The 46,212-nt window shown below is 34.6% G+C and carries 38 protein-coding genes and 1 tRNA gene; 21 read left to right on the top strand and 18 right to left on the bottom strand.

The window, feature by feature from the left end:
* Positions 1-271 precede the first annotated feature (271 nt).
* From BU804_RS04995 to BU804_RS05010, 3 genes are all read right to left on the bottom strand, one after another.
* Positions 272-359, bottom strand: a tRNA-Ser gene (locus BU804_RS04995).
* 489 nt (positions 360-848) lie between these two features.
* The gene (locus BU804_RS05005) at positions 849-2,369 is read right to left on the bottom strand and encodes a carboxypeptidase M32 (protein WP_075883229.1); all 1,521 of its coding nucleotides are present in this window, start codon (positions 2,367-2,369) and stop codon (positions 849-851) included.
* Between the two features lie 44 nt (positions 2,370-2,413).
* Positions 2,414-4,939: a bifunctional UDP-N-acetylmuramoyl-tripeptide:D-alanyl-D-alanine ligase/alanine racemase gene (locus BU804_RS05010; protein ID WP_075883230.1), complete on the bottom strand. Its 2,526-nt coding sequence runs from the start codon at positions 4,937-4,939 to the stop codon at positions 2,414-2,416.
* 512 nt (positions 4,940-5,451) lie between these two features.
* On the opposite strand from BU804_RS05010, the gene BU804_RS05015 reads away from it, so the two are divergent.
* The gene (locus BU804_RS05015) at positions 5,452-5,652 is read left to right on the top strand and encodes a CsbD family protein (RefSeq protein WP_039357316.1); all 201 of its coding nucleotides are present in this window, start codon (positions 5,452-5,454) and stop codon (positions 5,650-5,652) included.
* 80 nt (positions 5,653-5,732) lie between these two features.
* On the opposite strand, the gene BU804_RS05020 is transcribed toward BU804_RS05015, so the two are convergent.
* From BU804_RS05020 to BU804_RS05040, 5 genes are all read right to left on the bottom strand, one after another.
* A complete protein-coding gene (locus BU804_RS05020) occupies positions 5,733-8,807 on the bottom strand; it encodes an efflux RND transporter permease subunit (RefSeq protein ID WP_075883231.1) in 3,075 nt (1,024 codons plus the stop codon).
* Complete coding sequence (locus tag BU804_RS05025; RefSeq protein ID WP_075883232.1) at positions 8,804-9,616, bottom strand: efflux RND transporter periplasmic adaptor subunit; 813 nt, start codon at positions 9,614-9,616, stop codon at positions 8,804-8,806. Before BU804_RS05025 ends, BU804_RS05020 begins: the two co-directional genes overlap by 4 nt.
* Before the next feature lies 1 nt (position 9,617).
* On the bottom strand, positions 9,618-10,886 hold the full coding sequence (locus tag BU804_RS05030; RefSeq protein WP_075883233.1) for a TolC family protein: 1,269 nt from the start codon (positions 10,884-10,886) through the stop codon (positions 9,618-9,620).
* Positions 10,887-11,224: 338 nt separating this feature from the next.
* Positions 11,225-12,307: an LptF/LptG family permease gene (locus BU804_RS05035; RefSeq protein ID WP_075883234.1), complete on the bottom strand. Its 1,083-nt coding sequence runs from the start codon at positions 12,305-12,307 to the stop codon at positions 11,225-11,227.
* Positions 12,307-13,458 (bottom strand): LptF/LptG family permease, encoded by a 1,152-nt coding sequence (locus BU804_RS05040; protein WP_075883235.1) that lies wholly within the window; start codon positions 13,456-13,458, stop codon positions 12,307-12,309. The genes BU804_RS05035 and BU804_RS05040 overlap by 1 nt, the downstream gene beginning before the upstream one ends.
* Positions 13,459-13,671: 213 nt before the next feature.
* On the opposite strand from BU804_RS05040, the gene BU804_RS05045 reads away from it, so the two are divergent.
* From BU804_RS05045 to ftsH, 3 genes are all read left to right on the top strand, one after another.
* A complete protein-coding gene (locus BU804_RS05045; RefSeq protein ID WP_075883236.1) occupies positions 13,672-14,007 on the top strand; it encodes a DUF4339 domain-containing protein in 336 nt (111 codons plus the stop codon).
* 10 nt (positions 14,008-14,017) lie between these two features.
* The gene (gene tilS, locus BU804_RS05050; protein ID WP_158025027.1) at positions 14,018-15,358 is read left to right on the top strand and encodes a tRNA lysidine(34) synthetase TilS; all 1,341 of its coding nucleotides are present in this window, start codon (positions 14,018-14,020) and stop codon (positions 15,356-15,358) included.
* Positions 15,359-15,684: 326 nt separating this feature from the next.
* Positions 15,685-18,435, top strand: a complete 2,751-nt coding sequence (gene ftsH, locus BU804_RS05055; RefSeq protein ID WP_075883238.1) for an ATP-dependent zinc metalloprotease FtsH — start codon at positions 15,685-15,687, stop codon at positions 18,433-18,435.
* A gap of 383 nt (positions 18,436-18,818) precedes the next feature.
* On the opposite strand, the gene BU804_RS05060 is transcribed toward ftsH, so the two are convergent.
* The 4 genes from BU804_RS05060 to rpsO form a co-directional block, all read right to left on the bottom strand.
* Positions 18,819-19,565: a glycosyltransferase family 2 protein gene (locus BU804_RS05060; RefSeq protein ID WP_075883239.1), complete on the bottom strand. Its 747-nt coding sequence runs from the start codon at positions 19,563-19,565 to the stop codon at positions 18,819-18,821.
* A gap of 9 nt (positions 19,566-19,574) precedes the next feature.
* Positions 19,575-20,318: a glycosyltransferase family A protein gene (locus BU804_RS05065; protein WP_075883259.1), complete on the bottom strand. Its 744-nt coding sequence runs from the start codon at positions 20,316-20,318 to the stop codon at positions 19,575-19,577.
* A 669-nt stretch (positions 20,319-20,987) separates the two neighbouring features.
* Positions 20,988-23,081: a polyribonucleotide nucleotidyltransferase gene (gene pnp, locus BU804_RS05075; protein WP_075883241.1), complete on the bottom strand. Its 2,094-nt coding sequence runs from the start codon at positions 23,079-23,081 to the stop codon at positions 20,988-20,990.
* A 608-nt stretch (positions 23,082-23,689) separates the two neighbouring features.
* Positions 23,690-23,959: a 30S ribosomal protein S15 gene (gene rpsO, locus BU804_RS05080; protein ID WP_011175194.1), complete on the bottom strand. Its 270-nt coding sequence runs from the start codon at positions 23,957-23,959 to the stop codon at positions 23,690-23,692.
* Between the two features lie 1,485 nt (positions 23,960-25,444).
* Here rpsO and BU804_RS05085 point away from each other — a divergent pair.
* Genes BU804_RS05085 through BU804_RS05095 form a run of 3 tightly spaced genes read left to right on the top strand, consistent with a single transcriptional unit; the run spans position 25,445 to position 26,914 of the window.
* Positions 25,445-26,131 carry a hypothetical protein gene (locus tag BU804_RS05085; protein WP_075883242.1) on the top strand — a complete coding sequence of 229 codons (687 nt, stop codon included), beginning with the start codon at positions 25,445-25,447 and terminating at the stop codon, positions 26,129-26,131.
* Positions 26,131-26,649, top strand: coding sequence for a tRNA adenosine(34) deaminase TadA (tadA, locus tag BU804_RS05090; RefSeq protein WP_075883243.1), 519 nt, complete (start codon positions 26,131-26,133; stop codon positions 26,647-26,649). Before BU804_RS05085 ends, tadA begins: the two co-directional genes overlap by 1 nt.
* 7 nt (positions 26,650-26,656) lie before the next feature.
* Entirely contained in the window at positions 26,657-26,914 is a 258-nt protein-coding gene (locus tag BU804_RS05095) for a hypothetical protein (RefSeq protein ID WP_075883244.1), read from the top strand.
* Here BU804_RS05095 and BU804_RS05100 read toward each other — a convergent pair.
* A complete protein-coding gene (locus tag BU804_RS05100) occupies positions 26,898-28,085 on the bottom strand; it encodes an OTU domain-containing protein (RefSeq protein WP_075883245.1) in 1,188 nt (395 codons plus the stop codon). The genes BU804_RS05095 and BU804_RS05100 overlap by 17 nt on opposite strands.
* Before the next feature lie 244 nt (positions 28,086-28,329).
* Between BU804_RS05100 and BU804_RS05105 the strand changes: the two genes are divergently transcribed.
* From BU804_RS05105 to metG, 14 genes are all read left to right on the top strand, one after another.
* Positions 28,330-28,683 (top strand): type B 50S ribosomal protein L31, encoded by a 354-nt coding sequence (locus BU804_RS05105; protein ID WP_075883246.1) that lies wholly within the window; start codon positions 28,330-28,332, stop codon positions 28,681-28,683.
* A 228-nt stretch (positions 28,684-28,911) separates the two neighbouring features.
* The gene (prfA, locus tag BU804_RS05110) at positions 28,912-29,988 is read left to right on the top strand and encodes a peptide chain release factor 1 (RefSeq protein WP_075883247.1); all 1,077 of its coding nucleotides are present in this window, start codon (positions 28,912-28,914) and stop codon (positions 29,986-29,988) included.
* Positions 29,985-30,836, top strand: a complete 852-nt coding sequence (gene prmC, locus BU804_RS05115) for a peptide chain release factor N(5)-glutamine methyltransferase (RefSeq protein ID WP_075883248.1) — start codon at positions 29,985-29,987, stop codon at positions 30,834-30,836. Before prfA ends, prmC begins: the two co-directional genes overlap by 4 nt.
* Positions 30,837-31,073: 237 nt before the next feature.
* Positions 31,074-32,402 carry a signal recognition particle protein gene (ffh, locus tag BU804_RS05120; RefSeq protein WP_075883249.1) on the top strand — a complete coding sequence of 443 codons (1,329 nt, stop codon included), beginning with the start codon at positions 31,074-31,076 and terminating at the stop codon, positions 32,400-32,402.
* Positions 32,393-32,713: a 30S ribosomal protein S16 gene (rpsP, locus tag BU804_RS05125; protein ID WP_011175205.1), complete on the top strand. Its 321-nt coding sequence runs from the start codon at positions 32,393-32,395 to the stop codon at positions 32,711-32,713. Before ffh ends, rpsP begins: the two co-directional genes overlap by 10 nt.
* A 6-nt stretch (positions 32,714-32,719) precedes the next feature.
* Positions 32,720-33,388, top strand: coding sequence for a tRNA (guanosine(37)-N1)-methyltransferase TrmD (trmD, locus tag BU804_RS05130; protein WP_075883250.1), 669 nt, complete (start codon positions 32,720-32,722; stop codon positions 33,386-33,388).
* Positions 33,389-33,485: 97 nt separating this feature from the next.
* Positions 33,486-33,887, top strand: a complete 402-nt coding sequence (gene rplS, locus BU804_RS05135) for a 50S ribosomal protein L19 (protein ID WP_039357365.1) — start codon at positions 33,486-33,488, stop codon at positions 33,885-33,887.
* A gap of 115 nt (positions 33,888-34,002) precedes the next feature.
* The gene (locus BU804_RS05140; RefSeq protein ID WP_075883251.1) at positions 34,003-34,668 is read left to right on the top strand and encodes a ribonuclease HII; all 666 of its coding nucleotides are present in this window, start codon (positions 34,003-34,005) and stop codon (positions 34,666-34,668) included.
* Positions 34,669-34,794: 126 nt separating this feature from the next.
* Positions 34,795-35,319, top strand: a complete 525-nt coding sequence (locus BU804_RS05145) for a hypothetical protein (protein ID WP_075883252.1) — start codon at positions 34,795-34,797, stop codon at positions 35,317-35,319.
* A 211-nt stretch (positions 35,320-35,530) separates the two neighbouring features.
* A complete protein-coding gene (locus tag BU804_RS05150; protein ID WP_075883253.1) occupies positions 35,531-36,415 on the top strand; it encodes a YicC/YloC family endoribonuclease in 885 nt (294 codons plus the stop codon).
* Between the two features lie 831 nt (positions 36,416-37,246).
* Positions 37,247-37,840 (top strand): guanylate kinase, encoded by a 594-nt coding sequence (gene gmk / locus BU804_RS05155; protein ID WP_075883254.1) that lies wholly within the window; start codon positions 37,247-37,249, stop codon positions 37,838-37,840.
* 24 nt (positions 37,841-37,864) lie between these two features.
* Complete coding sequence (locus BU804_RS05160; RefSeq protein ID WP_011175213.1) at positions 37,865-38,188, top strand: DNA-directed RNA polymerase subunit omega; 324 nt, start codon at positions 37,865-37,867, stop codon at positions 38,186-38,188.
* Between the two features lie 14 nt (positions 38,189-38,202).
* The gene (locus tag BU804_RS05165; protein ID WP_011175214.1) at positions 38,203-38,796 is read left to right on the top strand and encodes a hypothetical protein; all 594 of its coding nucleotides are present in this window, start codon (positions 38,203-38,205) and stop codon (positions 38,794-38,796) included.
* A 4-nt stretch (positions 38,797-38,800) separates the two neighbouring features.
* Positions 38,801-40,870 carry a methionine--tRNA ligase gene (gene metG, locus BU804_RS05170; RefSeq protein ID WP_075883255.1) on the top strand — a complete coding sequence of 690 codons (2,070 nt, stop codon included), beginning with the start codon at positions 38,801-38,803 and terminating at the stop codon, positions 40,868-40,870.
* Positions 40,871-41,099: 229 nt separating this feature from the next.
* Here the strand turns inward: metG and rpmB are convergent, their stop codons facing one another.
* The 5 genes from rpmB to gatC form a co-directional block, all read right to left on the bottom strand.
* Positions 41,100-41,375 (bottom strand): 50S ribosomal protein L28, encoded by a 276-nt coding sequence (rpmB, locus tag BU804_RS05175; RefSeq protein ID WP_039357406.1) that lies wholly within the window; start codon positions 41,373-41,375, stop codon positions 41,100-41,102.
* A 191-nt stretch (positions 41,376-41,566) separates the two neighbouring features.
* On the bottom strand, positions 41,567-42,010 hold the full coding sequence (locus BU804_RS05180) for a hypothetical protein (protein WP_075883256.1): 444 nt from the start codon (positions 42,008-42,010) through the stop codon (positions 41,567-41,569).
* A 228-nt stretch (positions 42,011-42,238) separates the two neighbouring features.
* Positions 42,239-43,723, bottom strand: a complete 1,485-nt coding sequence (gene gatB / locus BU804_RS05185; protein ID WP_075883257.1) for an Asp-tRNA(Asn)/Glu-tRNA(Gln) amidotransferase subunit GatB — start codon at positions 43,721-43,723, stop codon at positions 42,239-42,241.
* Positions 43,720-45,189: an Asp-tRNA(Asn)/Glu-tRNA(Gln) amidotransferase subunit GatA gene (gatA, locus tag BU804_RS05190; RefSeq protein ID WP_075883258.1), complete on the bottom strand. Its 1,470-nt coding sequence runs from the start codon at positions 45,187-45,189 to the stop codon at positions 43,720-43,722. The genes gatB and gatA overlap by 4 nt, the downstream gene beginning before the upstream one ends.
* Before the next feature lie 16 nt (positions 45,190-45,205).
* Complete coding sequence (gene gatC, locus BU804_RS05195) at positions 45,206-45,505, bottom strand: Asp-tRNA(Asn)/Glu-tRNA(Gln) amidotransferase subunit GatC (protein ID WP_011175221.1); 300 nt, start codon at positions 45,503-45,505, stop codon at positions 45,206-45,208.
* Positions 45,506-46,212 lie beyond the last annotated feature (707 nt).

Raw genomic sequence — 46,212 nt, forward strand, 5'->3', positions numbered from 1 at the left:
ATTTCTACATAAACTGCAACAAACTCTAACACTGTATCACATAGAATTGGTGATAAGTTAGATTCTAAAGAGGAATTAAAAGATTAAAACAATAAGAAAAGAAGATAAAAGGATTTTCTAAATTAATCAATCTTAGTCAATATTTTTTCAAAAAATATTCGTAAGAAAATAGTTTGACAGACTGTTTTTATTTAAAATGATTTCAAGGCGCATTAAAATTGATAAAAAACCAGCGGAGAAAAAAAATTGAGCGGGGAAAAAGAAAAAAGAACGGAAGAGGTAGGATTCGAACCCACGGTCGGGGGCTGCCCGACTTCTGTTTTCAAGACAGACGCATTCGGCCACTCTGCCACTCTTCCGCACAAGATAACCATTTTTTCCTGATTAAAGATAAAATATATAAGACTTCTCTAAATTTCGTCAATAACTTTCGTTATATAATGTTTTTTTATGTGGTAAAGGAATATTTAAAATTTTATTTTTTTTGGCTAAAAATAAAAAAAAATATAATAAATAATTTATGTTTTGTTTTTTCTACAAAAAAATTTTTTTCTCTAAAAAATGATTTAAGTACATTTCATATTTTTAATTCAATTTGTAAAAGTGGGATTGATAGTGGGATGTTTCAAATTACAGAGTTTTTTCTTTTTTTAAAGTTTATTCGGTGCCAAGATTACAATCTGAGGAACTAGAATCTATCAGTTATATGCTGTGTATGTACCAGCCATTTTAATCAAAAAAAGATTGGATTTAGCCAGAGCAGTTTAGGTGCTTTTTCTTTACTTTTTGAAAGCTTTTCCATCTGTGCTGAATGATCGATAAGTATCATTCCGCACAGATGGGTATTTTTATAGCTGATAGATTTGACTATACTTATCTTGAAGATAGCGGATGTATGCATTAGCATTAAAAGCATGACCTGTTGCTAACTTGAGAAGTTCATGACTAGAGTAACGACGCCCATGTTGATAAATGTGCTCGGATAACCATGCTTTGACAAAATCTAATTCACCGATTGAGATACGTTGTTCCCAGTCAGGATATTGTTTAGCAAAAGCTTCAAAAAGATGAGCTGCATAGAGATTGCCTAATGTATACGTTGGAAAATATCCGAATGCACCCATTGACCAATGAATGTCTTGTAAGCAACCTTCATTATGATGACTAGGTGTTATGCCCAAGTATTCTTTCATTTTTGCATTCCATGCTTCGGGCACTTCGCGAACATTCATTGAATCTTCGATTAAAGCTTTTTCCAACTCAAAACGTATAATCACATGTAAAGGATAAGTCATTTCATCGGCTTCCACGCGAATGAAAGAAGGCTCAACTTTATTAATCGCTTGATAAAAAGAGTTTAAATGAACTTGATCGAGCCGACCTGGAAAAGTATTTTTTAAAATGGGGAAAAAGTGTTTCCAAAATGATTTATGAAGTCCAATTCTCGTTTCCCACCATCGAGATTGACTTTCATGAATTCCTAATGAACGAGAATCTCCTAGGGGTGTTCCGTAAAGATTTTGTGGCAAACCCATTTCATATAAGGCGTGCCCTCCTTCATGTAAAATAACCGAAATATTACTCATAAGTGAAGACGGGTGAATGCGTGTTGTAATACGACTGTCGGTTGGATGGCTAGCAGAAGAAAAAGGATGAGAAGAAAAATCTAATCGACCTTTGTTAAAATCATACCCCATAGCATTTAAAATTTGATGGCTAAATGCTATTTGCTTATCATGATCCCATTTTCCAAATAAAAAATTATTTTCTATTTTTTGAGTAGAAATTTTTCTTATCCATACCGTTATTGTATTTTTGAGTTTGTCGAAAATTTGCTTCGTTTCTGCTGTAGTCATATTAGGTTCATACAAATCCAACAGAGCATCGTATGGATGATTCTGATAACCTAATAAATCGGCTTTTTTCCGATTCATGGTAACCACACGATCTAAAAAAGGGGCAAATTGTTGAAAGGAATTTGTTTTTTTTGCGTTGCGCCAAGCCAAAACAGATTGAGAAGTTAATTGAGCAAACTCTTCAACGAATTCTGCTGGCATGGCAGTATCTTGCAAATAATCTCGACGCCATTCTTTAACAGCAGAGGATTGCGCAGGCGTGAGGTCTTGTGCAATCAATTCGCCGCTAGAAAGATCGATAAGTTTAGAAAGGGTATTTGCGAATTTTTGACTTGTTTTTTCTCGATGAATTAAACCCGCCATTGTTTTAAGTTGCTCTGCGCGAATAGCTGCGCTACCAGAAGGCATATAGGTTTCTTGGTCCCAATCTAAATGAGAAGAAATCCCTTGTAGAATGCGTGCGTGTTTACTAAGTACATGCAATTTTTGATACTCTTTTTGAGTTTTACTCATACGAAATCCTTCCTGTTTCCTAATCATTTATCCGCATTCATTGATCAACGAACTTGGCTTCCTTCTTCATAAATAAAAATACGTTGAATACGTGGCCCTAAGCATGTAATCAATTCATGAACGATTGAATTTCCATTCATCGCTAATTCTTCAGGGGAAAGATAATGTCCATATTCATCTTCTCCGAAAATAAGAACTTTATCTCCAATATTCGCATGAGGAATATCTGTAATATCAACCATCATATAATCCATGCAAATCGATCCCACCATAGGAGCTTTTTTTCCATGAATTAACACATGAGCTTTTCCACTATAATGACGATGTAGACCGTCAAAATATCCGACGGGTAAAACAGCGATTGTTTGATTTTCTTTTTCTATTAGGTAGTTTCGACCATAGCTAATGGTTTCCCCTTTACGACAGTGATTAATCCCAACTATACGAGATGTTAAAGATAAGGCCAGGCGTAAATCTAAAGCTTGTTTGACAGCATCAGAACCATAAAGACCATAAGTCGCTAGACCTATACGAACCATATTATATTGAGGAAGAGAAAAGCGAATGGTGCCGCTGGAATTAGCTGCATGCGTCCATTTTGCTTGGATACAATGTTTTTTTAATTGTTCAATGACAGAATCAAAACATTGAATCTGCTCTTGTGTAAAAGAATCATGACAAGGATCATCTGCACAAGCAAAATGAGTCATGATCCCTTCTAAAATTAAATGCGAAGAAGACGTAATTAACAAAGCGAGATTTAGCGCTTCCTCAGGACGGCATCCAAAACGACCCATTCCTGTATTAATATGTAAATGTACTTTAATGCATTTATTGCTCTTTTTTGCCTCTTGAGCTAAAGCTGAAATAAAATTAACATCGCTGACACCTACTTCAAGTTCCCATTTGACTACTTTAGCAATTTCATATTGGGCGGCATTAATCGTGAAAATAGGAAGAGTAATACCTGCTCGTTTAAGGGCTACGCCTTCTTCTACATAAGAAACACCTAAAATATCAACGCCGTAAGAACTTAAAAATTTTCCTAATTGGATATCATCTGTTCCGTAAGCGAATGCTTTTATAATAACCATTAAACGGGTTTCAGGAGTTATTTTAGTGCGAATCATGTCTAAATTGTTTTTGATCGCTGCTAAGTTAATAATGCATTGATTATTGTTTGAGCTTCCATTAAAAGTTTCTGGTAAGATTTCAAAAGGAATTTTACGATCTCCTTTAATCAAGATGAGGTCTTGTGATTGAAGATTTTTTTGGAGATGATTAAGAGCTTCTTCACACCTTTTGAAACATAAAATTTCTGTTTCAGGTGATATTTTTTTGACCTGATCAATGAGAGATTTAAAAGGTTGATGACCAAATAATAACAAATGTTGAAGGTGTGCTTTAGAGATCGTTTTACCAATTTTTGTATAATAGTTTTGGGCAAAAGAAATATTGCCTTTCATTCCTCCAAAAATGAAAATTTTGCGTTGAGAAGGAGCAGCATGATCAAAATGTCTAAGAGCACGATCAATTGAATGTGGGTCTGAACAGGACGTTTCATTGATGAGAGTTGCTCCTATAGGGGATTTCCAGATTTCAGTTCGAGAGGGTTCAGGATAGTAGTACTCGAATATTTTCTTAATGTTTTCTGCTTTAATTCCACTTAACCAGGCTGCTTTAGAAGTGATATTGATTAAATTCAAAAAATAGGAATAGCCATTTGTCATTTGCTGTTCGTATCGGGATGAATCAGGAAATGTTAGTTGATAATGAGAGGCGAAGGGAGAATTTTTGGAAAAGGGAATGGCATGGGGAAGACATTTTGAGTCTCGGTCCCATATATACGAAGAAAGTAAATTATTTTTTAAGTGGAACTGTTGATAGATGTCATTGGGAAGGAGCACCCATCCGGTTTTAGATGTCGCCCAAACTAACTTAAGGGTTTCATAAGTTATAGTATCAATATCATTTAAAGTAGCTAAATGTTTTTTTCCAATAGGCGTTAAAATAGTGTGGTCTGGACGGATTAAGTCTGCTAATATATCCATTTCCTGTTTCTTTGAAATAGCGGCTTCAATGATCGCCAATTCTTGGTCTTTTTGAATGGTTAAAAGGCTAAGAGCAACTCCGATTTGACTGTTAAAGCTCCCAGGAGAAGCACACACATTTTTTTCTGTGGATAAAAGTTGGAACAAAAGATCCTTAACCATCGTTTTCCCATAGGTCCCCGTAATACCAATGATTTTCGTTGGAAGTTGCAAGCGGTAAGCTTTAGCTACTTCTTGTAAAGCTGATAAAGGACTTTTTACTTTTAATAAAAAAATGGGTTTAAGATTAAAAGGGGGAGTCCACTGTTCAGAAACAAGCGCATATTTTACTCCTAATTCTGCCGCCTGCTGGACAAAATCATGACCATCTTGTTTTTCTCCTTTTAATGCTACAAACAAGGCATTGGGAGAATTAACGTGTCTGGAATCAATAATAATTTGATCAATAATTACTGGAAATTCTGCTTCCCCTCCAGCCTGGTTAAATCCGTCCCATTGTCTTAAATCAAACGCATCCATAAAAAATGTCATTCAAAAAATAAATATATGAACCAAAGATCGGTTAACGAGCAGCACCGAAAAATAAAGGTTATCATTTTTTGGTTTATTTTTAGCAAATTTTTATATTTTTAAACCTGATTTAAGGGGATTTTATCTCTTTTCTACATTCAGAAGCAAATTGCAGATTTTAATGAACTATAAAAATTGCAAGTTAGGGTGGTTATTTTAATAAGAAAAGCTCAGGATAAATAATGATGCAATTTTAGTTTTTAGGAAGTTTCTTCTCATGTTTATGACAAAAGTTGTAGAAGCGATTAGTGAAGAAAAATAATTGAAGAGGTGATTCAAGCGGTTGTAACAGAAGTTGCTATGACGTTGCATAGCATTAAACAAGATAAAGTTCAGCATAGCGTGGGAATCGTTGAAAACACTAATATTTTAAAACATTGTGTCAATTTACATCTCAGTTCTGTCATTGAGGATTATTAGCAAGATTAGAATCAAAGAAGTAATAAAAAAAGGAGAAAAAAATGAATAAAGATCAGATTGAAGGGGAATGGAAAAATATTAAAGGAATAGTCAAAGAAAAATGGGGCAAGCTAACCGATAATGATTTGACAGAAATCAATGGACAAAGAGAGCAATTGCTTGGTAAGCTTCAAAGCTTATACGGTTATAGTAAAGAGCAGGCTGAAAAAGAATGGAAAGATTTCCAAGATAAGCATAGATAGGTTATAAGGGTCGGCTCTAAATTTATTTAAGCCGACCCTTATACTTTATTGAATTATTTTTGTTATTTTTTGCGTCTCTGTTATTTTTTTCGTTTAAATAAGTTGGTAAAAAAGTTTATTCCATTATCTAGCATGTAGTACATGACTGGTACGATGATTAAAGTCAAAAACATCGAAGATACTAATCCTCCAATAATTGCTAAAGCCATGGGAGCCCGCGACTCAGAGCCGGGCCCGTTACTCAATGCAATGGGTAACATTCCAAATACCATAGCCAACGTTGTCATCATGATTGGATGCAAACGAGTGGGGGCAGCTCGTAAAATCGCTGTACGAATATCCAAGCCATCTTTTGATCTAAGCAAATTGATATAATCAATCAAAAGGATCGCATTTTTTGTCACCATTCCCATTAGCATAATGATTCCTATAATAGTAAAAATGCTTAAGGTTGATTGAGTAATAACCAAAATACCTAGAGCTCCGATCATTGAAAAGGGGACTGAAAGCATAATGATTAAGGGTTGAATAAAACTTTCAAATTGCGACGCTAAAACCATGTATACAACGACAAGGGCTAGAAAAAGTGCGAAGAGAAGATTTTCAAATGATTCGTTCATGGATTCAGCATGGCCAGAAAGCTGGACGCTATAGCCTGCAGGAAGGTTCATGGATTGAATCGCTAATTGAATTTCGTTAATAGCCTCACCTAAGACTTTTTTTTCGCTTTGTAAGTTACTATAAACTGAAACTATCCTAAATCGGTTATAGCGATCAATTTGAACAGGGCCTTGCTTTTCCTGTACATCGATGAAATGATTAAGTTTCATTAATTGTCCTTGTTCATTGCGAACAGATAAATTAAGTAAATCTTTAGTTTTATTTCTAAAAGCTTCTTTTAAACGAACAGTAATGTTGCAGCGTTCTCCATCTGCTCTAAACTTACTAATATCTGATCCACCAATTAAAGGTTTCACTGATTGAGCAATGGTAGAAGGAGCAACACCTAATGCAAAAGCTTGATCCCGTTTAATATGTATTTCTATTTCAGGTTTGCCTTTTTCATAAGAAGTATCTAAATCAACGTAACCTTCATAGCCTTGTAAAATTGTGATAAGATTTTGAGCAATTTCATCAATTTTGCCTAAGTTGTGCCCTTTAATATCTAATTGAATCGCTGCGTTTCTTGCTCCGCCACCAGAAATGGCTTCCACAGGTTCAACGCTGATTTTCATATTTTCGAGATTCGTTAACTTTTCTCTCACCCATTTCATCGCATCCATTTGAGAAATTGTTCTTGTTCCTTTATCTGTCATTTTGACATAAATACCGCCTTCATTAACTTTGTTAAAGCTGTCATTACCGATGGTAGAGAAGCTATATTTAAACCAATCATTGTTTTGTATTTGAGCACGGATATTTTTTAATGCTTGGTCGGTGACAGATAAAGATGATCCAAGAGGCGTTCGAACATTGATGAAAAATTCACTTTGATCTTCTAGTGGAACGAATTCTGATCGAATATATTGACTTAAGTAGATAGTCATTCCTAATAAAAAAAAAGCGATAAATAAAGAAGTTTTATAAAATTTTAAAGCTTTTATTAAAAGAGATTCATAAATTTGATCTAAACAATATAAAGCTTTTCCAATCCATTTTGACAAAAAATGATTCGATTCGGATGGTTTTAAAAATTTTGCAGCAAGCATGGGAGTTAAAGAAAATGCAACAAAAAGACTTAATAAAACTGCAAATGTGACAGTGAGACCAAACTGGTAGAAAAAACGTCCAATCATTCCTTTCATAAATGCGACGGGTAAAAAAACCGCTACAATAGACATCGTAATCGCAAAGGCTGCAAGAGCTATTTCTTGGGTTCCAATTTTAGCGGCCTCCTCTGCATTTTTACCTTGTTTAAAATGGCGGAAGATATTTTCTACGACGACAATTGCATCGTCAATTAAAATCCCGATTGATAAAGAAAGAGCCAACATTGTCATTGTATTTAAAGTGAAATTCATCCAATTAAGCAGCATAAAAGTTGCCATGACACTGATGGGAATAGCAAGAGCACTAATCAATGTGATGCGAAAGTTTCTTAAAAAAAGAAAAACAATCAAAATGGCTAGGGCGCCTCCAAAAAGTAAGTGAAATTCAATTTCTTCGATTGAATGTTCAATAAAAACTGAAAGATCTTGCGCAATTTCTGTGTGAATACCTTGAGCAGCTAATTCAGGTTTTAACCTTTCGAGCTCTTTTTTTACTGCATGAGCGACATTGACTGTGTTTGTTCCGGATTGCCTTCGAATAACTAAAGCAATGGCTTGTTTTTCATTTAAACGTGCAAGCGTTCGTTGCTCTTCTAATCCATCTACTATAGTACCTATATCCGATATTTTGATGGGATAGCCATTTTGATAAGCAACGACAATAGAAGAAAGATTTTGAGATTGATCAAATTCAGCTTTGATTTTGACGGGAAGTTCAATTTTACCGGTTTCAATGCGTCCGCCCGGAAATTCTAAATGTTGATTTTTGATGGCTTGCATCACATCTTGAACAGACAGATGCATGCCTTCCAATTTGTAGGGATCCAAATAAATCCAAATATTTCGATCTTGCTTTCCAATAATCTTGATTTGACCGACACCTGGTACTTGCTGCAGAGAGTCTTTTATTGTTTTGTTAGCAATTTTCGAAAGTTCTTCAATAGGTTGATCTCCCGAAAGAACCACGGCCATAATTGGAGCGGAATCGATGTCAAATTTTTCAATAATAATATCTTTTAAATCATTGGGCAACTCTTGCCGAACTGTTCCAATTTTAGCTTGTACTTCTTGATAAGCAATATCGACATTTTTATCTAAATCAAACTCGACGATAATTTGTGAAATTCCCTCGGCACTTGTAGAACGGAGATGCTTAATAGAACTGATATTAGAAACAGCCTCTTCAATGATTTCCGTGACAGATTTTTCCATTGTTTCTGGATCTGCACCAGGAAGAATGGAAATTACTGTAATCACAGGAAAGTCTATTTTAGGAAATAGATCTACGCCCAATTCTTTAAAAGCAATCGTTCCAAATACAACAAGAGCTAGCATAATCATGGAAATGAAAACAGGTCTTTTAACAGAAAGGTCAGGTAAGTTCACAGCGAGTTTCCTTTTATCATGATTTTAGCAAAGGATCCAGGTAAGAATTTTTTATTTTCATTACTTAGAACAACTCTGCAACGAACTGATCGAGTATTCTCATCTAAACAAGGGTGAATGAGGTCAATTTTTGCTTGGTAATTTGAGTGATCAGTTCCTTCAATTTCAAATTGGATGGGGGTACCGATATGAACCAATTTCAAATAAACTTGAGGAACTGAAAATTCTAAATAAACAGGACTAATCGATTGGATTTCAAAAAGAGCTGTTGTAGGAGCTGTAGCAATGGATTCGCCTAGATCTACAAATCTTTTAGTGATAACGCCATCAAAAGGAGCTTTAATGATTGTTTCTGCAAGGTGTTTTTTGACTCTTCGCAACTCTTCTTCATTTGCTTTTACTGAGACAAGCGATTTTTCATAAATGGTTTTTGCTTCTTCGAATTTTTTTAGCGAAATAGAAGGTGTTTTCCCTTCATTTTTTTCCCAAAGCCTTTTCATTCTTTGATAATTGATTTCGGCATCTGTATGTTCAATTTTTGAACATTCTAAGTTGTTTGTTTGTTTTGATACATCAATTTGAAAAAAAGTTGGATCAAGAGCAAGAAGCGGATCTTCTTTTTTGACTTCATGTCCAACTTCGACATAAATTTGATCGACCCTTCCCGATACTTGACTTCCAACAACACTTTTTGAAGAAGGATAAATATTTCCAACAGTAGAGAAATCCGTAGCAAGAACAGATTGTTGAAAAAAGAAATAACAAGCGCCCAATATGATCGCTTTAAACATTTGATGAAGATTTAACATATTAGAGATATCCTTTTTTATGCATCATTCCTGCTGAATGGATCAAATTAGCCCTTGATTTGTGATATGTATAAAGTGTTTTAAAATAGCTTACTCGTGCTTCTAATAAATTTTCATGATCATGTACCACATCAAGATTAGTCACCAATCCCTCTTCGAATAAATTTTGAGTGATTGCGAGATTTTCTTCTGCTAAAGTAACTCCTGTTTGAGCAACGGGGATTTTTCCGAGGGCGGTTTGAATGGCTAAAAAAGAGGAGCGGATATTTAACTCGATATCTTTTTCAAGTTCTCGATAACGCCACTCTAATTGACTTAATTCTTTTTTTATTCTGCGGAGTTTGGCGTAGGTATAACCTCCATCGTACAAAGATAGATCAATAGCAATTCCTGCATCTAATCCTTGACGATAAGGAAGCGTATAATCAGAGGTATTACTGTAATTGGAAAAAGCATACAAATTCGGATATAAGGTTGCTTTTTCAGAACAATACCCATGTTTAACTGCTTGGATTTGTGCGGATAAGGCTAAAAGTTGAGGATGGTTAAGTTTAGCCGCTTCGATTAAATTGTCTAGGCAAATTTCCTGATTTGTAAAAGTCAAAATATCTTCAATTTCAATTAAAGTATCTAAATTTTTATTCATTAATCGATTAAGCCTTTCAGTCGCTAATTTCGTGTTAAGTTTAGCTTCCATGAAATTTTGTTGAAGTTGCGCCAATTGAACTTCGAATAATAAAGCTTCATTTCTATGTATTAATCCTTGATTTAGAAAATCTTGGGTTACTTCGATTTGCCTATGCAATGATCGAATAGACTCTTCAACAATCCATTCAAGCTTTTGAAAAATTAATAATTCAAAATAAGCCTCACTAACTGCATGCAGAATGTCTTGCTTGATTTGGTCTAAAGAATGAAGAGAAGATTGATAAAGATTTTTCTGAGATTTAACAGCCTCTTTAGTTAACCCAAAATTACAAATTGGAATCACAAGAGAAACTTTGACATGTCTATTTCGTGTATTATGTCGCCAGTGTTTGGTTTCTCCAGAGGTCATATAATCGCCATAAATATTTAACTTAGGGCGGCCGGAGCTTCGTGCTTCATCAATTCGATCATAAGCAATTAAAGCTTGAAGATCTGCAATTGTCTTTTTTTCTCCGTTCTCAAGAGCGATTGTTTGACATTCTTCCAAAGTAAGTTTAGCTACAAGAGACAAGGGAGATAACAAAGTTACTAGCACTGAAAAAAATAAAAAATAGACATGCATAAACAATCTTTAAAAATAGATTTGACTCAAAAATTAAATTGGTTTCTCAGTGATGCTAAATGTTGTCACAATTATTCACAAGTGAATTGGAAAGTCATTTTTGAAAAGAAAAAGAAAGTGTCAATACTTTATGAATTTAGGTGATTTAAGCGGAAGTGGTTAAAATAACCAACTTTAAATTTTTTAGAATTTAAACTTTTGCTAATGGTAAAAAAAATAATTTTAAAATTTTATGAGTCGTTTGGTTGAAAAGCAAAATGAGATTATCATTTTATAGCTGATGGTAAAAATATATTTTAAATTCTATTTTTTTAATTTTCATGACATTTGATAAATCGTTATTTTAAGCGGGCAAAGCGATAACTATAAAAGCTGAATACAAGAATAAAAGGTAAGCCTATAGCCCAAATAGGAGGAAGAACTTGCCTTTTAGCTAACACTTGGGCCGCATCCATAAGCATATAAAAAGCAATTAGGCCAAATAGAGAATAAATATAAATAAAGAAAATAGGTATCTGGCGCGAAAAGCGAACGCAAGAAGGAGCTGGTGCTAAAATCGCTAGCAGACATAGCCAAGGCATGAGAAGTTTCCAGTAAAATGCAGTCGCAATTTTGCTTTCTTTTTCACTTAAGTTGGCGAAAAGACTGGATTGTTGAAAAAATAGATTTGTTAAAGGCAAAATATCAGGATCTAAAATAGCAGATTGCAAAAGTTCTTGATTAAATAGCAAATTTTTAAATTCATATTGACTATATGCCTGTTGTTGTAATAGTTCGCCGTTAGGCTGTCTTAAAAGATGATCAACAAAATAACCGACAGGTATTTCTTTATTTGGGCATAAATATTTGGCTCGATAAATACTATCAATTGATTCAATCCAGTACACATCAAAAAATTCTTCTTTTTCACTATCATAATTTTGATAAAGTAAAAGAGATCTATCTTCTAGAACGACATGTTTAACGGTAATTTCCGGCAATTGCCGTTTTTTTTGATGCTTTGTTGCGTTTTCGAGATGGCGTAATTTTTTAAGGGCGGAAGGCAAAACAAACTGTTCATTTAGATAAAGTAAGCAAACAAATGCTAAGGCAATCATAAGGAAAGGACGCATCAAAGTTTTCAGTTTGATTCCGCCTGCCATCAGAGCAACTAATTCTTGATGAGTATTTAAAGTACAAACTGTTTTAATAAATGCAATCAACAAAGCAAGCGGAATGAGAATTTCCGCTCGACTCGCCAGAATAAAAAGATAATAGCGAATGAGTTCTCGTATACGCAGCTGTATATGATGATGTGGAAGAGCACTTGTATGACTTGCATAGTCAATGAGAACATACAGACCATAAAAACAAACTAAAAAAAGAAGAAAAATTTTAATAAATTCACTGATAAAATATCTTTCCCAAATGCTTCTAAACATTATTCAATTCCATTGCTAATTCGATTGAGTGTCCAAAGTGAAATGATATCGATCAGGATGAGAGGTAAAAGATATAAAACGAAAGAAAGATAAAACTGTTGATCTAATCCCTTAGCCAAAAAAAAAGTTGTCAGATAAAATGTTGTTAGGATTATAACGATCAATAAATTTTTATGTTTACGTTGCCGGCTAATATTCATTCCAAAAGCAGTTCCCATAAGGGTGAAACTTATCACAGCAAAAGCAATTGAGGACCGTTTAGCGATTTCTGAAAGGCTTTTATGAAATTGCCCTTTTAAATCTTTGACAATAACAGGATTTTTATTTTCTAATTTTGCTTGGCGAAATGCCTGCTTCTGTTCCTGAGCACGAATTAAAAGCAAAGGGAGCTTAAGATAGTCATTATTCACAGTCCAGACTTTTTTTTGCAAGATTTGAGAAAAATCCTCAACATGGGTAGTAGATTTTTTCATATTTTCAATCAACAAGTCATCAAAAGCGTTCTCTTGATTGAGAGATGTTGTTGTTAACAACGTGGCTCCTTGAGCAGTAAAAATAGAAGAAGATGCTTTAAGTTGTTTTGCAATGAATAAGTTAATTCTTTGATGGTGCTGACTTGGAATCGCAAAAACAGCATCGGTAGCCATTTCTCCTACCCGAGAAGGGCCTAGAGAGTCAAAATAGAGCCCTTTAAGCCTCATTAGATGCTTATTATTGAGAAGCAGTAAAGGATTAATCGAACGGAGTTCACTTTTAAGAATATTTGTTTGAAGGTGAGTTTGCGTAGCGACTTCGGAAACTATCCAAAAATTGAAAATCGTGAGAAAGGCGGCTGTTAATAAAATGGGCGCAAGAAGCTCTTTTAAAGCAAAACCGCAAGCACGTAAAGCTGTTAATTCATGTGTATTAGAAAGGCGCTGAACAAAAATCAGAGAGGCAATCAAACATGAAAGAGGAAGTGCTATGGGAAGTATATAAGGTATTTGATAAAACGCAAACAATAAAATGTAAGAAATCGGAGCTCCTAATGCAGCGAAGTTGGCGATTTCATCCAAACGCATTGTAAGTAAAATCGAAATGAATGCAAAGACGCAAGCGAAAACAATTTTTAAAAAATGGTTAATGGAGTAGCGCCACAAAATAGGGATCACAAATTTTTCCAACTATATGAAGAGGTTTATAGGCAAAACTAAAAAGTAGTTATTTATACATTTATTTTTCAATTTGGTATGATGTGCCTACTAGATTAATTAATCACCGAATTTGATACAATAGAGCTTACTAAACGCAGGTTCAATGCAGTCAAGTTATTCAGGAAAGAAGAAAGCAGATTTCTAGCAATTTTTCAGAAGTGAGGATGAAATGTGAAACAAGAATGGTATATTTCCATTAATGGGTTTAAAGAAGGCCCTTTTAGTCCTGGTGAGCTTAAAGCAGATGTGCGCGTTAATCCGGATACTTTAGTTTGGAAGAAGGGATTTAAGGAATGGGTTCAAATACGTTTTATCAAAGAACTGGAATTCGTATTTAAGGATGAGCCTTTATCGTCTAATCACGAAATTGGAAGAGAACCTTTATCTCCAAAATTGGTTGATGAAGAGGGAACGTTAACTATTCAACAGGATCCTTTTCCATTCTTACTTTGGATTTTGATTTTGCTTCTATCTTTAATTTATGTCTTGTATTTGCTTAAAAAATGAGAAACTAAATGTGATTAATCAAGTTAAAAGATTCATCAAAAAGTATTGTAAATCAACACAACCACTTCTATTAGCTCTTTCAGGAGGCGCTGACTCTCTTTCTCTTTTTTATTGTTTACTTGCTTGCCGATTAGAAGGAATTCTCTCTTTTCATGTTGCTCATGTTGATCATGGCTGGCGTGAAGAGAGTACCAAGGAAGCAACCATATTGAAAAATTTAGCAGAGCAACACCAAGTTCCTTATCATCAGCTGAAAATTGATCTCTCACAATTAGCTGGAAATTTAGAAGATGCCTGTCGAAAACAACGCCAGAAATTTTTTAAGAAAATTTGCCTGCAAAATAATTTACAAGCTGTTTGTTTAGGACATCAACAAAATGATCAAGTGGAGACTGTTTTAAAAAGAATCTTAGAGGGATCTCACTGGTCTCATTTTGACGGATTAAAAGAGAGAATATGGCACGGCCAAGTCCAGTTTTTACGTCCTTTACTAGGAATTCAGAAAGATGAGATCTTAGCTTTTCTGAAAGGAAATCAACTCAAAGCGTTTGAAGATGGGACAAATTGTGATGAAAGATTTATGAGAGCTCGCATGCGACGAACTATTATTCCAGACTTAAATCAATCCTTTGGGAAGAAAATAGACAACTCATTAGTTTACATTGCATCTGAAATGAGTGAATTAAAAAATTTTTTTTTAGGCCGAGTGTCTCCTTTACTAGGTCAGATCGTTAAAGGTCCTTTTGGAGTCTATTTAAACTTAGCCAACCATTCCTCTATAGATCTAGTTGAAATCAAGTATCTTTTACGTTTAATCAGCGAACAAGAATTATTTTTTCTATCTAGACAAATCCTTCAAAGGGCATCAGAGGCAATTGAAAAGTTGGAGCCCCAACTGAGTTTTGAGATGGGAACTAAAAAAATCGTTATCGATCGAGGGCATTTTTTTATTCTTTCAAAAAAATCTGCATGTAAGAATCCAAACTTGCAAATTTCTGGCTCTAGCCTTCAGTATTATGGAAAATGGATGATAAAAACGAATGAGAGTTTCTATCATCAAAATTTACAAGTTTCAACTTGGTTAGATGGATGGCGTGGTTATTTAAAAACATATCTTCCTTTGGGTAAATATGTATTAGGGCAGGCCTCTAAACACGCCAAACTTTTAAGACATCACTCCACAATCAATAAATGGTGGAGTTCGCATCACGTTCCTCCCTTTTTACGCTCTTTTTTTCCAGTAATTTGGCAACATAATGAAATTGCTCATGAATTTTTAACTGGTTTAGAAAGACAAAATTTGCAAGAAGGAGAAAAATGTTTGCAAATAGAATTAAGTTATCTTACATAAGAAAAATACAACAGCATATCAGAATTTTTGTGATTTCAATGTGAGATGTTGTAGTAAATTAAAAAATATCTTAAGTTGTGGATTTTGTGGGAATTGAAATTTAGTTTATGTTTGTGTGGTGAAACCATAAAAATTTTCATCTCATATTCTTACAACCAGTTCGCTAAAAAATATCAATTAGAATGAGCGAGAGAAACTTTACAAGAAGTCTATTATTGAATGCGAATACTTCCTGTGGTAGAATGAACAAACCAATGCAATTATTAGTACAGACTTTTTCTAGATAGTGATTGAGAAAAGGTCGTCAAATCGAATGTTAGGAAATTATGTCAGACGATAACAAGCAAGATTTTAAAAAGGGAATTTCAAACAGCTTTGTTTGGTTTCTCATGGCAGCCTTTTTGTTTGCCTTAATGGTACAAAATTTTATTGATACCAAATTTGCCAAAGTGTCTTTTAGCTATCAGTTAGAACATTTAGTCAATTTACAGCTTTTACAACCGGAAGATAGTCGTAAAATTGCTTTAAATGACAATTTGGTGACTTTCAGCGGTAAATTTAGAGATAGGCTGACAGAAGAAGGGAAAACGCGTTATAAATACTTAGAGTTACTTGACACGAATCATGAGCTTAAAGCTGAACAAGCACGTGTTAAAGATGAAATTAAAACTCTGAAAACAAAAGTTTTCGATGCTGCTAGTTTGTTTTTGCAATTAAGCGGCTTATCGATTCCTAAGGGGGGGTATGTTGTTGTCGATGACATGTACAATACTCCCGAAGAAGATCTGAGTGTGGTTATTAAAAATTTACCGAAGTCTGGTGTCGAAAGTTTGGTTAGCTTGGAAAAAGAATATGAAGCTGCTCGACAAAATCCAACGGCAGAGTCTTTAAAAAATTTAGGTAACTTAATCAATGAACTTTTAAGAAATTTGCGTTCGCCCGCTCTTGGAATTGGATCTGAAACAATTAAACAATCCCTTAAAGGAATTGATAAAGAAGTGGCAGATAGTGGAACGTCTTCTTTATCAGAACAATTAGCTGCTTATGGTCATGCTTTAGTTAGCCTAAAATCTATTGTCGATGAATTAAATCATGAAGAGGATCACATTCGTTTAGCCAAACTACGAAGTGTTCGTAATTATAAAGAAACGTTGGATGAATATAATCAAATTAACACACGCTTAGATGATAATCAAATTCAGTTAGACAAGGCTCGTCAATCCGTATCGAATGTTATTTGGTATTTTAACAACCAAGAGCTTTCAACAAAAGCTTTAGAAAAACAAGATCCTGAAGTTTACAATCAATGGTTTAGCAAAGCTAAAGAAGAGTGGGCTAATTTTAGTCACAATCGAGGAGGCATTTTTAGAGCCCCAGATCAACCTCTTAACGCTGTGCTTGAAAAAACTTTCAAAAGCGAAGAACCCTCTCCAAATTATTTTAGCTACTTGTTTACCTTATTACCTGTTTTATTAGTAATTTTAGTTTTGTATATGCTTTTTGCAAGGCAAATGAAGGGAATGGGTAATACGGCAATGAATTTTGGAAAATCTCCAGCTCGGCTTCTCAATAAGGGAGATAACAAAATTACATTCAAGGATGTAGCTGGAGTAGATGAAGCATTAGAAGAACTTCAAGAGATTGTGGAGTTCTTAAAGAACCCTCAAAAATTTACTTCGCTTGGTGGTAAAATTCCAAAAGGCGTTTTATGCATTGGTCCTCCAGGAACAGGTAAAACATTGATAGCAAAGGCTGTAGCAGGGGAAGCCGACCGCCCATTCTTTTCTATTTCGGGTTCCGATTTCGTAGAAATGTTTGTAGGAGTAGGAGCGAGTCGAATTCGAGACCTATTCGAACAAGCAAAAAAAGCGGCTCCTTGTATCATCTTCATGGATGAAATTGATGCTGTGGGCCGCCACCGCGGAGTTGGAATGGGTGGAGGTCACGACGAACGAGAGCAAACATTAAACCAACTTCTTGTTGAAATGGATGGTTTTGACACGAATGAAGGTGTTATTTTAATGGCTGCGACTAATCGTCCAGATGTATTAGACAAAGCGTTATTACGTCCAGGTCGTTTTGACAGACGAGTCATTATTGGATTACCAGATATTAAAGGTCGTTATGACATTTTAAAGGTTCATGCTCGACGCATTAAAATGGATCCTTCAATCGATTTAATGGCAATTGCACGCAGCACCCCAGGTTCTTCTGGAGCTGATTTGGCAAATATATTGAATGAATCTGCTTTACTTGCTGCTCGTAAAGGAAGGACAGCTGTCACTGCGCAGGAAACGATTGAAGCTCGTGACAAAGTTTTGTATGGAAAAGAGCGGCGAAGCTTAGAAATCGATGAAAATGAAAAACGAACAACAGCTTACCATGAATCAGGTCATACTGTTGTCGGATTAATCGTGAAAAGCGGAGATCCTGTCGATAAAGTGACCATCATACCTAGAGGAATGTCTTTAGGAGCAACTATGTTTCTTCCTAAAAAAAATCGTGTGAGCTATTGGAAACAAGAACTGCATGATCAACTTGCTGTCTTGATGGGTGGACGTGTCGCCGAAGAAATTTTTGTCGGAGATGTGTCTAGCGGCGCTCAACAAGACATTGAACGAGCAACGCAATTAGCTCGCAGTATGGTCTGCAAGTGGGGTATGAGCGATAAATTAGGTGCTGTTGCTTATGATGAACGTTCGGAAGGTGGCGGTCAATATGGCTTTGGTGATCATCATGAGAAAACTTATTCTGATGAAACTGCGCAAGCTATTGATTCCGAAGTCCGCCGTATTTTAGACGAAGCACTTACTATTGCCCGTAAAATCATTTTGGATTATAAAGAACAGGTCGAGTTATTAACTCTGATGTTGATTGAGTTTGAAACACTTGACAGTGAAGATATCCAAGAAATTGTGGTTAAAAATAACTGGGATGCCGTTCGTAAACGTGAAAGATTAAAACGCGCAGCAGATTTACATAAAAAAGAAGCTGCTACACCACCACCTCCTCCTCCAAGAGAGGTTGATATTTCTAATTCCGGAACAATACCGAACACTTTAGGATTGTCTTCTTAAGAAGGGCTATCTCTTTTCTTTAAACCCTAATCATAAAGTGGTTAGGGTTTTTTATTTCCGCTAATAAATCTATGCTTTAAGTGGTAAAAATTTTTATTTTTAGCTTTTAATATACAGATTCTAATCAATTAGTATTTTCCCGTATGGAATAATAATTAAACTGATTTTATATTAAGTAGGGAATTAAAATGCCTGAAATTTGATAACAAGTTATTAATTCTATAGCATGAATTACAAAAACAAAAGGGATATGGAAGGGAAATATCAGCAAACACTATGGTTGCTTATGTTTTGCGAAAACTTATTTCAAGGAAGTAACTAATTACGGAGAAAAGCCTTAAGTGATCGCCAGATTTGAAGCAGCATTAGCAGCAAATGAGTGGTTAAAAGATGGGTTTGTAGTGGGGTTTATTTCTAATAAAATTTGTTGCTGCGATTTGCTCTTTTCGATTGATTTTATAATCGCTTAGGGGATTGACAATATTGTAGACATAAAGTTTATCAGGAATAAAACGAACTTTGTGAGCTGCCATTTCAAGCATTGGATACATCAACGCTTTATCCCACGAGACTCGAAAATATTCTCCTGATTCCGGATCTCGTAAATCTTCATCTTTGATTTCTCGAAAAAGTCGGTATTTGTAAGTTTTCAAATGGCCAAAAATATCCACAATTTCTCGATAAAGTTGTTGTTCGATGACAAATTCGGGAATGGGAAGAGCATAATTCATTTTTAAACAATCAGGGGGGTATGTTTGAAACTGTCCCCAGGTTAAATAAACATCTTCTTCACTGTATACCTTATCAAGAATGTTTAGCGTATTTTCATCGTATAACCAATCATCCCCATCTAGCATGACTATAACATCGTCTTTCTGAGGATTTAGATGATGAATTGCTTCCACAATGCTAGCTAAAGCACCCTGATTTTTTGAATGAAAGATAGATTTCCATTGATTACGATGGCAAAATTCTGAAATGATTTCTCTTTGTTTTTGAATTGTGGATGCGTCATCAATCACACAAACTTCAAAATTTTTGTTCAATTGTTTTTCAACAGACCCTAATGTGTTTGAAATAAAATTAACGCTATTAAAAGAAGGAATGACAATTTTAAACTGACCTTTCATAAAAAAACCTTACGGCAAAGCTGCATATTTTGGGAGTGATTTAATATAATGTTCCTCTAAAAGCTGTTCATCTCGACTAATTTTATGATCATTTAAAGGATTTTCAAGATTATAAATATAAAGAATGCGATCTATAAAACGAATGTGATGTCCGGCAAGTTCAAGTAATGGGTAAAAAAACGCCCGATCGCTTGTGACCATATAATATTTTCCGTTTAAATTACGCAGATCTGAATCTTTAAGATGTTTCCAGAGGTGATATTTAAATGTTTTCAAGTGATGGTAAATCCACGGGGTTTGCCTATATAGTTGCTGATCAATAATTTCTTTGCTGACCGGTGCTGCATAAGTGATATTTAAACAATTTTTCGGAAAGGTTTCAAAGGAGCCGTAAGTTAAGTAAGCAGAAGGGGACTCATAAACCTCTAAAAGTGTTGAAAAAACGAGATGATCAGCCAACCAATCATCCCCATCGATAATTACAATAATATCTTCCCGATCACAGTTCAAAGCTTCTATTCCATTTTTAATACTAACAAGGGCTCCTTGGTTTTTTTGATGAAAAAGAGGCAGCCATCCATTTTTCGTACAGTATTTTTCAATTAAAGAGCGTTGCATTGGTAAAGTAGAAGCATCATCAATCACGCAAACATCCACGTCTCTAATCGTTTGATTTTCAATTGACTGAAGCGTTTTATCTAAGTATGAAACACTATTAAAAGAAGGAACAACAACTTTTAAACGTCCTTTCATTTTTTGCTCAAAGCTTGGGTTATTTTTATTTAACCTCAACATGGGAGATAAAAAATAAAATAGCAACATAGATTTCTAGATAGGATCGTGACAAATAACAAAAAAATCGTTAAGGCATAATTTTTTAAAAAATAAAATTTTTTTAGGTATTATTTTTTCTTATTTTCATTTATTAAAAAAAATTAGATTAATTAAAAAAATTAATAAATTGCTTACAAATACATCTAAAAATGTTTGAATAAATACAATAATTAGGTAGTCCTAAACTGTAATGTTCGATGCCGGCCGATTGTAGTCGCAAATGAAATAGTTGTTCATACCCATAGCGACTAATGAAAAATAATTGGCTAAATCTACACTATTTACCCCTAAAGATTCATGGATCGGCCCTTAAAAAACTTAAGTCGAGAACTTTAACCATTAAAGCAAAAAGTTTTTTTGAAAGTTATCAAGAAGAGCTTTTTTTATTTAAAGGGTTGCCGCATTTCCTTAAAAATATTTGGGATCTGTAAAGCAATAAACTTATCTCTTATGAATAAACGAGCAGTTTAATTGCCCTTTCTTACTTTTGATCAAGTATATTTTTGCTTGTAGACATTAGCGTGGTTTATGAGTTTTATAAAAGAAGGATAAATGGTGCTGAATTTGTTCAGCACCATACAAGAAAAGCTATTGACTTTGTAAAGTGGCTTTGCGGCTCAATTTAATTTGTCCTCGTTCGTTGATATCGAGAACTTTTACCATGAGCATATCACCTTGTTTTACAAATTCATCTAAGCTGTTGATACGATTTACATCAAATTCAGAAATATGGCAAAGGCCTTCTTTACCGGGAAGGATTTCCACAAAAACACCAAAGGGTGCAATAGAAATGGCTTTTCCAGAATAAATTCTACCAATCTCAATTTCAGCGGTCAGACCATGAATAATGGCTTTTGCTTTTTCAATGCTTACTAAATCTGTGGCAGCAATGTTAACAAGACCCGTATCATCAATATCAATTTGAACACCTGTCTGTTCGATGATTGCTCTGATTTGTTTTCCACCTGGGCCGATAACAACTGCAATTTTGCTTGGTTTAATTTGGATCGTTTCAATGCGTGGTGCATAACGAGACATTTCACCCTTATACGTTGGGCATACAGCTAGCATCTTATTTAGGATATGGATGCGACCCTCTTTAGCTTGTTTTAAAGCAACCCGCATAATTTCAATGGTAATGCCTTCTACTTTGATGTCCATTTGGAAAGCAGTAATGCCGTTTTGATCTCCGGTTACCTTGAAATCCATGTCACCGAGTGCATCTTCAATTCCCAGAATATCTGATAGGATAATAAAGCGTTCATTTTCTAATATTAGTCCCATTGCGATTCCTGCAACTGGACGTTTAATAGCCACACCTGCATCCATGAGCGCTAAGCAGCCTCCGCAAACAGTTGCCATAGAAGAGGACCCGTTAGATTCTGTAATGTTAGATTCCAAACGGATTGTGTAAGGAAATTGTTCTTTCGTGGGGATGACTGCCATTAAAGCTCTTTCCGCTAACTTTCCATGTCCGATTTCTCGTCTTCCCGGAGCCCCAACTCTTCCTACTTCTCCGACTGAGTAAGGAGGAAAAGAATATTGTAAGTAGAACCGGTTGTTACCTTCTCCTTCTAAATCTTCAAATCGTTGTGCCATTGAAGCACCGCCCAATGTACATACAGCTAATGCTTGTGTTTCACCTCTTGTAAATAAAGAGCTTCCGTGAGCACGAGGGAGAAGACTTTGTTCAATATCAATAAATCGAATATCTGTTGATGTTCTTCCATCGGAACGAATATTTTCATTTAAAATCATTTGACGCATCATTTTAGAAGAGACGTCTTTAATGACATAAGCGATATGTTTGGCTGGGTATTTAGGCTCTTCGTTTTCTGGCATCAAACAATCATTGACAGCCTTGGTGACTTCAGCTAGGGCTTCTTCCCGTTTTTGCTTTTCACAGATTCGGAGTGCTTTTTCTAATAGGGAATTCGCAATTGATTCTACATCTGCATACAATTCTTTTGGTAATTGTCTAAGTGTTTCGCGATTTTTTGGTTTACCCACTTTTTCACGCCACTGTTCAAGAGTTTGGCAAATCGTTTTGATGCTGCGATGACCTATTTCAATAGCTTCCAATACTTGATCTTCTGTTAAGAAATCACAGAAGCCTTCAATCATTAAAACAGCTTCCTCGGTTCCGGCTATCAACAAATCTAGTTTAGATTGCTTTTGTTGTTCTATAGTTGGGTTGACGATAAATTGAGCATCAATAAACCCTATACGTACAGCTCCAATAGGTTTAATAAGAGGAATATCGGAAATGACTAGAGCTGCAGAAGCTCCACAAATTGCTAGAGGTTCTGGTGAGTTAATTCCATCATAAGACCAAACAAAAGAGAGAAGTTGAACTTCATTGTAATAACCTTCTTCAAACATTGGGCGAATAGGACGATCAATTAAACGAGAAACAAGAACTTCTTTCTCAGTCGGGCGACCTTCTCTTTTAATAAATCCACCAAGTGTTTTACCTGCTGACGAAAATTTTTCCTGATAATCAACACGAAGAGGTAAAAAATCGGTCGTAGAATCAGCATTTGGGGCGGCACAAGCCGTTGTGAAGACAACTGTTTCTCCACATCGGACAACAACAGCTCCTCCAGCTTGACGAGCAATTTTACCTGTTTCAAAAATAATTTCTTGTGCACCAACAGGAACTGAAATAGTTTCACGTTGCATTGAATAATACTCCATAAAAAAAGGAAATTTTAATAAATCAAAATTGAAAATTCTATACGCATTTTTGAGAGGAAAAAATATTGTTTATGACCAAAAATTTTTAGCCTAGCTCTTATTGGATCCTTGTTTTTCCAAAGAAAAACTGTTATTTATTCCCAGTAAGAAATTTGCAAGAATCTATGGGAGGAGTTAGCGTCTATTTGAATTAAGAAATTTATTTTATTTTCAAGGGTTATCTTATCAAAAACTTGATATTATTAGAAATAGCTTGAGCTACCCTAATAGAACCAATGAATTTAGCCCATGGCAATTTCTATAAAATTTTTAATCCAAGTTGATAATCCTAGAAAAAAATAGGATAAAAGAATTGGTATGACCCAAGAAATTAAACAGGAATAGAACTCAGAAAACGCACTTCAAAAGCTTTTAAAGAACATTTTCTGATTTCTATTTCATTTTCACAATTTCTTTCTAAGAATTGCTAATTCTCCTTATATGGCTTCTTGCAAATTTTAAACTTTACTTTAACAAGGTTGTTTTATGCAAGAGTCCTAATAGCAAAAAGGGGCAGTTAAAGCTGCCCCTTTTTGCTGACTTTAAAGATTAAATTATCTTCGCAGTTTTAGTTTGTTAATCAACGTTTGATAGCGTTTTGTATCTGTTGAGTTAAGATAGTCCAGCAAACGACGGCGTTGGCCGACGAGCTTAAGAAGTGCTAAGCGAGATCCATGATCTTTTGGTGCTCTTTTTAAGTGCTCTGTTAATTCAGTAATGCGTTCAGTTAAAATAGCGATTTGGACGTCTGCTGACCCTGTATCTTTTTCATGTAATTGGAATTTTTTTGTAATTTCTTCCTTGGTACCTTTGTCTAATGACATGAGGAATCCCCCGTATTTAGAGCCAAAAAGGCTAATGTTTTGAACATGATTTCTGTAAATAACTAATATAATAATAACAAAACCTTAATTTTCAGGCAAGAAAACATCTTAAAAAAGGACATGGAAAAGTATTTGAGGTTGTTTAAAAATATATGTGGAAGGGAATTTAACTTAAAATCTTTGTGTAAGAATAATTAAAGAATATGCTTTTTTATAAAATTTATATAAAGAACTTACGTATAAAAATTTATTTTTCAAAAAAAATAATTTTATCTCAATGATTAAATAATTAAATTTTTGTATCTAAAATAACTTCAATATAAGTAGGCTGTTTTTCATAGCTCTTTCGTTTCATCACTCACTAATTGAGAAAGGATGCTGATGTATATTTGATATTTTTCCATTTGTAATTCATCCTAAACTCTTTCTTTAAATTTTTAGGTAGAAGGTAAATTTCGACATCCTTTTAATAATTGTCAATTTAGATCTTTTCTTTTTATCAAATGGTTTTAACATTATAAAAAGAGTGTTTATCGTCAGTATATTGGTTCATAATTAATAGTCCTAAATTTAAAACTTAACTTTACTTTATTTGCTTAATAATTTTATTTCACACTCTCATTTACCTAAAATGTTTGTTGTGTATAAAAAAAAATTTTCTAATGATATATAACTAAATATCAATTTTGGATTTATTTATTGTTTTTTAATAACTAAAAATTAATAAATTGATAGTTGTTAATTTTTTTATTTAACAAAAATTTTCCAAAATGTTTTTTTAAAAGTAATGGGTTTCGCCTTTGTTAATCGAATATGCAACTTTAGTAGCTTGTCTTTTAGAAGATTTAACCCTTAGATCGGAGATTTGTATTAAATTTTTTCCAGCGTATTCAATTTTAATACTATCTACCATCGATTTTGCATAAAAAAACTAATTTTACAAGATATGATAAAATATAGCGTAAACTTAATGATTTACTAAACCTAATTCAAAAAGATAAGATAAACATTTCTAAATATCCACCACAGATTAAATAAGAACAATATTTTACGTTTTCCATTTCCCTAGCTCAAACTTCCCAATTTTTAATTATTTACCTAAAAATAGCGATGCTGATGGATTTCAATGTGATAAATAAGTGGTAATCATTTATTTACCGCTTGGTTTTTTCTTTTGCAAATATTCAATTAAATATCTCCTACGAATAAATATCTCCTACGAAAAAACGAAAGTCTCCCTCTATTGATCCAATAGAATGATTTTGAAGCAATGATTTCTAAATTTGCACACTATTTAAAACTCCGATTTTTATGATGTAATTTTGAATTTCAGATTTAAAAATATCACTTCATTATCTATGATCTGACTTGCATTTTACCAAATGGCCATGCTAGAGTTTTTTTTCTACGTGCCAATCCAAATTTCCAATAACGAAAATCTAATTGTTGTGAAGGAAATAAGAAAAACTTAACAATAGGTTAATTATGTACAAAAATACGACGTATAAAGAAAAATTTACCCTTTTAAGAGAGTTGTTGCCAAACGTGATTGACTCAGTAAAAAAAGATTTGAAAAATGAACATTTAAAAAAAGACTTTTATTTTGTCAAAAAGTTTTTAGGGACAAAAAACCTTAATAAGTTGACCACAGAAGAGTTAACAGAGGCTTATCAAAAAGCCATTGGTGGCGATGAGGAAAAAGGAGAAGAATTGGCAGAATTTGTGACCTCACGTTGGCTGCTTAAAAATAGTGAGCTGTATGAATTCTTTGAGAGTCGTTTAACTGAAATTAGTCCAAATTTCACTGATTTGGAAGAATTATCTATTTCTCAAGCTCAGCCTTTAGTAGATAAGGCTATCAATCAGTTTGGGGCACTTAAAACGTACTTATTCGCTGTTTTAAACTCAGTTGTATTTCCGAAAGAAATTTTTCAAAAACTTGAGCAATTATCCCAAAAGCAAGATGTGCAAGAAAAAGAACAAGCTCAATTAAATTTAGAGAAATTGAACGCCGATACAATGAGAAAAACTTTTAATGCTGAAATGGCTCGAGTCACAGATAAGTATGAAAAAAAATTAGCTGGAATGCAAAAAAAGTATATTGTTGATATGGAAAGTTTAAAAAAACAAATTTCACAGCTTCAAAGGAAACTGCAAGGGAAAGAAGCTTAATGAGTTTTCCTTGGACAATTCTCACGCAAAACGATGACGAACGTTTTATGTTGGAAGCCTTAAAAGAAGCGTGGAAGGCATTTAAAGCAGATGAAGTTCCTGTGGGAGCAGTCCTTGTCAAAGATAAACACATTATTGCTCGTGGCTTTAATCAAGTTGAAATGTTGAAAGATGCGACTGCCCATGCAGAAATGCTTTGTTTGACTGCAGGAGAAGCGGCGCTTGACAATTGGAGGCTTTCTGAAACCATCCTTTATTGTACAGTGGAGCCGTGTAGCATGTGTGCAGGAGCGATGTTTCTAACTCGAATAAAAACTTTAGTTTGGGGAGCTCCAGATTTAAGACATGGTGCAAATGGCAGTTGGGTCAATCTCTTTGATGAAATCCATCCTACCCATGCGATCGAGATACGAAAACATGTCTTACAAAACCCCTGTGCACAAATTCTGAAAGATTTTTTTCAATTACAAAGAGAAAAAAAGAGTAAGAATAAAACTTCTTTACATAAAATTAAGTGATATAAAAATGAGTTTGTGGAAGGAAATAGAAAAAGTTTTGCAGGAAATGGAAGAAGGGCAGCGAAAAACTCTTTTGAATTGTGGTCAAAGGATCATCCCATTTTTGACAACAGACGATATTTTGCAACCTAATGATTTTGCTGAATTAGAAAATAATCCCTGCTTTCGCTATGAAGAAGGGATTTTAGCTGGGATTCTTAGTGTTCAAACAGCATTGAGGGCCAATCAATCAGAAATTTCAGAGAATATTAATGGAAAAATTTGAAATGGTTACCATTGACATAAGCGAGAGTAAGAATAGGGTATTTGGATTCAGAGGGGTTAAGAATTTGTCTCATTTCGCCAGCTGTATTAAAATTAAAAATAATTTCGATCGGAATTTTATAAATCATGGCTAAAGCATGCACATGTGCAGTTCCACAATAGAATTGATCTTTAGAAGATTTGTTAATATATTCTTCCGGATCATATCCTTCTATCTTGTGATCATTCAATTCTTGTATCGAGCTGTACAAGCTTTTTAAATGTTCTCTTTTCTCTTTTAACTCCTGAGTTCGATCTCCAGCGGATTTTTCTAATTTAGCGATATCCTCTTTAATAATTGCAATAACACCTTGAGTATCAATAATTTTCCTTTCAATAATTTCATTGTGGTCAGTCATGCTTGCCAGCAGAGGTAACATGGCTTCTTCAGTGTTTTCATGCAAATAAATAGTAGCTTGAGCTCTTAAATGAGCACTTGGTTCTTTTAGTAAAGCTTCTTCTTTTCCTAAATCTTTTGTTAATTGATGAGGATCCATATCCCAATTTAATTGATTTAAAATTTCAGTTTCTTTGTATGTGAGCTTTATTCCTATGGCGATAGCACTGAATAGACAATTACCATTATCTGGAACGTCAATTGTTGAGGAATGGGCAAAAGGCCCTTCTGTCTTCGGACTTATTTCCTGAGATGCATTTAATCCGATTTGCCTATTTTTACCACTGTTTGGCGAGTTTGTATCTACTAAGTTTGTATCTACTATTAGTTCTCTTGAAGGTGGTGTGCCATCCCATGAACTATTCCTTGGCCGATTAATTCCATCTTCTAAAGTATTAAAATCGTTTGGTTTCGCAAAATCTTCTTTTACTAAAGGAGGAGGCATTAAAGTTTGCTTAGAAATAGCGGATTCTTCTAAATGAGTGCGCTGTAAGATTTCAGCTACTTTTTCAGTTGGATTGTTTGGCGGAATGGAAGTTAAAGCAAAAGTTTGAGAAGTATTTTCTGATTTAGTATTTTCTTTTTTAAAAACACGTTGTAAAATAGCTAAAATCCTTTGGGAGGTGCTCAAGATTCTAGTCCATATTCTTCCTAGCCAGCTAGAGATTTTTTCTTTAAAAGATAATGAAGGAAGTTGTCGAAGAGAATGATTAATTGAATCAATAATATTCTTCATAATTTTTACTTTTTTTAATTTTATTATAATACTTATTTAATTAAATAAATTAAACTTTTTATAAAGATTTGATAAAGAGCTTATGCGATTGGAACATTATTTTTAAGAGAAAAAAAGATTGTCATTTTTAAAAGGAATCTTTATTCTTGTAGATTTCCATTGGCCAAAAAGGAATTTATGAGGGCTTGTTTTTTTATCCAATGAACACTAATTTTATTAACGTTTCTCTTTGAGGAGTCTTATAATGAAAAAGAATACCCATCCACAGTATCAAAAAGTTTTGTTTATTGATTCAGCTTCTGGACATCGCTTTGTATGTGGATCAACTTTAAAGCCTGATGCAACTGAAAAGTTTGAAGGTGTAGAATATCCGGTTAGCTATTTATCAATTTCTTCTTCGTCTCACCCATTTTTTACAGGCAGTAAGCAATTGGTTGACTCCGAAGGACGCGTTGAGAAATTTAAGAAGCGTTTTGAACGTAAAAAAGAAGCTTCTCCAGCTGATACGTCATCTGAATCTGATTCAACAACTGAAAATGCGTCTGTTGAGAAAAAAGCAGAGAAGAAACGCGTTACAGCCAAAGGCTCGAAAAAATAAATTTTTCGAAAAATCTGGTGTCAAAATAATTATTTATTAGTCAATTAAACTGTTTATTAAAGTTATGCCCAAATTCAAACTTATTTCTAATAGCAGTGTTTGATTACCAGATTTTTTAATTTTAATTTTGATGTTTTCGTTTCAGTTTAAATCTAAGAGAGGGGTTTTTTGATCAGATAATTTCTAAGAAAACATTCTCAGCTTCATAAGGAATAAAAAGTAATTTTGATGGAAAAAAAAGTTCATGAACTTTTGGAACGTTTAGCAGAAGTTGAAGAAGTTCTTGGAAACCCTCATGTTTATGATGATCAAAAAAAATATCGAGCTTTAACACAAGAACATGCCTATTTAAATAATTTGAAAAAAACTTGGGATGAGAAAAAAGATTTAGAAAAGCAATTAGAAGATAATCAAGAATTGCTTAAAATTGAAAAAGATTTAGAATTTGCGGAAGTGTTAAAAGATGACATTCGTCAACTTCAATCTCGTGTGCAAGAATTACAGCTTCTTATTGAAAATTTACTTGTTCCGCCCGATCCTTTAGATAACCGTCCCTCAATTATTGAGCTCAGAGCAGGAACAGGCGGGGATGAAGCTGCTTTATTTGTAGGTGACTGTGTAAGGATGTACAAGCTCTTTGCGGATCGTAAAGGGTGGCGTTATGAGTTACTCTCTTGCACTCCTTCTGAAATGGGAGGATTTAAAGAGTATGTAATGGTTTTGTCTGGCGAGAATGTTTATCGTTTTATGCAATATGAAGCTGGAACTCATCGTGTACAAAGAGTTCCTGCAACTGAAGCTCAAGGACGCGTGCATACTTCAGCCATTACGGTTGCCGTTTTACCTGAACCGGATGAAAATGAAGAGATTGATTTGGATGAGAAAGATTTAAGAATTGATACTTACCGATCTTCGGGTGCAGGAGGTCAACATGTCAATACAACAGACAGCGCTGTCCGCATTACCCACGTTCCATCTGGTATTGTTGTTTATTGTCAAGAAGAACGTAGTCAGCATAAGAATAAAGATAAGGCGATGCGCCTTTTGAAGGCTAAAATGTCCGAAATCGAGCAACAAAAAAAGCAACAAGAACTCGCCAGTACTAGAGCCCAACAAGTGGGATCGGGTGATCGCTCCGAACGAATTCGCACCTATAATTTTCCTCAAAATCGAATTACAGATCATCGAATCAATTTAACAAAATACAATTTAGATTATGTGATAAATGGGGATCTTGAAGAAGTCACTTCAGCTCTTGTGGCCTATTTTCATCAGGAAAAGCTAAAAACAAGTAGAGAAGAATGACCTCTATTTTGGAGGGACTAACATTTTTAACGCACGAATTAGCAAAAAAAGATAAGAACTTAGCTAAGCGAGAAGCTCAAGATTTACTTGGCTCTATTCTCAAATGCGATCGTTCAACTCTTTATACTCGGCATTCTCAAGACTTAAGTTTGGAGGAATGGCAGACTTGTCAAAATTATTTAAAAAGACGTATGAAGGGAGAGCCTTTAGCTTATATCCATGGAAGCATTGATTTTTATGGCTGTTCTATCCAAGTTAACCCTTTCGTCTTAATTCCTCGGCAAGAAACAGAAATTTTAGTAGATAAAATTTCTACTTATCTATCCCATCAAAAAAAATTAAGTGGAAGAATTCTTTGGGACTTGTGTTCGGGATCTGGCTGTATAGGGATTGCTTTAAAAAAGAAATTTCCTCAATTACATGTCATTTCGAGTGATTTATCTTCTGCCGCATTATCATTAGCGCGTTCGAATGCACAGGATAATCAGGTAGAAGTAGAGTTTTTACAAGGCGATTTACTCGAGCCGTTTGAAGGACGCAGAGCGCATTTTATTATTTGTAATCCTCCTTACATTTCTGAAGCAGAGTTTAAAGATTTAGATTTAGAGGTGAAAGAGTTTGAACCTAAAATGGCACTTGTAGGTGGAGAAACTGGTTTAGAAATTTACCAACGACTTGCAGAGATACTTCCTAATTATCTTTATCCCCATGCCAAAATTTGGTTTGAAATTGGCTATAAGCAAGGGGATTCTTTAAAGAAAATTTTTAAAAGCTCATATTGGAAAAGAACCTTTCTTGAAAATGATTGGGCCGGCCATCATCGCTTCTTTTTCCTTGAAAATGAATGATTTTTTGAGTATCTTACTTACCTTTGAGAATTAAGTCCTAAAGTGGCGATTGAATTAATGAAAATTTTTTGTTTAAATTCGTATGAGAATAAGTCTTGAACGGTGTGGAAGGTTTGCAAGGGACTGTCTTTACCTTTAAAAGTTGCTCATTAAGCAAAAAATGTTGCTTTAGAAGTTTTTTTGTTTTGATTTTTAAAAATCTTGTTCAATGTCGATAAAAGTTGCATAGAGGATTTCATGCTAGGATCGTTAACAACACAATTACAAAATGTTTTTTCAAAGTTAAGCGGGAAAAAGCGCTTGACAGAAGAAAATATTTCTGATGCTGTTAGCGAAGTTCGATTAGCGTTGTTAGAAGCAGATGTTAACTATGGAGTCACTAAAACGCTGGTCAAGAGACTCAAAGAACAGTCTTTGGGAGAGCAAGTTATCAAATCTGTCACACCTGGGCAACAGTTTATTAAAATTGTGCATGATGAGCTTGTGGCTTTAATGGGTGGTGAAGAAGCGACGCTCCATTTAGAAGGAAAACCTGCTGTCATTATGTTATGTGGTTTACAAGGAGCGGGTAAAACGACTCATTGTGCTAAATTAGCGAAATATCTGAAAAAAAAGGGATTATGTAAAAATCCTCTCTTGGCAGCTTGTGACTTACAAAGGCCTGCAGCTGTTGAACAGTTAAAAACTTTAGGGCAACAAATTCATGTCCCTGTTTTTACAATTGTGGGCGAAAAAGATCCTGTCCGCATTGCAAAAGATGCTTTAAAGCATGCACAAGAAGCACAGCATGATCTTCTGATTGTGGATACGGCTGGTCGTCTGCATGTCGACAATGAGTTGATGACACAATTAGAAAAAATAAAAGAAGTTTTAAATCCAGGTGAGATACTTTTCGTTGCTAATGCGACAACTGGGCAAGATGCCGTTAATGTTGCAACAGAGTTTAGTAAACGAATAGAAGTATCTGGAACAATTTTGACTATGTTAGATGGTAATGCCCGAGGAGGAGCTGCGATATCCATTCGAGAAGTAACGGGAAAACCGTTAAAATTCGAAGGGATTGGCGAGAAAGTTGATGATCTTCAATTATTCAATCCTAATTCGATGGCTGATCGTATTTTAGGAATGGGTGATACCATTAATTTAGTCAAAAAAGCTCAAGAACATATTAACGAAGAAGAAGCTCAAAAGCTCGAACAAAAAATTCGTTCGGCAACTTTTACTTATGATGATTATTTGAAACAAATTCAAACAGTCAAAAAGATGGGCTCTATCAAAAGTTTATTGGGTATGCTACCTGGAATGAATCAATTTCCTGCAATGGATTTTGATGAGAAAGAATTTTTTAAAGTTGAAGCGATGATCTTGTCCATGACTCGTGAAGAGCGGACGGAAAAAAGTGAATTAACAACCTCGAGACGTAAGCGCCTTGCTCAAGGAAGTGGAACTAAAATTGAAGATGTTAATAAACTAGTTAAATCGTTTAAACAAGCGAAGCAATTTTTTAAAAATATGCCAAATATGAAACAATTAGAAAAGATGATGGGAGGATCCCTATGGCGTTAAAAATTAGACTGCGACAGCATGGTCGCACAAATCGTTCATTCTTTCGTTTAGTTGTGACCGATGCTCGTTCACCAAGAGATGGAAAGTATGTCGAAGCCCTCGGTTGGTACAATCCAGTCGAAGCTGAAGATGATAAGAAATTATTTTTTAAAGCTGATCGTATTCAGCATTGGCTTAATTTAGGAGCTGAATTAACAGAAAGTGCTGCTTCTTTGATTAAGAAAACTTCTCCAGAAATTATTCGTGCTCAAACAGAGAAAAAATTAAACTCTCTCGCAAAGGCAGCAACAAAACGAAAAAAAAAGGACTAAATTTAGGTGATCGTTGATATTTTGTCTCTTTTCCCAGGGTATTTTAAAGGGCCTTTCAATGAAAGTATCCTTAAACGGGCCCAAGAAAAGGGACTATTAACGATTCGCTTAACTGATATACGGGATTTTGCTGATAATCGCTTTCATCGCGTGGACGATAGACCTTATGGAGGTGGGCCTGGAATGGTCATGATGCCGCAGCCAGTTACAATGGCCATTCAACATGTGAAAACTCCAGAAGCGAAAGTCATTTATTTGTCCCCCCAAGGGAGAACATTAAATGCAGTTAAATGTCGAAAACTAGCCTTGGAAAAGCATCTTATTCTTTTATGTGGTCACTATGAAGGAATAGATCAGCGCGTTTTAGATGAAGAAGTAGACGAAGAAATTAGTATTGGAGATTACGTCTTGACTAACGGTTGTTTAGCAGCTATTGTTCTTCTAGATGCTTTTTCCCGCTTTATTCCAGGTGTATTAGGCCATCCTTCAGCAGCAGCAGAAGATTCTTTTGAAGGAGGGTTATTAGATTATCCTCACTACACAAGACCCGAAGTTTTTCAAGGGTGTTCTGTACCCAATGTTTTGTTAAGTGGGAATCATCAAGAAATTGCCAAGTGGCGTCATGAGCAAGCGCTAAAAAAGACGCAAGAGATAAGACCAGATTTGCTTGCTTAATTGAGTCAAAAACTTAAAAATGGTTTGCATAACATCGGTTGAAAAAAATAAATCTTTTCAAACGAAGTAAAAGAGTGAAATTTAGGAGAAATTGATCATGAGTCGATCTGCTATCATAGAAAAATTGCAAAACGAACAAATGAAAAAGGATATTACTCCTTTCCGCATTGGCGATACAGTTCGTGTGCACATTCGCATTATTGAAGGCGATAAAGAAAGAACACAGGTTTTTGCCGGAACAGTCATTGCTCGCAAAGGACAAGGCCTTTCTGAAACATTTTCTGTTCACCGTGTTGCTTACGGCGAAGGAATGGAACGGGTGTTTATGTTACATAGCCCTCGTATTGCAAAAATTGAAGTTATTAAAGAAGGTGATGTTCGTCGTAGCAAACTTTATTATTTGCGCGGAACATCTGGTAAAGCCTCTAAAGTTAAGGCTCGGCTTGGAGCTCGTCGTTCAAGCAACGCTGTGACTAAACAAATCGTGAGCGCAGAATAACTATTCAGTGATTTACAAATATAATCAGAGAGTTGAATTTTGCTTCGGCAAAAGCATCTTTCTGATTTGAAAAAAAATAATTTATCAATTCACTGCCTTTTACAATTGACTTCTTATGCCTGATTTAATTTCAACAGAAGAGTTAACTCGCTTAGAACACATGATTGTGTATGAAAAGCGAGCTTTTTCGCAAGGGTATCAACTGATTGCAGGAATTGATGAAGCGGGAAGAGGGCCTTTAGCTGGTCCTGTCGTTGCCGCTGCTTGTATTCTCCCTAAAGGACTTCTGGTACCTCAGATAAATGATAGTAAAAAACTATCTCCAAAGGTTAGAGAACGTCTATTTGAACGCTTAACAACTGATTCTGCAGTTCGATATGGAATAGGCATTATTGGTCAAGCGGAGATAGATCGAGTAAATATTTATCAAGCCACTATTCTAGCTATGTTAATGGCTATTCAACAGCTTCCTGTTACACCTGATTATGTATTAGTAGATGGAATGAATTTGCCCCATCCGGATTTACCCTGCCTCAAAATTATCAAAGGAGATCAACTCTCTCAATCGATTGCGGCTGCTTCAATCATTGCCAAAGAAACTAGAGACCGATTGATGTGTCAATATCATCGAGAATGGCCTGACTATGGATTTAACCAACATAAAGGGTATGCCACTGAGCTTCATTTAGAAGCTTTATTTAAACAAGGTCCCTGCCCCATCCATCGTCGTTCTTTTGATCCCATTAAATCCATGCTTGAAGTCGAAATAGCTGATTTTTAAGTTGCTATTTTAAAAATTAATATGCATGGAGCGTTATTTTTTCTTGTTAATATTACATAACTATTTAGTATTCAATGACAAATGATTTAAAAAATTCAAAAACAAATATTAAAGGAAAAAAGGATTATGAAATTTTTAAAAACTATTTTATTAATTACTGTTCTCGCAGTTGTGACAGCCCTACCTTTAACTGCACTATCTATGGGGCGATTGGGAGAGCCATTTGAAAGAGAGGGGCATACTTGGCAGAAAGTTTATTACGAAGATGAAAAAAGAAGCATTCAAGCAGACCTTCCAGGTAGCCCAATAGCAGGATTTTCAAATGGAGTATGCTATCTTTATAGTCAATATCAAAATGTTAATTATGAAGTACACTTGGCTCCTTCTGAAAAATTCAAAGCACCAAAAAAAATGGATGAATTCATAGCGCTATTCAAAAATATTCCTAACGCCACTATACATCCTTTGGTTCCCGATCGGCGAAAAGTTAGATATATGGTGCAGGTAGAACAATTTAACGAAACTAAATCCAACTGTTTAGCTGTCGCTCGTATTTATGCCACAGAGGACACTCTTTATTATGCCATTATAGAAGGGAATAATTTTGATTTAGCCGACTCTTTCTTTAATTCAGTAAAAATTTTAAATTAAACTTATTCATTCATTTATTCCTAAAACTCTTCAGACACATGTCTGAAGAGTTTTATCTTTTGTGGAATTTTTATTGAGAACGATAGATTAAATTGAAGGGATAGATTATATATAAATCAATTCAAAAATAGGGATATCTGAGATGATAAAATTGTTTTTGCATTTATTAATGGATAAACTAAAAATTAAGTTTGATTGAGAGAGATAATTTATGCTTAAGAGTATGACTGCCTTTGGGCGAGCCACATTTAATACGAAAATGGGGCATTTTACTGTTGAAATTCAATCCGTCAATCGAAAATTTTTAGAAATTAATGTCTCTCTTCCTCCAGAATTAAGCTATTTTGATGTAGAAATAAAAAAATGGATACATCCTTTTATTACTAGAGGTCAGGTCGCTGTCAAAATTACTGCCTCATTTGAAGGAAAATCGCCTTTTATCATTGTCCCTAATTTAGCTTTGGCAAGGCAAATGAAAGCGGCTTGGGAAGAAATCGCTCGTGAGACAGGATTTGAGATGGATGAAATCAAACTTTCTCTTTTATCTAAAGCAGATGATATTCTTCTTTTTGAAGAAAATCGTTCAGAAGAAGATGCTTATCGGCGTATTTTAAGGCAGGTTTTGGATCAAGCTTTAACAAGTTTTATTCAAATGAAATCCCATGAAGGGGCTGTTTTACAAGGGGATATTTTAGCTAGGACAGAAAAGATTCGGCGAGCAATCAAAATGATTGAAGAAAGAAGTCCTTTTGCAACTAAAAAATATCGCGAAAAGTTGCTAGCCCGTTTGGAAGAAATTTTACCTGGTCAAATCGAAAATGAAGAACGCATTTTGAGAGAAATTGCTTTATTTGCTGAGAAAATTGACGTTGTAGAGGAAATTGTTCGTTTTGACTGCCATCTCACAAGGTTTGAGGAACGCGTTCAATCGGCTGATGCGAGTGTGGGAAAAACGCTGGAGTTTATTTTACAAGAACTTGGACGAGAAGTTAATACCGTTGGGAGTAAGTCTTCTGACATAGAAATTGCTAAATTAGTCATTGATATCAAGAGTGAATTAGAACGAATCCGTGAGCAAATTCAAAATATCGAATAGTTTCAAGTTAATCTACTTATGCCTTAAGCTTTTAGATATAGCTTTTCGCTTAACGGATAAAGTTACAAGGGAAATTTAAAATTGAAATACATTTTAATATTGTAAACTACCTTTTTTAAAGGCTTCTTGTATTTTGGCTTGATCGTGTTAATAAGTTACGATTTCTTCAATGATAGAAATGATTACAGCAGATGCATATCCTCTGTATTTGAATCCATCTTTTGTACTTTCGTTCCATCCCTTTGCCTGACCCTTAGTTAAAATAGAAAATTGTTTTTTCTATAGAAACAAGGGCTTTTATCACCCTCAAATATCACTCTTCCTAAAGCAATAATTTGGTCGTTACAGGAAAATATTTTAATTCATTCACTTTTAAAGGGACTGCTTGCTTGGCACAGAGGCAAGGCTTATTAAAACTTGTTCTAATCCATCTACTCTTACCGAGACAACTGACATAAATTGCATAATTTTCTCCTATGTTTAATTCTAATAATTGTACCTATATATTAAGAGTGGTTTGAATTTATTGAAAAATAATAAAATTTAATTTTAAAAAAATAACATCAAAAATAAGACTTTCTCTTACAATTTTTTCTCTCAAATTTAAAGTAACGACATACAGAAGGGGAATAGAACTAATTTTACAACAATTCCAGCAAAAATTTGAATATCCTTGAAAGTGAATTTTCTGGTATAGAAATCGCTAAATTAGCCTTTATTATTAAACTTGCGAAGCAAAATAATCCATGGGCGAAGCATGGTTAGGTAAATTTTTTAATCTATTCTCTAATCGTAGATGTGCTAAAAAAATCCAAATTAGGTTTACTAACTATGTTATTGGGTGGAAAAAACAAAAAAGGTTCTTTATTTATTGTAAGCGCTCCAGCCGGAACGGGGAAAACAACTCTGGTAAATTTATTAGTTCAAGAATTTCCAACGGTGATTGCAAGTATTTCTTACACGACAAGAGATCCTCGTTTAGGCGAAGTCAACGGAAAAGATTATTACTTTATCACAGAATCTGAATTTGAAGCAAAAATAGCTGCCGCTGATTTCCTCGAATATGTTAAACTTTATGATACTTATTATGGTACGTCACGAGAGTGGGTTGAAATTCAAAGACAGCTAGGTTTGCATGTTATTTTAGTGATTGACACACAAGGGGCATTACAACTTCAAAAGCTGTGTGAGGCCACTTTTATCTTCATTCGACCACCTTCTTTGGATGAATTAAAAAATAGATTGATTAACCGCCAAACTGAATCGTTAGAGATGATAGAAAAGCGGCTGGCATGTGCAGAACGTGAATTGGAAGCTGCTCAGTATTATGATTATGAAATTATCAATGATGATCTCCAAGAAGCCTATCAGGTATTAAGAAGCATTCTAATTGCTGAATACCATCTTATATCTAAGAAGCTTTAAGAGTTAAAATAAAGGAATTAAATAATGGAAAAAAAGATTCGATTTACCAATGAAAGTTTGTCTAAAAATTTCACAAGTAATTTTGAGTTGGTTAATTATGCTATTCGACTTGCTGAAAATATGATTAAAAGTGGTCGTGACACAAGAGTCAAATCTGATATACAAAATAGAGCGATGTTAATCTTAGAAGAAATTTATGAAGGGAAAGACATTTTTGATGAAATCAAAGAAGTTAGTGGCAGATTGTCGCATAATAACGAAACTCATCCCCATGAATATATTCATGAAGAAAAAACAGAGCGTCGTAAGTATCGCACAGCTGGTGTTTCTTCTGACGATGAAATATAGGATGCGTACGACTTATGATGGAAGCAACAACAGGATGGGTTTTATTTTTATCCTTGGTCATTGTTTTTACATTAGCTTTACTTGTTTTTTTATTCTGGTTCGGATGGTGGATGTCTGGCAAACAAATGGGTGTCAGTCCCTATACGGGACTGCCTCTTAGAAAAGCAACAGAGCTTTCTTATTTTGCCGCTGAAAAAACATTGCTTTTTCTCTATTATTTTAAACAGTATGACAACCGCATTTTTAAATTAAGAAAAGCTGCGTTTTGTCGAGAAACAGGCCGTATCTTTACAGACTGTGTAACATGGTTAGATACTATTAAAATAGACTGGACGTTTATTCAAAAACGTTATCCAGGAATTTATGTTTCTTGGGGAAGCTTAAATAAAGACCAACAAAAAGCTGTTCGAGATGTACACGAATCATTAGAAGGGTTTCAAACAGATTTTTCTAGCCCAACTGCTGCTCCAAGAGCTATTGAACCTGAATATGCTTATTCAAAACCAGGCCCTTTATACGTAGATATTCAAACGAAAGTTTTACTTGGATGGAAAGTTGTTCCTGACACTGAATTAGAAGTTTTAATTGTTCAAAAACCTGTGCGATAAGATAATGACTCAAAAAATTTTGATTACTTCTGCTCTTCCCTATGCGAATGGACCTCTGCATTTTGGGCATATTGCAGGGGCTTACCTCCCAGCTGACTGTTATGCACGTTTTCAAAGACTAATGAAAAAAGATGTTCTTTACATTTGTGGATCCGATGAATATGGCATTGCGATCACCTTAAGTGCTGATTTAGCTGGTAGAACACCTCAAGAACATGTTGACCTTTTTCATCACATTAATCAAAATTTTTTCGAGCAACTCCAAATTTCTTTTGATCATTATTCTCGTACGACATGGAAAGGACATGTAGAGCCTACCCATCAGTTCTTTAATGATTTATTGCAGAATGGATATATTGAAGAACGCACGACCGACCAACTCTATTCTGAAAAAGATCAGAAATTTCTTGCAGATCGTTATGTCGTGGGAATGTGTCCTCGTTGTGGTTTTGAAAATGCAAGAGGGGATGAGTGTCCTCGTTGTGGCGCAAGCTATGAAGCTACAGAACTTAAAAACCCTCGTTCTAAACTCACAGATGCTTCCTTGATTTTGCGACCGACTAAACACTGGTTTTTACTCCTTGAAAAATTTAAAAAACCTTTAATGGAGTGGTTGGAAACTAAAAACTGGAAGCCAAATGTAATTAATTTTATTAGGGGATACATCGATCATCTCCATGCCAGAGCAATCACAAGAGATATGAAATGGGGAATTTCTGTTCCTCTTCCTGATTCAGAAGGAAAAGTTCTTTATGTCTGGTTTGATGCACCTATAGGCTATATTTCAGCGACTAAAGAGTGGGCTTTATTAAAAGGGGAAGAAAAGCTTTGGGAAAAATATTGGTTGGATCCAGAAACTAAGCTTGTCAATTTTATTGGAAAAGATAATATCCCTTTTCATGCCTCCATTTTCCCTGCTATGATCATGGGACAAAATCAGCCTTATAAACTAGTGGACGAACTGCCAGCCAATGAATTTTATAATTTAGAAGGGAAGCAATTTAGTAAATCAGATGGATGGTATATTGATTTAGAAGACTTTTTCAAGCTTTATACCAGCGATCAGATTCGCTATGCTATTGCTTCCAACGCTCCTGAAACATCTGATAGTGAATTTACTTGGAAAGACTTTCAACTACGCTGCAACAGTGATTTGCTAGGGAAGTACGGAAATTTGGTTAATAGGGTTTTAGTGTTCATTCACAATCAGTGTCAGGGAAAAGTTCCGGAGTCTGGGGTTTTAGAAGAACAAGATCAAAAATTTTTAAAAAATATTCAAGATTTGGTTGATCAAGCAGCTGCCAATTATTCGACTTTTAAAGTTCGAAAAGCGAGCCAAATTATGATGGAGTTATCCCAATTAGGAAATGTTTATTTTGATAGTAAAAAGCCTTGGCAAGACGCTAAAAATGATTATACAAAGGGCAGAATGCATACAACGCTGAATTGTTGTATGGAGTGTTTAAAGGCGCTTGCGCTGATTTCTTTTCCCATAATTCCCACGGCAGCTTCAAAAGTTTGGCAATTTCTTGGATTTCAAACACCGCTCGAACAAGAAGATTGGAATCGCGTTAAAATAGAAAAGATTCCGCTTAACCAAAAGATTTTAACTCCCCAAATCCTTTTTCAACGGGTTGAAAATGAGGCTGTCGAAAGAGAAATTCTTAAATTGCAACAGTTAACTCTTACAAAAGAAAAAAAAACTAAACCACAACCTACTCAGATATCTATTTCAGAAAATATTCTTCTTAAACCATTAGTAGATATTGAAGATTTTCGAAAATTAGATTTAAGAGTCGGCAAGATCATCCAGGCAAATCCTGTTCCGAAAAGTAAAAAACTTTTTCAATTACTTGTAGACATTGGAATTGAGAAAAGAATAGTTGTAGCTGGAGTTGCCGAATTTTATAAAGTAGAAGATTTGATTGGGAAAAACGTTGTAGTTGTAGCGAATTTAAAGCCTGCTAATTTGATGGGAGTGGCTAGTCAAGGAATGCTACTTGCAGCTAAGGGAGAAGGGGATTTAAAACTTATTTCTATCGAGGATGTTGCTCCTGGAAGTTTTGTCAGTTAAATTTTGATATTGTGATTATCTAAGTCATTTTAGAGCAATTTTTAAAAAGGGGAGTAGCGACTTTCTTAATAATTCATCAACTCTTACTTGATTAAAAAGATTCTGAAAATGATAAATCGTCTTCAGCTAGAGAAAATACAAGTGGAATGTAGGATGACTCCAAATAATTGAATAAAAAAAAGACTTAGAAAAGTTTATTTTCCTAAGTCTTTAACCTTAATCGAACTAATTAGATAGATTGACCATTTGCACGCATTTTACGAACAACAGCAAAGACTCCGAGACGATCAATAGTTCTTAAAGCAGCGGTAGAAAGCTTCAAAGTAATAAAGCGATTTTCTTCTGCGAACCAGATTCTTTTTTTAAAAAGATTCGGTTGAAAGCGACGTTTTGTTTTTCCTGTCACTTTAAGACCAATTCCTTTTTTCTTCTTTGCAATACCACGAATGGCATATTTATAGCCACGTGTAGGTTTTCTACCTGTAACTTGACATACTTTAGACATAGTTTCTCCAATAGCGGTCGACGAATGAAAATAAGGAATATACCAAAAAAGTTCTTAATGGACAAGTTGAAAAATTAAAGAAATAAAAAAATTAAACAAAAACTAAAGGAATAAGATAAACATTCACATTAAAGAGAACTGTACCCTTTTGGATATTATGATTGAGTGTCGTATTCTTTATTTGAAAATTTTTAATGCAAAGGAAGCCAACCATCGCGAATTTTAAATCGTTTATAGATATGGTTTTTACGAACACGGTTGATATGTTCTTCTAGCTTTTCATCCGGAAGCTCTTCACCTAAAAGCTCTTTCTTTAATTCTTCAATCTTTTCTTTCAAATGCTTAATACGTTGCCAATCGTTTTGTGTATAGCTGTCTATACTGATTTTAAATCGTTTTTCATCTTCCAAAGAAATGTCAAGTTTTACGTAAAGTTTAGGGTCTTTCTTTTTGATTTTATTTAGCTGTTTTTCAAAACTCGCAATCATTGTTTGAATAGATTGAGGGGAAATAGCCACTTTGTTTGGATCTTGAATCAATCCAGCAATCGCTGCAAGCTCAGAAAGATGATCAATATAAATCTTTTTGAGAGTATTCGACAGAATATTTTCAACTTTTACAAAGTCTATTTTCATAAATCCTCAAAGTTAAAAACTCTAATTTTAATTATATAATTAATTTTATTAATCATCAATACAAGCTATAAAAATTAATCGAAAATAGAAGTTTAAGCTGTTAAATATCAAATGATTAGTTTTGACAAAACTAAGGCTGTAATAACAATATTAATACAGCCTTTTTAACAAATGATAAAGAGCCAATCCTTGATTACTCGTGAGTTAAATCGCTATTTTTCGTATCAGTTAAGGGAGATTAGCGATTTTTTGCTTAAGAAGTTCATTAACAAGTGAAGGAGAAGCTTTACCTTTACAAAGCTTCATGACCTGGCCAACCAAGAAAGCAAAGGCTTTATCTCTCCCGGCACGATAATCGACAATGGATTGATTATTTTCGGCTAAAACTTGATCAACATATCGTTCGACTTCATTTTGATCATTTAATGGCTGATAATCAGGATTTCCAGCAACTATCTCCGCAGGATCTTTGCCAGGTTGTGCTACCATCTCGTCAGCCACACTTTTTGCAATTTTCCCTGTAATAGTCCCTTTTTCAATCAAATTAATTAAAGAAGCGATATGAGCTGGTAGGAGATTAATGGACTTCACATTTTGCCCACCCTCTTTGAGTCTGCCAGGAAATTCCACTAACAGCCAATTAGAAAGGCTTCTACTATTAGAACAAGTTTTAAGGGCTTCTTCAAAATAGTCGGCTAGAGCTTTATCGCTAGTTAATGCAAAAGCTTGATGAGCAGATAATCCCAGCTCTTTTGTATAGCGTCGCTCTCTTTGCAACGGAAGCTCGGGAAGACTTTGTCTAATTTCTTCGATATAGGAGTCTGTTAAGATGATGGGGACTAAATCGGGCTCGGGAAAATAACGGTAATCGTCAGCAGATTCTTTGCGACGCATTAAAACGGTTTCTTGTTTTTCAGGATCCCAACGATAAGTTGCTTGAGCGATGATTTGATCGTGGGGTTTTGTCGGATGGCTAAGATAAGCTTGAATTTGTCTATTAATTTCCGATTTAATCGCTAATTCCATGAAACTGAACGAATTCATATTTTTAATTTCGATTTTATTTCTTAAGCCTTGTTCTCCTTTTAATCGAACAGAAATATTTGTATCTATTCGTAGAGATCCTTCTTCCATGTTACAATCAGAAGCATCGATATATTGCAAAATAGCTTTAATAGCCATTGCATAAGCAACAGCTTCCTCGGGAGTATGGATGCAAGGTTCAGACACAATTTCTATTAAAGGAGATCCTGCTCGATTATAATCCACTCCTGCAAAAGTAGAAAAATGCTTAAGCATACCAGCATCATCTTCAAGATGAACACGGTTAACGGCAAATGATTTTTCCTTTCCATTTATTTCAGCAATGACTGTTCCCCCTTTAACAATTGGTTGATCATATTGGGTAATTTGAAAATTACGAGGACTATCTGGATAAAAATAAGATTTACGATCAAATTTACTAAATTTGGCAACTTCGGCTTGAATTGCGCATCCAAATTGGACCGCTTTACGAACAGCTTCTTTATTGAGAACAGGTAAAGAACCTGGCATTCCTGTGCAGACTTCTGTAATATTTGTGTTAGGTTCGTCTCCAAAATGATTTGGGGCTACGCTAAATAATTTAGATTTCGTATTTAATTCAACGTGGATCTCTAGTCCAATCACTGCTTCCCATTCAAAATGAGAGGGATGTGAATATTTATGGCTCATGCAGATGTCTCCTCTTTAACTAATTCTGGAATAGCAGGATGAAAAGCTAGCGATTTTTCTAGGATATGGGCAGCATTTAAAACTTCTCTATCATGTTTTTGAGCCCCAATCAATTGGAGTCCCATCGGTTTTCCATCTTTGCTAAAACCATTGGGAATGCTCACAGCTGGTAGGCCTGCGAGATTGATACCAATTGTATAAATATCTTCTAAGTACATTTGTAATGGATCTTTAATTGCCCCTATTTCAAATGCGGCAAATGGAGAAACAGGAGAGGCGATTAAATCGCATTTAGCAAAAGCTTCTTTGTAACTTCTTAAAATCAACGTCCGGACTTTTTGCGCTTTTTTGTAATAAGCATCTTGATAGCCAGCCGAAAGAACATACGTTCCAAGTAAAATTCTTCTTTTTACTTCCGCGCCAAAACCTTCTTCTTTAGAAAAATCATAAACTTCTTCTAATGTTTTGGCTTTTGGAGATCGTTGTCCATAACGAATTCCATCAAATCTTGCTAAGTTCGTAGAAGCTTCAGCTGTGGCCAAAATATAATATACAGCTAAAGAATATTTTAAGATGCTCAAATCAATATCAACGATTTCAGCACCCAGTTGTTTCATTAAATTGACAGATTGTTGAAAAATCTTTTTTGGTTCATCAGCTAAATTCTCTAAAAACTCCCAGGGAACTCCGATTTTCATGCCAGCGATGGAATCTTTAAATTGACTCAAGTAATCTTCGGGTCCTAAGGCAATACTTGTTGAATCTTTTGGGCAATGTCGTCCGATGACTTCCATTAATAAAGCGGTATCTGCTGTATTTGTAGCTAAAGGACCAATTTGATCGAGAGAGGAGCCATAGGCAACTAACCCAAAGCGGGATACTCTTCCGTAAGTTGGCTTAAAGCCAACAACTCCACAGAAAGATGCCGGGAGACGGACAGAACCTCCTGTATCACTCCCTAACGAAAGGGGAGATAAACGACCAGCAACAGCAGCAGCAGATCCTCCAGATGATCCACCAGGCGTACATTTTAAATTCCAAGGATTACTAGTTTTTTGCAAAGCAGAATTTTCAGTGGAAGAACCCATAGCAAATTCATCCATATTTGTTTTTCCTATAATCACAGCCCCTTCTGCTAATAAATACTCAATCACGCTGGCTTGATAAGGAGATTTGAAATTTGTCAAAAATTTAGAACCACAAGTGGATATTTCTCCTTTCACAAGAATATTGTCTTTTATTGCGATGGGAATTCCAGCTAATTTACCTAAGGGTTGATTAGCTAGCCTTTTTTGATCTAATTGTTTAGCTTGCATCATGGCTTGTTCTTCATAGACTGACAGAAAAGCTCCAATTTTCTGATCATATTTAGCAATGCGATTTAAATAATGCTGAGTAATAGCACTAGCAGAGATATCTCCTCGGATGAATTGGTCTCGAATTTCAATGGCAGAAAATTTATACATGAATCCTCGTAAAACGTTATGCTTGTTTAATCACAGGCGGAACGCGAATCATTCCTCCGATATGCGATGGTGAGTTTGCTAAGAAAACATCTCTTGCTAAAACAGGCCCAATTTCATCGTCTCGCATCACATTACACATTTCTTCTAATACATGATTACAAGGTAAAACGTGCTCTGTATCAATTTCTTGAAGCTGTTCAATATAGTTTAAGATATTTTTTAAATCTTTTAGAATAGCCTCTTGCTCAGCTTCTGTGCAATCAATTCTGCAAAGACGTGTTAAAGTGTGAATAGTTTCCTTATCTAATTCTGCCATGTGTCCCTCTGAAACGTAATAATAAGAATGTCGATTATTTTAATGAGGTAATATAAATTATGCAAGAGAGAGAAAGTCCAAGATGAAATCTACTTAAAAAGTAAATATCAACCCTAAAAATTTTAGAAAAAAAAGAAGGATGAAAATCCAATTTTTAAAGCGAGCGAATCGCATCGTGAAAAGTTTCTATTAAACTAAATTTTCCTTCGACTAATACTAGTAATTGTAATTTTTCAAACTTATTAATCAATATTTGAAGTGCAGTAACATTTGTTGGATTGAGATTTAATGCTTTCATTTTTCTTAAATGGATTTGTCGTAAAACATCTAAGAGGGAAAAGCTTTCCTTTGAAACTTGATTGTAAAGTTTTTGGAATTGACTTTTATAATTTTCCTTAAATTAAGTTTTTAACTGTAAATTATGTTTAGAAAAACCTCTAGCGGAAACCTTCGTGTCATATGCTTGCCATATGAGATTTTGCCCTAAAACTGGTTAAGAATTAAATTTGTCATAGTTAAATTCAAGCTTTCGTCAAACAAAATTTATGTGAATTGAGTTAAATAAAATCATGTTGGGTATATAATTAATCTAAATCCTGCTGATTAATTTGGTCCAGTGAATGGTAAATACGGATGAAAAGAATCAGTGATTTGATATAAATTTACGCTATTTTTATTTATTTTTTTATTAATATATTAAATATTCT

It is taken from the genome of Candidatus Protochlamydia sp. W-9 (genome assembly GCF_001950615.1).
GTDB lineage: Bacteria > Chlamydiota > Chlamydiia > Chlamydiales > Parachlamydiaceae > Protochlamydia > Protochlamydia amoebophila.

What these genes read in the sequence shown, in the direction of transcription:
- BU804_RS05005 (WP_075883229.1), bottom strand. Translation starts at nt 2,369, where the DNA reads ATGAGTAAAACTCAAAAAGAGTATCAAAAATTGCATGTACTTAGTAAA.
- BU804_RS05010 (WP_075883230.1), bottom strand. Translation starts at nt 4,939, where the DNA reads ATGGATGCGTTTGATTTAAGACAATGGGACGGATTTAACCAGGCTGGA.
- BU804_RS05015 (WP_039357316.1), top strand. Translation starts at nt 5,452, where the DNA reads ATGAATAAAGATCAGATTGAAGGGGAATGGAAAAATATTAAAGGAATA.
- BU804_RS05025 (WP_075883232.1), bottom strand. Translation starts at nt 9,616, where the DNA reads ATGTTAAATCTTCATCAAATGTTTAAAGCGATCATATTGGGCGCTTGT.
- BU804_RS05030 (WP_075883233.1), bottom strand. Translation starts at nt 10,886, where the DNA reads ATGCATGTCTATTTTTTATTTTTTTCAGTGCTAGTAACTTTGTTATCT.
- BU804_RS05035 (WP_075883234.1), bottom strand. Translation starts at nt 12,307, where the DNA reads ATGTTTAGAAGCATTTGGGAAAGATATTTTATCAGTGAATTTATTAAA.
- ftsH (WP_075883238.1), top strand. Translation starts at nt 15,685, where the DNA reads ATGTCAGACGATAACAAGCAAGATTTTAAAAAGGGAATTTCAAACAGC.
- BU804_RS05060 (WP_075883239.1), bottom strand. Translation starts at nt 19,565, where the DNA reads ATGAAAGGTCAGTTTAAAATTGTCATTCCTTCTTTTAATAGCGTTAAT.
- BU804_RS05065 (WP_075883259.1), bottom strand. Translation starts at nt 20,318, where the DNA reads ATGAAAGGACGTTTAAAAGTTGTTGTTCCTTCTTTTAATAGTGTTTCA.
- pnp (WP_075883241.1), bottom strand. Translation starts at nt 23,081, where the DNA reads ATGCAACGTGAAACTATTTCAGTTCCTGTTGGTGCACAAGAAATTATT.
- rpsO (WP_011175194.1), bottom strand. Translation starts at nt 23,959, where the DNA reads ATGTCATTAGACAAAGGTACCAAGGAAGAAATTACAAAAAAATTCCAA.
- BU804_RS05085 (WP_075883242.1), top strand. Translation starts at nt 25,445, where the DNA reads ATGTACAAAAATACGACGTATAAAGAAAAATTTACCCTTTTAAGAGAG.
- tadA (WP_075883243.1), top strand. Translation starts at nt 26,131, where the DNA reads ATGAGTTTTCCTTGGACAATTCTCACGCAAAACGATGACGAACGTTTT.
- BU804_RS05095 (WP_075883244.1), top strand. Translation starts at nt 26,657, where the DNA reads ATGAGTTTGTGGAAGGAAATAGAAAAAGTTTTGCAGGAAATGGAAGAA.
- BU804_RS05100 (WP_075883245.1), bottom strand. Translation starts at nt 28,085, where the DNA reads ATGAAGAATATTATTGATTCAATTAATCATTCTCTTCGACAACTTCCT.
- BU804_RS05105 (WP_075883246.1), top strand. Translation starts at nt 28,330, where the DNA reads ATGAAAAAGAATACCCATCCACAGTATCAAAAAGTTTTGTTTATTGAT.
- prfA (WP_075883247.1), top strand. Translation starts at nt 28,912, where the DNA reads ATGGAAAAAAAAGTTCATGAACTTTTGGAACGTTTAGCAGAAGTTGAA.
- prmC (WP_075883248.1), top strand. Translation starts at nt 29,985, where the DNA reads ATGACCTCTATTTTGGAGGGACTAACATTTTTAACGCACGAATTAGCA.
- ffh (WP_075883249.1), top strand. Translation starts at nt 31,074, where the DNA reads ATGCTAGGATCGTTAACAACACAATTACAAAATGTTTTTTCAAAGTTA.
- rpsP (WP_011175205.1), top strand. Translation starts at nt 32,393, where the DNA reads ATGGCGTTAAAAATTAGACTGCGACAGCATGGTCGCACAAATCGTTCA.
- rplS (WP_039357365.1), top strand. Translation starts at nt 33,486, where the DNA reads ATGAGTCGATCTGCTATCATAGAAAAATTGCAAAACGAACAAATGAAA.
- BU804_RS05140 (WP_075883251.1), top strand. Translation starts at nt 34,003, where the DNA reads ATGCCTGATTTAATTTCAACAGAAGAGTTAACTCGCTTAGAACACATG.
- BU804_RS05145 (WP_075883252.1), top strand. Translation starts at nt 34,795, where the DNA reads ATGAAATTTTTAAAAACTATTTTATTAATTACTGTTCTCGCAGTTGTG.
- BU804_RS05150 (WP_075883253.1), top strand. Translation starts at nt 35,531, where the DNA reads ATGCTTAAGAGTATGACTGCCTTTGGGCGAGCCACATTTAATACGAAA.
- gmk (WP_075883254.1), top strand. Translation starts at nt 37,247, where the DNA reads ATGTTATTGGGTGGAAAAAACAAAAAAGGTTCTTTATTTATTGTAAGC.
- BU804_RS05160 (WP_011175213.1), top strand. Translation starts at nt 37,865, where the DNA reads ATGGAAAAAAAGATTCGATTTACCAATGAAAGTTTGTCTAAAAATTTC.
- BU804_RS05165 (WP_011175214.1), top strand. Translation starts at nt 38,203, where the DNA reads ATGATGGAAGCAACAACAGGATGGGTTTTATTTTTATCCTTGGTCATT.
- metG (WP_075883255.1), top strand. Translation starts at nt 38,801, where the DNA reads ATGACTCAAAAAATTTTGATTACTTCTGCTCTTCCCTATGCGAATGGA.
- rpmB (WP_039357406.1), bottom strand. Translation starts at nt 41,375, where the DNA reads ATGTCTAAAGTATGTCAAGTTACAGGTAGAAAACCTACACGTGGCTAT.
- BU804_RS05180 (WP_075883256.1), bottom strand. Translation starts at nt 42,010, where the DNA reads ATGAAAATAGACTTTGTAAAAGTTGAAAATATTCTGTCGAATACTCTC.
- gatB (WP_075883257.1), bottom strand. Translation starts at nt 43,723, where the DNA reads ATGAGCCATAAATATTCACATCCCTCTCATTTTGAATGGGAAGCAGTG.
- gatA (WP_075883258.1), bottom strand. Translation starts at nt 45,189, where the DNA reads ATGTATAAATTTTCTGCCATTGAAATTCGAGACCAATTCATCCGAGGA.
- gatC (WP_011175221.1), bottom strand. Translation starts at nt 45,505, where the DNA reads ATGGCAGAATTAGATAAGGAAACTATTCACACTTTAACACGTCTTTGC.